The organism is Sediminitomix flava (assembly GCF_003149185.1).
In the GTDB taxonomy this organism is placed as follows: Bacteria; Bacteroidota; Bacteroidia; order Cytophagales; family Flammeovirgaceae; genus Sediminitomix; species Sediminitomix flava.
Genome location: NZ_QGDO01000002.1, coordinates 692,058 through 749,728, shown reverse-complemented (window position 1 = coordinate 749,728; position 57,671 = coordinate 692,058). Strand labels below are relative to the sequence as shown.

Genomic DNA, 57,671 nt, shown 5'->3' with positions numbered 1-57,671 from the left:
ATATCTGCATCTATAGATTTTATGACTTCTTTTGCCTTCTTAAGGTTCTTATCATAGAATTCTTGGGTAGGTCTTACAGGTTCATTGTTTGTCATACCAGATAAGTATCCAAGATTATAACTGACAATTTGTATGGTATCAGATGAATTTGTAGCATCTGAAATATCCTCAAAAACCTTTGTAGTAGCATACTCTTGCTTGGGTAAATTAGGAGATTTTGCCCAAAAGAAGAATATGATAACACTTAAAAACAGTAAGATAATGGCAACTAGCAAAGCTCTGAATAATTTTTTCATGAAATAATCTGTAAAAAATCGTCGATACAAAAACTAATCTGCAAATCTATTTACCTATTAGTTTAAAAAAGAATATTGAAAATAAAGTTTTATGAAATAAATCTTTAATTAATATAAAGTTTGCAGACAATTTAGCCCCCTATAAACTCAATAATTGGTTCTGTTGTTTCAGAATCAAAACTAACAAACCAAACATGAGACTAACAGCATTATTACTTCCTACGGCTATGCTCGTAGGTTTATCCTCTTGTCTATTTTCAAGTGACGACCCAGACCCACCATCTTTCCAATCGATTAGTGTTCCAGATAATTTTTCATGGTCACTTTCTCAAAAACAGTTTGTAAACATCGACTTTTCTGATCTAGGACTAGAGCTAGAAAACAAAAGAGTAAATGTCAGAGATGAGAATGGAAGCTTAGTCGCTGCTCAAATTATACATTCAGATTTGTCTTCATTTTATTTGGAGTTACCTATCGGAACAGGAACCCTATATCTAGACATTCCGTCACAGAATTTAGTCAAAATCTATCCCAAAAATCAATCGGGCGATTTCACTTTTGGACAGCTAGCTGATACATCTTTCGATCCTTATTTTGGAAATAAACCGAGTATAAGTGAGATGGATTCAGATTTGGATGGCGTGGTAGACTCAGAAGATGACGCACCAACTAATCCTGAATTAGCCATTAGCTATAAAATTCCTTACAAAGGTTATAAAGTGGTGGCTATGGAAGATTTATGGCCCGAACAAGGTGATTTTGATTTCAATGATCTAGTGCTCCGCTTTAACCAAAAGCATCATTTCAATTCAGAAAATCAACTTTACAAGGGAAACTATGAATTGATTTTGGATGCCGTAGGTGGTATTAATAGACATGGTTTAGGCTTTCAGTTTGTCAGAGATGAAAGCACTGCGGATAAAATTATGTACAAGTCTCTACCTTCCAATATCGTATCTGATGTGACAGGTGGAGAAACAGTAAAAATGCATGATGCTCTTTATACGGCAGGGGTTTATGTGACTGAAGACTTACATTTTATTCAATCAGAGTTTTATAATAATAATGGCGAAGGACCGACGCATACACCTGATACAACAAGGTTTGAAGTGTCATTCTCCCCATCTTCAACTATTCCTACGAATATGTGTACAATGATTTATTTGTTTGATAGGTGGGATAGAGGCAAGGAAGTGCATTTACCGTTTTTTCCGCCAACATCTGCAGCGAATGATGCTTATTTTGGAACGGAAGCAGATGCAAGTATTCCATTGGAGGATATTTGGTATAAATCATCTGAGAATCATCCTTGGGGAATAGAGATGATTATTGGTGATGAAGATTTTAAGCATACGAAAGAAGGGGTGAACATCATTTTGGCATTTCCTGAATTTAGAGAGTGGGGACGATCGGGGGGTGATTCTAATACTGATTGGTATGAAAAGTCAAAAGAAAATAATTTATTTCAAGACTAATAAAAATGTCCTCATTCAAATTTAATGAATGAGGACTCTTTTTTTGAATAAGTTTCGAATACTATTTATCTGTTCGAGTATATTGCTTCTCTAACGTATCACTCCAAGACATGCCATTTTTAATCGCTTTTACTTTTAGGGTACAATCTTTCGTGATAAAGAATGGAATGGTATATTTTCTTGAATCTAAAGACGGCTCGCTACCATCAACAGTGTAATACATTTCTGCTCCTTCATCATTACAGCTAAGATCAATTTTCAGTTTATCCTCAAAACTATCAGTATCTGAAAGAGTAAAAGGCATAAACGTTTTAGCTTCATAATTAAATGATGTTCTTTCAGTAAAGCTAGGAACAAGTTTTAGCTCTTTAGCCTCAGCGTTAGTCATTATTTCGAGACTAGTATCGGGCTTTTTTATTTGGATATAGGCATTTGTTTGTAGCTCCCCATTTAATTTTAGCTCGCCAATATATTTTTCACTTCCATCTTTTTTGATTTGTAAGTTTTCACTTTTTAGTACATCAAGTTTTGGAACACTAATACTGTAATATTGAGCAGTAGGAAGAATTGGATACATTCCGATAACTTCTGAAAGTTGAAGTGCTTCTTCTGAAGTGAAACTACCTTTTTCCATTTCTGCATATAAACTAGCAACTGATGTTGCTCCTTTTTCAGGCATTAGATCATAGGGTAGAATGAGTTTTTCTGGTTTCTCTAAAGGTTTCCCGTTTGTATCAAGAATTGCTTCATGTTGATCATTCATCAATCTTCTAAACTTGAATGCTTCTTGATACAAGCTTCTCGCACTACTTCTTTCACCTAAATGAGCTAAAATACTAGCATTGATATAATTCTGATAGGCTTCTTGAATAGGCATAAATGAAGTTGTATTTTGATAGAGTGTCTTCACTTTGGCCAAAAGCTCAAGGTCTTTTGAAGGATGAATTGCCATTAGTGTTTGAGCAGGTAAACTAGGTAATTCTTGCTTCTCAGCAGTATTAGCCCAAATACTTGAAGCGAGTTCTGTAGAAATTGAAGGATTGAGTAAGGAAATTAAAGCTACAGAATGACAATCAGTTGGTAGTGCATAAGGATTGTAAATTCCATCTTCTACAGAGAGATTTCTGTAAATAAGGTAAAGAGGATTGAAGAACTTCATTTTAAGTTCATCATTGGGCTGAAACTCGAATTCATCACCAAATAGTTTCCATGTGCTGAACGAACTCAACATTAATTGATCTGTCGAATAGGCCGTGACATCGTTCTTAAGTTGGGCTATAGCCTTTTCAAAAGATTTGGTAGAAACAGCGATATCAATATTTAGACTCTTTTTCTTTTTTTGAGGGAATTCAAAGCTAGCAGAAAGTTGTGCCCCTTTTAAAGATGTGCCAGAAGATTGTCCTTTGCCATCAGAAAAGTTAGCAGTAGCTATTTTTTTAGGTAATGAAAAAACAATGAAGTAATCTCCTAATTCATCCGTGAGTTTGATCTTTAGAAGCTTTTCAGAAGCGACAAACTCAATCTCAGAATTTTTGATACTTTCTGTAGTCTGAATATTGAATGGCAGCTGCTTTTTAGTTTTTGAAATTTTATGGATTCGTCCTCCTTGAGCTGTTGTAATAGCAGTAGTCTCTTCTTTTTGGTCTTCAGAGGTGAAGTGCAAATATGAAACACCAAAGAATGGCGAACTGCTATAAATATCTTCCTCAAAATCTAATAATAGAAGAGGAGCAGTTTCTTTCAAAGGTGCATTTTTGATACCTAGTTCAAAGCTGTTTTGTGAAATTGATCTTAGGTAAAAAAGTCCTTTATAAGTCGTGATGTAAGGCTTTTTCTCTTCTATCGAGAGTTCAACAGAACTTATTTGTCCCTTTTTTTGAGCGACTACAGATAGCGAAAAGGACATTAGAAAAGAAAAAAGAAGTATGTGTATATATTTCATAGTCTAGTTAGAATCTATTGATCTTAATTCAATTTTTATCCCTTTTAAACAAGTAAAAAGACGATAAAGTGTTTTTATGTAGGTAAAGGGATTTTAAAATAGAGTTGTCTGAAAAGCTGCTTGCTCCAATTTGAGAAGCCATTGCTTTTTGTCCAAGCCCCAAGCATAACCTGTGAGGTTTCCAGAAGCGCCAATTACTCTGTGGCAAGGAACAATGATCGCGATAGGGTTACTTCCGTTGGCTTTTCCGACTGCTCGAACCGCATGCGGATCACCCAAAATCTCCGCTATTTTACCGTAAGAAGTCGTTGTTCCATATGGAATTTCATTCAAGGCTTTCCAAACTTTTTGTTGGAATTCACTTCCTTCAGGAGCTAATGAAACACTGAATTGTTTACGTTCTTTTCTGAAGTATTCTTCCAATTCAGTTTTACATTGTAACGTGATTTTATTCTCGATTTTTTCTCTCTGAGGTTCCGATTCGGTGAAGCGCAAAGATGTAATTCCAACAGAAGAACTCTCAATTTCAATCCAACCGATCGGAGATTGTAAATATGTATAATACGTTTGGTCTTGCATAAGGGCTTCTATTTACTACTTTTTTTGTTCTCCAATCATGTGATTTTCAAATGAAAACGATATTATTGATCTACTCGAAATTCCTTGAAGTGTAAAAAGGTAATTTTTATCATTCTTAAAACTTCCTTCAAGTTGCAACTTGCTCACAACTAACGCTGTCAAAAATATGAAAATAATAAGAAACTTAACCACGTTTATCACACTTAGCCTTAGTTTGGCTGTTTTGTTTTCTTGTAACAAAGAGAGTGTAAAAAACTTTGATACAACCGTATCTTCTCCTGATGGAAAAAATAGAATTGAATTTTCGTTGAACTCGGACGGAGAACCGACTTATCAAGTATTCAGAGGGGATGTCGCAGTTATTGAATCTTCGAAATTGGGATTTGAGTTTGGCGATTCTATTGATATGTCATCCAATTTTGAATTGGTTGCTGTTGAAGAGAATTCTATTGATGAAATATGGACTCCAGTTTGGGGTGAATATGCTGAATTTACCAATAAAGCAGAAGAATTGATTTTGACGCTTACACAGAAAGGTGCAATAGCAAAAGAAATGAAGTTGGTCTTCAGGGCTTATGATGATGGTATCGCTTTTAGATTTGAATTCCCAGAGCAGGCAAACCTAAAGGAATTCGAGATTTTGGATGAAGTGACGGAGTTCAGACTTGTAGGCGATCCTACTGCTTGGTGGCAAAAAGCACAGTTTGATTCTTATGAGTTAAGATATCAAGAAACAAAACTATCAGAAATGCCATCGGCAAATACACCCGCTACCTTCAGAACGCAAGACAGTCTTTATTTGAGTATCCATGAAGCAGCACTTACTGATTTTGCTGGCATGACACTATTGAATAAAGATAGTTCGAATGTCTTAGTTTCTCAACTTGTGCCAATCAGCCCAGATAGTCCTGTAAAAGTAAAACATGCTGCGCCAATGAAAACACCTTGGCGTACGGTACAAATTGCTGAAACAGCTGGTGCATTGATCGAATCTCAGATGATTGTCAACTTGAATGAGCCAAATAAAATTGAAGATACTTCATGGATTCATCCTGCTAAGTATATGGGTATTTGGTGGGAAATGCACTTGAATAAAGGTACTTGGGAAAATAAAAACGCAGCAGATTTAGAACATCTATCTTTACAAGAACAAAAAGATGCATTTAAGGCTGGAAAAGGGATTGATAAAAAACACGCTGCAAATACCGAGAATGTTAAGAAATACATTGACTTTGCGAGCAAACACGAAATGAAAGGATTGCTTGTAGAAGGTTGGAATTATGGATGGGAGAGAGGTTGGAAAAACTTCAATTTTACCACTCCTTATCCTGATTTTGATATGCAAGAGCTTACTAAATATGCACAAGATCATGATATGTTCTTGATTGGTCATCACGAAACAGGTGGAGATGTAGGAGTTTATGAAGATCAGTTGGAGGATGCTTTCAAATACTACAATGAAAATGGTGTACCAGCGGTAAAAACAGGTTACGTAAGAGGTGAAGGACCTGTAGATATTCATGGAAAAGCATATCATCATCATGGTCAGCGAATGGTACAGCATTACAGAAGAGTACTAGAAGTAGCTGCAAAAAATAAAGTGATGGTTGTTGGTCATGAAATTATTAAACCAACAGGTGTCCGAAGAACGTACCCAAATATGCTTTCGAGAGAATGTGTGAGAGGACAGGAGTACAATGCTTGGGATGCGCAGGGAGGAAATAAACCTTGGCACACCACCGTAATTCCATTTACGAGAATGCTAGGTGGACCAATCGATTTTACGCCAGGTATATTCAATCTTACTTTTGATGAATATCGTCCAGATAACCGAGTACATACAACACTCGCAAAGCAATTAGCACTGTATGTTGTTATTTATTCTCCAGTACAAATGGCGGCAGATTTACCAGAGCATTATGAAGGAAATCCTGCTTTCCAGTTTATCGAAAATGTACCTGTGAATTGGGATGATACAAAAGTATTGGATGCTGAAATTGGTAATTATGTAGTAACTGCCCGTAAGAATAGAAATGATTGGTATTTGGGAGCAATTACGGATGAAGAAAAGAGAAGCTTAGAAATTTCTTTAGATTTCTTGGATGAAGGAGCAACTTATGAAGCGGTAATTTATTCAGATTCTGAAAAAACGGATTTGGAGAATAATCCAACGGCTTATGAAATCAGAAATCAGAAAGTGAGTAAATCAGATATTTTGAATATCGATATGAAAGAAAGTGGTGGGCAAGCCATTCATTTCAAGAAGTTGAAATAAACTTTATTTCGTCATAAAAGAACGACATCCTTCAAGTTTAGAAACTATTGAAGGATGTCGTTCTTATTTTATAATTCGTTATCGGCAGACTCTTCATCTTCCAATTTTTGAAGTCGTTTCTTATACATTCTTTCCATTTGCCACCACATAATTGTCGCACTCCCGATCATCCAAAGAATCACATAAGTTGTACTTTCAGTCAGAAAACGATCAAATGTATATGGCGGATCGTAAGGTCGATCAAAAAAGTAATGGAAGCTTCCCGATAATAAAGCGAAAATTACTCCTTGTATTCCCCCTACTTTCAATCCGTAATACCAGCGCCCTTTTTTTCTGGTTTCGCCCCATTCTTGGATAAATTTTAAGTCTGCTTTATTCATTTTTCTTTAACCAGTCTAATGCGTATTTCCACAAATTTTTATTTTTTGAGCTGAAAAAACTCATATGTCCCAATGTTTTTATGCCTAACTCTTTTGGATGGAGTGCTACAATTTCAGTTTCTGATTTAGGAAAAACTCGCACCATATCATTTACATTTTTATGATTGGCAATCCCATCGTCAGTTGCATAGAGCCACATAGAAGGACGTGACAACGTATTGTAATGATGGTTTTTGATCTCTTTTCCAAAATCAGCTTCTACATAACCTTTGCTGTTGCACCATTTACTCCATTGGCTAGCTACTTTTTTAGGAAGAGGTTCTCCCATACCAACCCATTGTGAATTTGTTTTCCCAAAAAATAAATTACTAAAAGGAATAAAGAAGTTAAGGAAAAATAATGCTGAAAACTTAAATGGATATTCCATATTACTCAAACTGCCCGAAGATGAGGCAAAACTAAACATTGATTTGAGCTCAGAAGCATTCTCCATAAGCCCAACCAGTTGTCCGCCTGCACTATGACCAACTAAGTGGTAACTCTGATTTGGAAACTGAGATTTCAACTCTTCCAAAACAGCCCTCATATCTAATACACCCCAATTCACTAAAGATGCATTTATGCTATTAATTGAACCATTGATAGAATCACCAATACCTCTATTTTCAAAGCTAATAACACCAAAGCCTTGTTCTGCAAGGAAAGTGGCGAATGAATTGTAAAACCTTCTTCGTATACCTGTAGCGGGAGCCAACATAATAGCACCTTTGGTATTTGTTTGTGGCTTATAGAGAGTTCCTGCTAGTTGAAATTGATCGGAGCAAGTGATACGAATGTCTTCTTTATGGATGGAATAGGTAGTTTCAAGCATATGTTGATTGGCATTGAGGTGTAAAATATATACCAATCTACGGAATAAATGAGTATTAAACTATCTAGTTAGTTTTACAGTTTTTCTTTTAAAGCTTGAACTTCAGCATTGAAAAAGTCTTCAAGTTTGTGTGTTCCATATTTGTGAGCAATATTATCGCTAGCCATTGCCGTCATGAAAAACTCGACAGGGCCATAAGTCTTAGAAGAAGTAAGTGCTCGCAGTAGTTTGATAGTCGTTGTTCTAATCCAATCGGGAAGATGAGTAACCTTCTTGGGTTTTCCCCATGCTTTAAGAGCTAGTTCAGCCAATTCATTCTGGCTCAAAATGTCCATTCCACCAACAGTTTCTTCTTCAATGCCTTCAATCATTTTATCGACACAGACCTTTGCTAGATCAGCCCCATGAATTGGGTTGAGTTTAAAATTCCCATCCCCGAAAAGATAAACTCTTCCGCCTTTTGCCATATTTAAGAAGTCTCTCATATCTGAGAAAAATCCGTTTGGTCTTAATACACAAGATTTGATTTTTGAAGCTTTTAATTCATCAACAAATCTCTCTTTAGCTTCAAAAATTTTAAGCTGTTTGAGTTTATCTCCATTAATGGCTGATATGTATTGGAATGCTTCTACCTCATTTTTTAAAGCTTCTTTAAGCAAATTTGAATTACCTTGATAATCCACATCCATATAGGTCATTCCATCTTTCTGACGTGTGATTCCGATACTTGAAAATACCCAATCTATTCCCTCAGTAATACCTTCCAGAGAGTCAGCTTGTGTGATTTGCCCAATGAAGAAATCATCTACTTTATCAAAGCGTTTTTTTTGACTTTCTTTCCGAATCAAAACCCTAACCCAATAGCCTCTTTCTTTCAATTCTTTCACTAAAAACTGTCCGAGATAGCCTGTTGCTCCTGCTACTAATACTTTTTTTGAATCCATTGTATTGATCGTTTTTTACAAAAGTAGTTTTCGCAGTACCGAGTTCTCTTGACGATCGTCAAGAATGCAGTTTCTTGTACACTCTTGCTTTTATGCGGCTCAATGTTTCGGGAGAAACACCTAAGAATGATGCAATGTATTGTTGAGGTACACGCTGAAAAAGCTCTCCTTGAGTTTCAAGAAGATCAAGGTATCTTTCTTCTGCCGATTTGGTGACAAATGAGGCAATCACTTTCTGACAGGTAATCAACTCATCTTCGGTGGCAATACGGGCAATGACTTCAAATTTGGGAGCTTTTTCATGAAGGTCAAGCAACTTAGATTTGGTGAAAACATAAATCTCCGTCTCTTCAATTGCTTGATAACTTTCAATGGCAGGGACATTATAAGTAAAACTTTCTCCCGCACAGATAAATTTACCTTCGGTATAAAAGAATGCAGTTTTATCATTTCCATCTACATTGTAGAAAAGCCGTACACAACCTTTTGTGACAAAATAGATTTCATCAGATATTTTTCCTTGCTCAAAGATGACCTCATTTTTCTGATAAACTCTTTGCTCAACAGTGTTTTGGAGCCAAGTAATATCTTCTGAATTAAGAGGAATATAATGATTGATGGAATTTATAAGTTCTTGCATATCCTTTTATTGTGGAGAAGAAATGGCTTTGGACAAAATCTGTAATTCCCAAAACCTTTCAATTTCTAGGTTTGAAAGAATAACAATTGTCAAATCATGTTCTAAAGCGATGGTAAGTCTAGCTCTAAAGCCTGGTTGTTCTCCCGAATGTTCTATGATTTTTCCTTCTAACCCAATTTGAGAATTAAGAATAGACCAACCTAGTCCATAGTGATTTCCCCAAGCATTAGCCTTTTCGCCACTTTTGAGGTATTGGATCTCGGTAAGTTGTTCTACAATATTTTGAGAAAGAGGATAGGTATTTTTTAAGGCTTGACTCCATTTTAAAAGATCTGAGGCTGTAGAAATGACAGAACCATCTCCATAAAATCCACCTAGCCAATACACCAAATTAAATTGAGGTAATTCTTCAGCTCTGATGAATTTCTTTGTCGTTTTATCATAGACATACCCAAGAGCAAGATTATCTCCTTTAATCGTTCGAATGTCGGTGGTGAGTTCTGCTGTTGTATGATACATTTGCGCAGGAAGAAAGAGGTTTTCTTTCATAAATGTATCATAGGATTTTCCACTTAGGTTTTCGATCAGTGAAGCAAGAAGACAGTATGAAATATTGCAGTATTGCCATTGCGTTCCTGGTTCAAATTCTAGTTTATACTTTTTTGATTGTAACATTTCAATCATTTTCTGATTACCATTGACAATCGTAGTATTCATGTCGTTAGTCATCTTTGGAAAAAACTCGGGTAATCCAGAAGTATGATTGAGCATTTGCCTTATGGTAATACCCTTGAAAGGAAATTCGGGAAAATAATTTACAAAGGCGGAGTCTATGTTGAGCAATTCTCTTTCTTGAAGAAGTAAAATTGCACTTGCGGTAAATTGTTTTGAGAGAGAAGCTATTTGGAATCGGGTAGAGTCATTGAACGATTGATGACTTGAATAATTCGCTTCCCCAAAGGAATTTTTATATAAGATATTTTCTCCTTTTGCAATCAATACTTGTCCACTAAATTTATTAATCTTATTTAGACTATCGAAGTAATTATTGACATAGGTTGCATCGATTTTTTGTCCGAAAGAAACATGTGTGGAAATGATGCACAGAAAAAGTATCCAGTTTTTCATAATCCCTAAAAAAGTATGCAGTGAAGTGAAGTTTATGATTAACGACGGTTTACGCTATAGAATTTTCAAATGTTCTAAGGCTTGAAAAACAAGTTTCTTTCTCACTGAAGAGAAGTTTTTCATGTCGAATTCAGGTTTTGGTTGTACGTTATTAGCAAAGAAATAGACCTTGTTTCCTTTTTTAATATATCCGACAAACCATCCATTATTTATATTTTTATCGGTTGACCAACCTGTTTTTCCACTTAACTGATACGCTGAATTTTCTTCGATAATCATTATTTTTTTCATGATTACCTCTGTTCTTGAACTAATTGGAAGCTCAGACTGATAAAACCGCTTTAGGAAATCGATTTGCTGAAATGGACTGATTTTAGAATTTCCTCTTAACCAAAACAAATCGATGTTTGAAGAATCGACCTCCATGTTTCCATAATCTAATTTGTCCAAGTATTCGTTCATTCTTTTCACTCCTATTTCTCTAGCAATTTCTTGATAGCAAGGAACACAAGAATAATGAAAGGCATTTCTGAAAATGAGGTCTTGTTCCCAAATCTTCATAGCTCTTTTTTCTCCATTCCACTTGAACAGTGTACTATCATTTTCAACAACACCTGTTTCTAGGGCTATGATCGAATTCGGGATTTTGAAAGTTGAAGCTGGTAAACTTCCTATTTTAGCTTTTTCAGAATCACTTGTGTAATACTTATTCTGATCTAAATCATAAATTAGGATTGCTCCTTCAAGCTTTGCTGAATCAAGTAATTCTTGAAACTTCGTAACGATGATTTCATTACTCTGTTCATTTGTGTTTTCATGAGAACACGAAAAGAATGGAAGAACAAAAAGTACTAAAAAGGAGAATCTCATTTGTGTGATTTTAGTCAGGTATTTAATGATCTGAATTTATAGATAAGGATTGAAGGATGCGAAGTTTTTCGATGTACGACTTCGATATGTACATCAATCGCTGTTCGGGGTTAAAGGAAAAGTTAGGCTTTTCTTAAGATTTTTTCCATCTTTTTACCTTTAGCTAATTCATCAACAAGTTTATCAAGATAACGAACTTGTTGAGTAAGTGTATTTTCAATCTCTTCAACTCTATAACCACAGATTACACCTTTGATAAGCTCTGCATTAGGATTGATTGTAGCTCTTTCAAAGAAAGTTTGGAAAGTCACATTTTCCTCCATTAATTCTTCAAGTTTCTTTTGATCAAAACCTGTAAGCCATTCAATCACTTCATGAAGTTCGTCTAGTGTTCTCCCTTTCTTTTCAACTTTAGTGACGTAATGAGGATAAACAGACTTAAAGGTCATATTGGCTATTCTATCGTCGTGTGTCGCAGTCGTTTTCATATTATAATCTTTTTAGTAATATTATTAGAAGATCAATTTACTTTAGATCAACCAAATTTGCTAATCGTCTTTGTTTGGTAATTTCGTATAATACTATTCCTGTGGAAGTAGCAAGGTTTAGGCTGTCTACTTGTCCAAACATTTCCATTTGAATACAAAGCTCACTTTTTTCAATGGCAAGATTGCTAATGCCATCAGATTCATTCCCAAACCAAACCGCTAATTTTTCTTGGGTATAAACTCCTTCGTGTAGAATAGCATTTTTCTTCCCTTTGATGTATGGAGAGGTTACAACCGAAGTGTAATGATCCTTTTCTAATTGCTGAAGACATTCTTCTGTAGAGTTAAACCTGTTTACTTCAGTCCATTTGATTGCTGAAACAGAATGTTTGAGTAAAGATTTCCGTTTTCGCATTTCTTCCAAATTATCCTCTAACCTTTTCTTGCTATCAACAACATAGAGTTTTTCCACTCCTAAAGCATTCACATTACGGATTACATTTCCGATGTTCATGATGAAGTTAGGTTCTTCAAGTACTGCAATTAGGTTTTTACAGATAGTGTTCGCTTGTCTAGTCATTAGAAATGAAATGTAATTGAATAATTGAAGGTAAAGATACAGAGAAGCTAAATAATTTATGGGTTGAGGGTTAAAAAGAAACCTGTAGAGGATGACTCTACAGGTTTGCCCAGTGCTAAAACTACTCCTCTATTATAAGAATGAGTTTCTGATTTTTACATTACACTATCAAAGGTTGAGTTTTCATGATAAATAAATGTTTAAATCTTACCCAAGTGTATAAAATCAACACTGAAGTGTCTCATTCAAGTAGTAGCTTTTACATTGTTTATTTTTGAAGATCAAATCGGTCAAGGTTCATCACTTTAGTCCAAGCAGAAACGAAATCATTGACAAATTTTTCTTTGGCGTCACCGCTTGCATAGACTTCAGCTAATGCTCTCAGTTCTGAATTCGAGCCAAATATCAGATCGGCACGTGTAGCTGTCCATTTCAATTCTCCTGTTTTACGGTCTCGTCCTTCAAATTCTTCTTTGGTATCTGAAGTTGGTTTCCATTCTGTGCTCATATCTAAGAGATTGACAAAATAGTCATTGGTCAAAGCTCCAGGATTATCTGTGAAAATCCCTTTTTTAGACTGATCGTAGTTGGCATCTAAGGCCCGCATTCCTCCAACTAAAACAGTCATCTCGGGAGCAGTAAGCGTAAGTAATTGTGCTTTGTCTATCAACAGTTGTTCTGTACTGTAGGTATAGTCCGTCTTTTTATAATTTCTGAATCCATCGGCCATGGGTTCTAATACCGCAATAGAAGCTACATCGGTTTGTTCTTGAAGCGCATCTGTACGTCCTGCGGTAAAAGGAACTTCAACCTTTATTCCTGCTTTTTGTGCGGCATCTTCAATTCCGACCGAACCTCCGAGTACAATTAAGTCAGCCATTGACACTTTCTTATTCTTAGATTTTGAGTTGAAGTCTTTCTGAATTTCTTCAAGTTTAGCCAATACCTTATTCAGCTGTGTTGGCTGATTAACTTCCCAATTTCTTTGAGGTTCAAGTTGAATACGCGCACCATTTGCACCTCCTCTGTTGTCAGAACCTCTGAAAGTAGAAGCAGAAGCCCAAGCTGTGCTGATCAGTTCTTGAGTGCTTAGTCCCGAACTAGCGATAGCTTTTTTCAATTCATTGATATCATTTTTATCAATTATTTTATGATCAGCTACAGGAATTGGGTCTTGCCAAATGAAGTCTTCTTTGGGTGCTTCTGGTCCGATATAGGTAGAACGAGGTCCCATATCTCTGTGGGTGAGTTTAAACCAAGCTTTCGCAAAGGCGGCTTCAAATTCTTCTGGATTTTCAAGAAATCGGCGAGAGATTTTTTCGTAGGCAGGGTCTTCACGCAATGCTAAATCTGTGGTAAGCATTGTCGGAATGTGTTTTTTGTCTGCATCAAAAGGATCTGGAAATTTAGCTTCCGAATCTTTCGCTACCCATTGGTGTGCTCCTGCCGGACTTTTTGATAATTCCCACTCATTATTAAATAAAGATTTGAAAAAACCGTGACTCCATTCCGTTGGTGTTTTGGTCCAAATCACTTCAACTCCCGAAGTAATGGCATCTCCAGCCATTCCTGATTTGTATTTACTCTTCCATCCGAAACCTTGTTCTTCGATACTCGCTGCTTCGGGTTCTGGTCCAACATTAGAAACAGGACCCGCACCATGTGTTTTTCCTAATGTGTGTCCGCCAGCAATAAGAGCGACTGTTTCTTCGTCATTCATTCCCATTCGTCCGAATGTTTCACGAATGTCTCTTGCCGCAGCCACAGGATCAGGATTTCCGTTAGGACCTTCGGGGTTTACATAAATCAAACCCATCTGAACTGCAGCCAAAGGTTTTTCTAACTCTCGATCACCTGTATAGCGTTTATCTTCGAGCCATTTACTTTCAGGTCCCCAATAAACATTGCTAGCAGGTTCCCAAACGTCTTCACGTCCTCCTGAAAATCCAATAGTTTCAAAACCCATAGCCTCTAGTGCTACATTTCCTGTCAGAATCATCAGATCAGCCCATGAAATTTTACTACCATATTTCTGTTTTACAGGCCAAAGTAATCGGCGTGCTTTATCTAAGTTTGCATTATCTGGCCAACTATTGATGGGTGCAAAGCGTTGTTGTCCTTCTCTTGATCCTCCTCTACCGTCGCCTGTACGATAAGTACCAGCAGAGTGCCAAGCCATACGAATAAATAGCGGACCGTAGTTTCCGTAATCGGCAGGCCACCAATCTTGAGATTCGGTTAATACTTTCTTGATATCTTCTTTCAATGCTTCATAATCTAAACTATTGAAAGCCTCTCTATAATTGAAATCTTCTCCCATTGGGTTTGACATGCCAGAATTCTGACGAAGTACACTTAGATCTAGTTGATTAGGCCACCAATCTCTATTTGTTTTAGGGTCTGAGCTAACTTCAGATTTACTTGATGTAGTGGTTTGTGAAGAAACTCCTTCTGTATGAATCACGGGGCACTGTCCTTGATCCATACTCGATTGCTGCCCATAGACCGTTATGGAAAAGGTCAAGCAGATGAATAAGTAGATGTGTTTCATAGTTCTACAGTTTTTGGAAAGTCAGAGTGGTACTCTGATTAAAGAATGTGTTGTTTACTTGAAAACACTGATTTTCTGTAGAACATTTAGAAAGGGTTAATACCGAAAGTATTGAAATGAAAAAATCCACTTAATTATATCTTAAGTGGATTTCGTCGTTTCATTTTTAGGGTGAAAATCTTTTTAGTGACAATGAAAATACTTATTGTTCTCCGTTTTTTCTATCTGATGAATTATAAAAATAAGAACAGTCAGAAAGTGATTAACTGCTTTTACTTTTTTCCAAATCAAGTTCTTCGGCAAGGTCAATTTTCTGTTTTTCTTTTACTTCAGCCCATGATTTTCCAGATTCAATGCCCAAAATTCTTTCTTCGTATTTCTTACAAGCACGCTCTAAAACAGCCGTAAGCTTGATACCGCGTTCTTTTTCCATCGCTAAAAGAATATTCATATAGTCCCAAAGAATATCGCCTAGTTCATCTTCAAGATAGCAATCTCTATTTTTAGGGATTTCTTCCAAGACTTCTTCTACCTCTTTTTTGATTTCTTCAAGATAGGTAGATGAACCATTCGACCAATCGCTATTTTGATCTATGATAGATTTGCGTTGTGCAATGTGAAGTAGTTTTTCAAATTGTTCCATAGTAGTTGAAGTATAAAACTATGACAATCTAATTAATCAACATGACTTCTTCTTCTTTAGTACAAGGAAACATAGTTTTAATGTAAATTACACTATCAAAAATATTGAACCAGTTTCTTTTTTCAGACCAATGTTTAAGTCCCTTCATAGTAAACTTTGTTCTTTTTCCATTAAAGCTTTTTAAATCGAGAAAGGCTTGTTCATACCCTAAGTCCTCAATTCTTCTTTCAAGGGCAATTTTATGAGGAGGCATTACTTTATAGTTTTCAGAGGTCTTGAATGCCCAACCTGTAGAACCTTCAAGAGATGTGAATGCAATTGAATACATTTTGTCTCCTAGTGATTTGTAGGCTTCATTACCTAGACTAACTTTTTTGGGGCCAAGTCCTCTGGCAATATGGAAATTGTGAGCCCAAACAATGATTTTCTTATTAGGAAAGCGTTTCTCGGCTAACCAAATCAAATTATCAGCCATATACGTATCTCTAATATTCAATGTGTTATCGAATTTAGTACTCTTGCGCATTTCAGCAAAACCCTTTAGGTTATGTAATTCTTGTTTCCAAAAATTATCTTTAGTGTATGTATTTTGTAATTTTTCAATTGTAGTAAAGAAGGTATTCCATTCTTCTTCATTAAAGGTGGTTGGATTATTATTTTTGGTTAGGGTATCTAGTACTTCAAAGAATTTTTCTTCTTCTTGAATTTTCAAATTGTTTTCACTTATGAATTGCTTAAAATTCGGTGAATACTCTTCATTAAAGTAATTCTGCATATCAAATCCGGTGATGAAAAGCGGATTTTCAGATTGTTGAGTTTCTTTGATATATGAAAATATAGGTTCACACTCTCCACACTTTGTCCATATTGGAAAGATGTCTTCATATGCATCTTGAAAGTTGAGTGAGTCTTTTTCAAAGGCGCCTTGTAAGTCATAGAAATTACTTTCGAAGGCGATGATGTCAAAGCCACATTCTTCATGTAAATACTTCACAAGTCGGGCTTTCATTAGAAATGTAGCTGCATCTCCATGATCTTGTTCTCCGAGCATTACGACTTGAGCTTCTCCAATCGCATTTTTTATGGGTGTAAGATCATCATCATTTTCATAGTTGAGATCAATAGATTTGAGTTCAGTAGTATTGGTATTGATATAAGATTTGAATTCTTTTTGAGCCATTAATTGCAGAGGGCAAAGAAGCAATAAAAGAAAAGGTAAGTGTTTCATAATGATTAAGATGTTTATAAAATTATTGTATAAGAGTTTATGATACTGAATCTAGTATTTGTTTGATGTCAATTTATATTCTTTGACTTTTTATAACTTGAGCAAGGCATTTATAACGTATCTTAATAAAAGCGAACAAAGAATTATTCTAAAAGAATAAATTTCCAATTTCGCGCAACTTTTAAGTCTTAGGATATGCTATTTCATTAAGCGATTGAAAATGAGAGGTGTATTTTGAGTTTGAGTGTTCGCTGGATTTTAAAGCGCACGAAATATGGAAGATAATAATAGGGTATTGGAAGGGAAGGTCGTAAGGGTGTTTTTCACTTATACCGTTCCCGTGATTCTCGGTTTGGTGGCAGTGTCATCGGCAGGGATCATTGATGGAATCTTTTTGGGGCATTATGTGGGTACAGATGGACTAACAGTGGTTAGTATTTGTGCACCAATTTTACCTTTCATTGTTGCGTTTGATATATTGCTGTCTACAGGGGGAGAAGTCTTTTGTGGAAAATATATTGGGGAGGGGAAGTTTAAGAAAGCTTCTCAGATTTTTAGTATGGTTTCATATCTGATTTGGTCAATCAATTTGATCATGATGATCTTGGGACTTACGTTTGTAGATGAATTAGCTACTTTTCTTGGTGCAGATCAGAGAATTCACGCAAAGGTTGTCGATTACCTCAGTGTGATTATTATGTGTATTCCGTTCTTATCTAGTTTCGGGCTTAGTTACTTTGCTAGAGTAGATGGTTTGCCTAAACGCTCTTCACTTTCTCTGATTATGACAGGAGTGCTAAATGTGATTTTAGATTACATTTTCATTGGTGTGCTAGACTGGGGTGTGGAAGGAGCTGCATGGGGTACTTCCCTATCGTATTTATCTATTCCAATTTTACTAATGCCTCATTTCTTTAGTAAAAAAGGGCATTTGAAGTACGTTCTACCAAATAAGCATACTTGGTCTGTTTTAAAAGATATTGTATACAATGGTTCTTCGGAGTTATTGAGTGAGGTTTCGGGAGGTCTTCTTTTTTACCTTACCAATATTACAATGATGAAGTATTACGGGACTAATGGAGTGGCAGCTTATTCCGTTATAGGTTATTTGTTATACTTCAATATTATGGTTTGCTACGGGCTTTCAGATGGGGTGAAATCCATTATTAGTATCAACTATGGAGCAGAGCTTTTCCGTAGAGTAGCTAAAATGGGACGCTTGGCTATTGCCAATGTATTGGTATTAGGCTTAGTTCTGGTTTCTTTGGTAGTTTGGCATTCAGATTCACTGGTGTTGGTTTTCTTGAAAAAATCGAATACTGAAGTGATTGCCTTGGCGCAAGAGCTAGTCATGATGGTTTGGCCAGCACTGCTATTTATTGGGGTAAACTTGATCTTGTCGTCTTACTTTACGGCAGTCCATAGCCCAAGACCATCCTTAATTATTTCATTGAGTAGATCATTAGTACTTCCTATAATATTTATCATAATTCTAACCAAATTCTTCAAAGGTGAAGGTGTAATTTATGCGCTGATTCTCTCAGAGGCAATTACGCTACTTATAGGTTTATTTTTACTGCAAAAACAAGGTCGACTCAAGGCTTTGGCGACCTAAGTCTTATTCGGGATGATAAGGTTTTAGCTGTTCGTATTGAGTGTTAAGTTCTATTCCAAAATGTTCTTTTAAAGCACTGATGTAAGATTGATTTTCTTCTAAAAAGATGATTTCTTCCTTACCATTCAGTGCTTTTCTAATTCTACGATTTAGCAACGTGATTATTCCATTCTCTTTTCGGATAACTGCTACTCTAGACTTTGTGAATAATGAGTCAGGACTTGTAGAGGTATAATGATTTCCGTAAGCGATATCTCCTTCACAAACATGATTTAGCTCAAAGCTGTATAAATCTTTCCAACCATTCTCATATTTTGTTTGTAACATGTAACCAAATAGAGCTGTATTTACGAGTTTGAAAGACTGATCTTGAAAGGAAAATTCTGAATTACAAACAAGTGGAATAGGCATAGGTGGTGTATTTGAACCAAAGCCAGCATCTACAATATATTTTTCTTCTCCAAAACTGACTAAGGTAATTTGATGTCCTCGTCCTGTGGGCTTTCCCGAAAGGTGTACTCTACCTAATAAGGCTCTAGCACTGAAATCAAATGACTGAAGAGCTAAAAGTAAAATCCCGTTTAACTCAAAGCAATATCCTCCTCTTTTCTGTTTGATCAGTTTATTGAACAAGTGATCAGAAGATAGATTGATGCCTTTGCCAAGACAAATATCAAAGTTTTCAAAAGGAATACTTAAGTGTTGTGCTCTATGAATAGCTGAGAGCGATGGTAATGTTGGTGTGATTTCATCAAAATAGCCAATACGCAATCTATATTGTTGTTGGTCAAAGTAAAAGTCAGTCATACAGTATGAACTTGATAGTATCAAATGTTTAAGGTGTATTAGGTCTAAGATATGGAATTTTTTAAAGAGAAGTAAAATGGTGTTTGGGAAGGTTTTAAGAGAGTTCAAGGAACCTTATCTCTGTTTTTTAATAAGGCTCCTTGTAGAAAAATATTAGTTGATAGGCTCAATTGAGCTAGAGCCACTCGTTGAAACATTTACGGAAGGCTGCCCTCCGTAGCGTATTTGACTAGACCCAGAGATTTGACCATCAATGGAAAGTTCTACTGTGATTGTCAGATTAGATGAACCGCTCATATCAACTTCCAATGATTCGGTATTGAAATCAACTCCTTCAATATTCGAGTCTCCGCTCATGTCTATTTCCGTAGATTGGCTTGTTCCCTCTATATCAATTGATGTATTTCCACTCATATCAATTTCCGTTTGAGTAGTGCTATGAATGATATTAAGTTTAGATTCTCCACTCATATCTATTTCAAGCTCTTCTGAAAAAATAGAGTCTAGGTTAATGGAAGACAAACCACTTTGTTTAATGTCTAAATCATTTAGGTCTCTGAAGGGAGTAAGTCCAGTGATTTCAGCCTTTCCTGAAGCTCTCATTTCTTTGAGGGTGCTTAAGCTGATTTCTAAAATCAATTCTTCAAAAGAAGAAACATTTCGATCAAATTTAATTGTAAGTATTCCATCATTGTTTATGCGATATTCAAGGTTATTCAAGATATTTTCTTGTCCTGTTGCTGTAATAGATGTTGAATCATCTTGCGTAATCATGACTTGAGCTGGAACTCGTATATCCAAGCCTTGAAAATCGTTAGAAATATCAACCTCCCGTGTAATACTTTCTCCTGAACCATTGATGTCATCATCGTCATCACAAGACCAAAAGCAGAAAAGTGATAAAAGGATAGAGATTTTTAGTAGAGTTTTCATTTGTTAGTTTGTTTAGTTTTTGACATAAAAAACAAACAAGATCTAGGCTTTAATCATTGATTAAGACTTTAAAAAATGGCTTTCGTAAAGGAATTGAAAAACTGAATCGTATTTTTTTATAAAATGGATCTCGATTTTTCTTTTAAAGGTTGAAAAATAACATGATTACAGCTAAGAATATTCTTATCTGAAAGAAGGATGGGAGTATAACAATTTAGAGTATAAATTGCCCTACTCAATTTTTTATATTTAGATGTAACATAGGTTATTTTAATCTATTTTAATTAAGCTTAACTATCGGTGTTTCTTATTGAAATATAATACTTATTAGTTTCATTCTTAATATCTTAATAACACTAACCATTTATGCGATATAGTCGCGTATGAGCTCGAAAAATCTACCTTTACATTTAAAACCTTATTAACTTTACAACCATTTTATAGCATGTTACAAAGAAAATTTGATCAAGTAGTTAAAAAAGAATTTCCTAATGCTAAAGATGCGAAAGACACCTCAATTCATTACTTAGGGAAAATGCAAATTGAACATCAACTTGATGTTTCAAAAGTACTCATGGCTACTTCTGTATGTTCTGATGATATTAACGTCCCATCCACTACTTTTTTTAATGTCTTGTTTGGTCCTTTCTCAATGGGCGGATTAGGAGGTCTTCCATTTGTTGGTCAGACAGGAATGACCGCATTTGCTCACCACGTCCCTGATGAAGGGAGTGCTTTCATTTTTTACGGTCCACATATAGGAATTACTTTAGATGGTGAATTGGGGAAAATGTATCGACCAAGAATGGAGGAAACAGGAAATTCTTGCGGTGCTTTAATGCTTGCCCTAGACCGTTTTCAAGATGAAGATTACGTTCCTGTAGTCAATGAACCTGACTATCAGCAAATGAAGTTGGAAGAAAGTTTATTACCGTATCGAGCAGAAATATTAGGAAGTGATAATCCGTCAAAAGCAATCACAGAAGCAACTTATAGAGTTATTGATGAAAAAATCCATGAACATCTGAAAACGTGTAAAGAGGAGTTTAATGTAGATAAGGTAACTCTACTGGGGGGGATAATTATTAATACAGATTATGGTTTGGATGATTATTTTGATACTCGAAACTTTGAAGTGATCGATTTGAATACGCTATAATGGAAAAAGAATAAAGGGCATTTTCTATGCTCTTTATTCTTTTGATTAAGTACTAGGACATATTAATTTGGGTAATTTCGATTTTCATTCAAATTGATCGTCTATAGTGGGAATTATTGTTCATTGATTTAATCGTAGTCTTCATTTTTCCTTGATGAAAAACGAAGCAAAAAATCAAGTCCCATTCAATCTTCTTCCCCACAAATCAGCGCAAGCTCCGCACGATGGGACAAACAGCCCCCTTATGCGTGTTTGCGGGTTGTTCGCCACAAAAGCGGAGAAGTATGGCTAGTGGGGTGCCCGTTTTTTATGTGGCTTGATTTTCTTTGGTTCGTTTCTTTTATCAAGAAAAGAAATGAACACTACAACTAGAATAAGCAATACAATCGCCACTGTGCATGAATTACTATGAATGGAAAATAAAACCATTTTCTTTTGTCCACCTACTTAACCTATTTGTTTTAATGCTTCTTTAATAGAATTAGCTATAGGTGTAGTTGGTCTGCCTAAAAGTTGTGAAAGTTGTTTTCCATCTTCAAACAAATCTCCTTTTGATGCACTGATATCACTGTTGGCTAGCATCTGAGCAAAACCCTCAGGTAGTCCTGCTTCTTTTAGAATATCTGCAAATACGGACTCGGGTAAGTCTTTATAAGGAATATCATTACCTAATTGATTAGAAATTTCAGCTGCAAATTCACTAAGGGTGTAGGCAGAATCTCCTCCTAGTTCAAAGGTTTTCCCTTTGTTACTTTCATCAGCTAAGACATTTGCAGCAGCTTCGCCATAATCAGCTCTTGCCGCTGAAGATATTTTTCCATCTCCAGCACTGCCTATAAATGCACCATTTTGAAGTGCACCTCCAATTGATACGGTATAGTTTTCACTGTACCAACCATTTCTAAGTAGTGAAAAAGGGATATCAGATTCTTGAAGCATTTTTTCAGTCTCAACATGTTCGGCAGCTAGCGAAAGAGTTGAACTGTCTGCTCGTAATACACTCGTGTAAACAATCCATTCTACACCAGCTACTTTTGCTGCATTTATCACATTTCTATGTTGTTCTGTACGCTTACCAACTTCACTACCCGAAATAAGTAATAATCTGTTGATACCTTTGAGAGCATCGACTTGTGTTTCTGGTTTACTATAATCAAATGTTCTAGCTTCTACACCCAAAGCTTCTGCTTTTTGAGGGTTTCGCACTAAAGCAATGATATTTTCGGTAGGAATTTTTGTTTTAAGGTGATTTACAACAATACTTCCAAGTTGTCCTGTAGCTCCTGTTATAGCTTTTTCATGTTAGTAATTTTGAGTTAGAAGGTTTTAATCAAAGCGAGTAACAAGTCAAAAGAGACGCTTAGTTCTTGGAAGTGATATAGAAAGTAAATTGCTCTATTTTAATTCTTTGATGAATGCTAGCTTTTTTTCTTCTAAGTCAAGCTCTCTGTAGAAGCAGGTTTTACGATGTTTGCCTTCTTGGTCATAGGTATGACACGAACCCGAACCTTGTAATGTCACTTGAAATATTAGGGCATCTTGATCACAGTCTACCAAGATTTTTTCCATTTTCAGAAAGTCTCCAGAAGTTTCTCCTTTTGTCCAAAGTGAATTCCGAGATGTAGACCAAAAAGTAGCTTTACCAGTTTTTACTGTGATATCAAAAGCTTCTTGATTTACAGAGGCAAGCATTAAAATTTGTCCAGTTGAGTACTCTTGTACGGCTACAGGAAGTAAACCGTTTCTTTTCTCAAATTGAAGATCGCAGTTAAGTCCTTCTTCGAGTTCTATGATTTGTTTGTCCATAGTTTGCAATAAAAAAAACTGTACATAACTATACAAGAAATTATATCTCAAATAGTTTTAGTACAGTTTTAAGTTTTATTGATTACTCAATATTTAATACAAAAGTTAAATCAATATCTGTGTCTCCATCATTAGCTCCTGTATCACCAGATTTGATGTCAGGTTGATGTTGAAGTCTTACTCTGAATTCACCCTCTTCTAGGATGTCAGTAGAAGTAGTCCAAGAAGTGGATAAGCCAACAGGATTTCCATTGTCATCAGTGTCATCGTAATTGATGTCACCATCAGGATCGTCGATGTTACCACTTCCAGTAGGGTCGCTAAAAGCATCCTCAGTGAAACTAAAGAAGAATTGGTGCTCATCATCTTCATCTGCAATTTCTTCACCAATGTCTTCTGGATCGTTAGGATCGAGATTATTCAGAATCTCAAAGGTAAGCGTGTAATCGGTATCCGTACTTAGATTAATACTGTCAAGTACTTCTAAGTCCGCGACTCCTTCTCCATCTGGGTCTTGAGCTCTTGCTGTTACTTCAGTACCATCAGTAGCCGTGAAAATCAGTTTCACATCTGTGATGACCTCCAATTCATTTTCTTCTGGTGGAGCATCATCATCGTCATCACAACTAGTAATTGCGAGTCCGAGGAACAAAAGTAGGTAGAGTCCGAATTTGTTTAATTTTTCCATGGGTTTGATTTTTAGGTAAATAATAAGTGAATATTTTTTGGGTTGTTTTGTTCATTTCCTTCGTTACCTATTTTCTAGTCTGAATTTTTAAAGAAGGTAGCGAACAGTGAATAGAAAATTTATACCCGGTTCGTCAGCGAAATACCTCATTTCATTGAGATAGTTTCGATAACTATTATTCAACAGATTTTGAATTGAAAAGCTATTATCAAATCGTCCGACTTTAAATCGATACGAAAGGTCTAACAGAAAGTATCCGCTAGGAGCATCTTTGAAATCAAATATTTCAGAGTCGGGAGTGAGTTCTACATCACCATTTATAATATCTTCTGGAGGAATTGTTCTTGGTGCTTGAAATTGCTCAAAGGTATAACTAGCACTGAGGTTCAATTGAGATTCGTTGAATGTCCAAAATCTTGGAGTATCCCACGTCAATCGGTAAGAGTTCGTTAGAGGTGGTTGATTGATAAGAACCTCGTTATCTTCAATATTTCTAGACCATAAATAACTGATTGAATATTGTCCATTCAGATTTTGAAGCCATTGTTTTCTCCAAGTAAAGTCGCCACCAATAAAGAGTGCATCTACTTGATCATAGATAAAAACAGGTAAAGGCCCTCTGACTGTACCTGTAATACCTGCAGGACGTTCGAAAATAAAATTTTGAATGTAATGTGAATAAGCTGTGATGACAAAAGTGTTACTTTCTTTTTCCATACGCCACTCATTTATCCATTTAAGCCCATTTTCAGGAGAAACATCACTGTCATCAAGTTCGAGAACCTTATCTGTTTTGAGCACTCCATCTTCAACGCGGTAACGGAGTAATCCAAAGGTGGCTTTGAAGCCATGCTGACCAAAACTATAGAGTTCTGCCATGTTAGGTGTTCTCCAAGCCGAACCAAAATTTGTTCGGAATGTAGCAAAGTCAGATAGTTCTCGTATGAAACCAAAAGAAAGTGTGAGGTTTGTGAAGGTATATTCATCTCTAAATATATCTTGATTGGTTTCACGCCCTCTTACATTATTAGATTCTGTGTCCACTCTCAAGCCAAATTCAAATGTATTTTTCCCCTTTCTTAAGCTTTCAATGACAAAGGCACTGTATCGGGTTGAGTTGTAGTTTGGAATGAAAGGTGTAGTATCTGTTCCTGGATTGTTGTCATTATTCTGGGTGAAAAGCTGTAAACCTACAAGTCCACTAAGGCTGCCCCAATTTGGGTGCTTCCATTCTAATTGGTAATCGGTAGTCAGTAAGTCAAGGTCAATAATGGGTTTATTTGCATTTCTCCTGACATCAAATTCTTGTCTTTTATTGAGCTGAACACCCGATAAAAAGGTGAATTTATTGCTTTCCTTATAATTCCAATCAATCTTTATTTTTCCTAAATGGTGAATAGTAGTCTGGTTTGGTGCATTGATTTCGTATGAAAATGGCTCAATGAAAAGTGGTTCATCTGCATTTATTGCATTGATAAACGCTGTGCCACTTTCAAAAACCGATGAGCGTAAAAGTGCCAAGTCTTGATCTACAAAACTGTAGTACAGATTGAAATCCCAGTCTTTAAGCTGATATCTACCGCCTGCATGAAAAGCAACTTCTTCTTTTCCCGAGTTGGTTAATGAGTAATCAGGGGCAAATCGGTCACCTATTTTAGTGTAGCTTCCTCCTAAATGATAGCTCCATTTGTCACCGCCTTTACCAAAGTCTAGTGAGCTAAACAGACCTCTACCGTTGGTCTGGTAACTGGCAGTAGCATCCAAATTAAACGGCTCTTGAAAATAGAGTGGAGCAGATTCTATTAAGAGAACTCCACCTAAGGCTTCAGGGCCATATTTTACACCAGCAGCACCTTTTAGTACAGTTATATCTTCAGCTGATGATAATGAAATTTCGGGAGCATGGTCTGTTCCCCAATTCTGAAAACCATGTTTCAAACCGTTATTCAATATGAGAATTCTATTACCGTATAATCCATGAATTACGGGTAGCTGTACATTGGCACCAGTAGAAACTAATGTAACTCCGTCGATATTTGATATTGCAGAGGCTATAGATTGAGTGAAATCACGTTCTAGTAAATCTTTATCTATTGTTTGATAAGAAAGTGTTTGAATACCTTGATCTTCCTTCTTCTGTGCTTTAATGACCACATCATCTAATTGTCGAACTTTCTGTGTTAGATAAATATGTGGTGTTTGTCCTTTATGGTTGTAGTCTTCACACACAGAATCACAATAACCATAGCAAGAAATAATTAGTGTACGTTGATTTTCACAGAGTCCTTTTATTTCGAAATCACCTTGAATGTCGGTGATGGTAATCTTATCTGTTCCCCTTACTTTGATGGTCACATAAGGTATTGGCTCTTTCGTTTCTATATCTAATATTTTTCCTTTGATAGTGGAGGTACATGGATTTTCTTGAGCGAAGGTGGGAGGACATAAACAGATTAGTACGAACACTCCCCAGAAAAGCTCCAATAACTTCATAATTTTATAAAAACTCTTTGCTGAGATAGAGTAATGGGTTTAAGAGCCTTTTTTAACTTTTAGAGATTATGAGTATAACCTAATTCCAATGATATATTAGTTCATCTCAACTTTTGAAATAGTTATAATTATTCCCTGAACTAATCTCAAAATCTTTCACCGTAATTGCTCCAAATTTCAATTTCTATTCAGATAATTGACGATTAAGGTTTACGCACACACTTTTAAATATCAGGTTAACTTCATTTCTATTAATGTAGTAAATATTTACTATTAATGCGACCTTGTTGCAAGTATAAAAGCATAAATTAAAATGCGACATAGTTGCAATAGTTGTTTAATCCTCTTTTTTTTGTAAAAAATAATAGTTGGATAAATGATAAGGCCTGAAGACCTACTTAATCAGTATAACCTCAGAAAAACTGCGTTTAGAATTGAGTTATTGACCTATTTTGATAAAACTAAACATGCATTAACCGTAAGTGAAATTATAGCTAGATCAGACGGTAAAACCGATAAGGCTACGATTTACAGAACGCTCATGACTTTTGAGAAATCGGGTTTGATACATAAAGTACCTGATCCTAATAATAATGCTAGATATGCACTTGAGTATACTGAAAATTCAGAAGTTAAAAACCATGCTCATTTTATATGCCATTCATGTAAAAAGACTTTTTGTATGAATGATTTGTCAGTTCCATCTATTGAGTGTAAAGAAGGTTTTGTGGTGAAGGTTTCTAATTTGACTTTAGAAGGCGTTTGTCCTGAATGCATAAAAAAATAGCATTCTGAAAATTGAATTTCAAAATGCCACTTGATAGAAAGTAATGTGATTATATCATTAAAGGCTACAAGAAACAGGATTTTAGCATTCTGTCAAAACCTTTAGATTGAAGATTTTTACCGATAAAAACAAACTTACTTTTTCTTTCATCTCCTTCATTCCATGTCTCAGCTTCTTCTACATATAAAGATTTCATGACTGATTGAATGACAAGTTTATTTGGTCTTCTTGAGTCATTAAATACACCTTTGAATCGATAAACATCAGCTGATTGTACAATTAGAAATGTGTACAAACGTGAGAATAACTTTTGTTCGTCAAAGGCTTGATCATAGACTAAAGTAATTGCTTCAAAATGATCATGTTTTGGTTTGTGTTCAGATGGAAGGCTAGGACTTGTGCTCAATTCATCTGATTTCAACAATTCAGCTATAGGAATAGCAGACTTACTACCTGTATGTAACTGAGCAAGCGGATTGAAATCTTTTACTAGTTTTTTGATGCTTTGTAATTCATCCTCAAGAACTTCTTCCGTTTTACTGATATAAATTTTATTTCCGAAAGCTAATTGAGTTGCCGCTGTTTCAGATACTTTCAGTTGACTTTCTATATTTTTGGCATCTGCAATAGCGATAACATTCGGAATTTGGAAATACTTCTGTAGCCATTGAAGTTGTTTGAATGGCTCAATGATACCAGCAGGGTTCGCAATACCGGTGGCTTCAATAATCAGTTCATCCCAATCGTCTCTTTGAGAGATTTTACGGAGTGTATCTACAAAGCTGTCATTGATAGAACAGCATATACAACCATTATTTAGCTCAGTGAAAGAATCTGTATTTTTTACAATGAGTTCTCCATCAATGCTGATTTCACCGACCTCATTTTCAATAATTGCAAAACGGCTGTCCTTCTTAGACCTTAGAATGGCATTAAGTACAGTAGTTTTTCCTGCTCCTAAAAAGCCTGTAAGTATCGTGACAGGCTTTGCATTTGTATTCATTTTTTTAAGTTAGTTTTAATGAAAACGAATAGTGTCAACTTATTTTTTAAAAGCTGATATCACTTTTTTATTGCAATTAATACATAAAATGGAAAATCATTTAGAACGATTTCCCATTTTAAGATTATGATTGATAACGGTGTCAAAAATTATGATAATGGATAAGATCTTTCCACTGGCCAATTATCTTCGTAGCCATTTTCCCAATCGCCATCCGCTAATTCGTCATCTGTACTAAGGCAATGATCAAGTTGAGCAATGATGAGTTCTGTATCCATGTCTTGCCCAATAAAAACGAGCTCATTTTTGCGGTCACCAAATTGTTGATCCCATTCAGACTCGATATACTCTTGATTTTCGATAAAAGAAGCATAATGACTTCGTTGTTCGAAAGGCATACTACTCCACCAAACACCAGCACTTTCGGCACGTACAGAACCACCTGCTTGTCCCCAAATAAGTGCTTGCTCTGGTCTTGAAGCTAGCCAAAATAATCCCTTACTTCTGATGATAGAATGTGGAAATTGGGTTTGGATGAATTGCCAGAAACGATTAGGATCAAAAGGTCTTTTGTTACGATACACAAAAGAACTAATACCGTATTCTTCTGTTTCTGGAGTATGATGATCTTTTTTAGCCTCTTCTATCCAAGCAGAACTTTGTTCAGCCTCATCATAGTCAAACATTCCTGTATTCAGAATTTCTTGAGGAGGTACTTTACTAAAGCTAGACTCGATAATTTTAGCTTTAGGATTAAGCTTGTGTATCGCTGCTTTCAAGACTCCTAAAGTATCTTTACTTACCAAATCAGTTTTGTTGAGAATGATGACATTCGCAAATTCAATTTGGTCGGTAAGGAGGTTGACTATGGTACGGACATCGCCTTCAATATCTGATAGGTTTCGGTCTATGAGTAGTTCGGCACTACCAAAATCTTTGAAGAAATTGAAAGCATCAACAACAGTAACCATACAGTCTATGTAACTAAACTGAGAAAGGTCAATTCCGTTTTCTTCATCTATAAAGCTGAACGTTTGAGCCACAGGTACAGGCTCACTAATTCCTGAACTTTCTATCAATAGATAGTCAAACCTATTTTCTTTGGCTAAACGTTCAACCTCTACCATTAAGTCTTCGCGAAGTGTACAGCAAATACAGCCATTACTCATTTCAACTAACTTTTCTTCGGTACGCGAAAGTGTGTTTTCACTTTTAACCAAATCAGCATCCACGTTTACTTCGCTCATGTCGTTTACAATAACAGCTACTTTTAAGCCTTCTTTATTGTGTAGAACATGATTAAGTAAGGTTGTTTTTCCTGAACCTAGAAACCCACTAAGAACAGTGACAGGCAGTTTTCTTGCGATAGACATAATAGGGTTAAATTATTTTTTTAAGCTTGTAAAGAATTCGTTTCTGTAAGTGATATCCTCAAAACGGCCGCCATATTCAATTGAAACAGTAGAGCTGTTTTGATCTTTGATACCTCTTGAAGAGACACATAGGTGTTGTGCATTTACAACGACAATCACATCATCTGTCCCTAAAAGTTGTTGAAGGTCATTCAAGATTTGTGAACACAAACGTTCTTGAACTTGTGGACGGTGTGCATAGTAGTCTACCAATCTGTTGATTTTTGAAAGACCTACTACTTTGTCTTTAGGTATATACCCGATGTGTGCATGTCCGACGATTGGAAGAAAGTGGTGTTCACATGAAGAATTGAGTGTGATATTTTGCTCAATCAACATTTTGTGATAGCCATATTTATTCTCGAAAGTGGACATTCTAGGTTTATTCTTAGGATCAAGTCCATAGAATAATTCTTTGACATACATTTTGGCAAATCGGTATGGAGTCCCTGATAGGCTAGAGTCTGTTAGGTCTAGGCCAAGTTCTTCCATGATTTTAGCAAAATGTCCTTCAATATTTTGAATTTTCTCTTCATCAGACTTTTCAAAAGCATCAGGACGAAGAGGTGTTTCTATATTGCTAGATAGGTGGTTGTCACCTATTAATTCGATTTCTTTATTTTCCATGAGGATGTATTCTTATTGATCAGATGTGCAACATTCGTCTGAGGCACACTGACAGTATTTTTTATTGTATATGTGAAGTAAAATGAGACTTAGGGTTGGGAGATAAATACTTTCTTCAGCCAATGAAAAGAAGTGAAAATGTTCGTTGAGTAGTATTCCACTTAATACAACCCAATTCATCCATAAAGCGTATCTTACCCAAGTTTTACTACTGTTTATACTAGACCAATAAACAGCTACTAATGAAATCCCTAAGAAGATATAGTCTAAGCTAGACCACCACATAGGAGTGTCTGAACAGCAAGACGATGTACAGATTTTGGCAACGTACAATAATGGAGTTGCAAGGCAATGAATCAGACATAAACCACTAGCCCAAGCTCCAAACACATCTGATTTCTGAGAAATTACCATCTATAAATTCGATTTTTTAGGGGAAATTTTCCTCAAAAGTATAAACTCTCATTTTTAAATGCAACAAAGTCGCATCTAAAAATGAGAGTTGTGTTTATTACTATAAATAGAGATTAATGAATACAGTATAAAGTGAGCGTTTTTATCTCTAAAGACTAAGTTAAAATCATCATTGAATTCGTTTGTTTAAGCCTGTAACAATGTGTTTTCGAAGTAGGGACAGGAACACGATACTTAGACCAAGATGTATAAATCCACTGACTTTCCAACTTTCAAGAATAACTTCTTGTGGCAGATCTAATTCATTTTCTATAAAGAATTGGGGAGCATTTATGCACCCGTGTACATAGGCTAAAACAAAGACATTCCCATTTGTCTTAATCCAAAGAAAGGTAAGGATAGAAGTGACAGAAATAGCAACAAAAAACCAAGGAATGACAATTTCAGCACCTGAAAATAGAATTGGTAAGTGCCATAGTACCCAAGTGATGAAAAATATAAGTATTGAATACAGGAATGAATAGGTTTCAGTTAGTTTAGGGAAAAGCCATCCTCTCCACCCTAGTTCTTCCCCAAATCCTATAATTATAATTTGTAAGACATAATGAAGTAGTAGAATTTCCCAAGAGTTGCTTAACATTTCAAGTAATAGATTAAGTGAAATACCACTAAAAATGCAAGCTGAAAAAGAAATGAATAAAGTGGATATTGGGATTGTAATAAACCAAGTGATCTCCTTCTGAGAAGGAATGAGTTTATATAGCAAACTTCTGATTCCAAATCTCTTTTCTAGAAGGTAAGACATGAATATAGCACTTACCGCAGGGCCAATTACAATACCAATTCTTGATAAGTAAAGTGTGATTGTTTTTGGTAAGTTGAGTTCAGTTTGATTGATCCAGATATTTAAACTTCCACCAATCAAATATGTAAATAGAAAAGTGATTAAAATGAAGCTTCCAATTGGGTGTTTTTTGAGTAACAACATAAAAAGTATAGAGTAAGAAAGGGTAAGAACGTATATCCGAATCTCAAATGATTCTTACAAAATTTAATAAAAATAATATTAAAAGTTAAACGAGCATGGATAGCTTAAGATGATAAGTATTCATTAAAGTATGGTCAAGGCTTATTTAATTCGAACTAACTTTTGAGTAAATATTCTAACATATCTCTATTGAAATCTTTATACAACATTATGCACTTGTGATGTAGTAAGATGACAAGAGAGTAGCCTCTTTTATAATAATCTTTCCTTATGCTTTTTTTATTGCTTATCACTACTTTTTGGACCTTTCAATATTTTAAATCCTAAAATTCAAATACTTAAAAAGTGGCTGTAGTAGTTGTGAGTGTTGGTTGATATTCTACTGAGTGGTTTTGTTTAACTAGTTTAATGTTTTTGAGTGGTGTAAATAATCAGTATAAATATAAAATCTTCCGAAAGTTGAGTTTAATAAAATTTTGTTGGGATTAGAGGTGTTTAAGGCTGATGACATATAAAGTCATAATTCATCTAGAATGTTCAACTGCTTCTTAACGATGAAGCTTAGCATATCTAATGCTCGAACCAATTACTAACTGTGCATTTGAACCAATTTAATATATTATTTAAACTATTTATGGAAAGATTATTTTTTGCAACGTTTACCAAAAAGCTTGTATTACTATTTGCAATTTTATTTTCTGTAGTTGCATGTAAAGAGGATGAAGAGATTATTCTTCCTCCTGTGCTGAGTATTGAAAGTATTGCAGTAATTCCTAATGAGGGAGGGCTAATCCAAATTAAGTACATGGTTGAAAATCCTGTTGAAGGTCAAGAGGTTGTTTTAACTACTGCTACAGAATGGGTTGGTGAATTTGATTATTCACTGGAAGGTGTTATTCAGTTTAATGCTGAAAAAAGTAACCAAAGAGAAGAACGTCTAGGAGAAATTACTTTCAGTTACGAAGGTGCAGAGTCGGTGACAATAGCTATTTCACAAGATGGAAACCCTATTATTGTAAGCAATGTAGGAGATGACACAGATCCTACAATGAATAATCTTACAGCTTCAATTATTGCCGTTTTTGGTGAAGATTACGCTACGACAAATGAAAGTATTGTTGTTGTAGGATCAATGAACCAAGCAGATTTTAATTCACTAGCTACTTTTGCTCATGTTGATCTTAGTGATGTTGATATCGTTGGTGAAATCACAATTCACCCGAGTCAACCAAATGTAGAAAATGCAGTGCCTCTATTTGCTTTTCTTCCAAATTTTGATCCGAGTCAAGTGAATGACAAACTTAAGACACTAAAGCTACCAAATGAGGCTACAATTGTAGGTGCTGCTGCGCTTGGAAAATGTATTGAACTAGAAGAAGTATCACTGCCAGACGAAGTAGTTAGAATCGATGTACAAGCATTTGCGAGTTGTTTGAAGTTAAAAAACATAGCCTCTTGGGGAAAACTAGAGGTGATCGGTGTTTCGGCATTTTCAAGCTGTGTAGAGTTGGATAATCTTGAATTACCTAACACATTACATACTATACATCCTCAGGCATTTGTGTCTTGTACCTCTCTAACAGAAGTAGTATTACCAGAGTCAATGGAAACAATTATTGGAAATGTATTTGCTGCCTGTTCTTCGCTAAGGTCATTCTCAGCTCCTGATCATCTTGACTTTTCAGATGCATATTATTGTTTTTTCAGAACTGCTTTAGAGGAATTCGAGATTAATTCAGCGACAAAGCATATTCAAACTCAATTTTTGATGTCTACAAACTTGAAGAGTTTAGATATTCCGGCTACTGTTGAGTCTTTAGCATCTGAAGATGGAATGGTAGGGAGCTTTGCTGATATTCAAGAATTGACTGAAATCACAGTACATTGGACTGAAAATATTCCTACGATCTTACCTTTGGTAGAAAACCCAGATAAATACAATGTACCAGACTCAGATTTTTTAGGAACCTTCCCTGAAGGCTTTGGTTTATCAAAAATTGTAGGAATAGGAAATGATAAATACACGATTACAATTCCTAAAGGTACAAAAGAAAAATACCTTGAAGTTGCAGGTTGGGAGACTTACAATTTAGTGGAGGCTGAATAATACAACATATTCATAATCTAACTAAACGATTATATAAAAAGAGGGTAAAACAGCTTTTGTGTTTACCCTCTTTTTTTGGGATATTTTACAAGAATTTGAAGGTGTATTCAATCTTCAGACTTCTAAGGCAAATTTCTATTGAAGATATCATATTACGAGTCCTTGAGCGTTCACAACAATTACTGTGAAAACAGTGAATACGCAACTCAATAGTGAGATAAAAGTGAATTTTGTCAGTAAGTTACTGTCTTTCATATTTAGCTTTGTTGAATGAGGTCGAATAATATGATTAAAAAGCCCTCCGTAGAGGGCTTATATCTCTGATGGTGGTGTTGAGATATTTAGAAATTGAATTCTTTTAAGACATAGTCAAACTCAAATGAATTCGATGATTCGCCATCAATTCTGATGATAAAGTTGGTCTGAAGTCTACCTGCATCAGCCCATTTTGTAAATGTTAGATTACCTTCAATAGCCTCTAGTGCTGCCTCCCAAGTTAGATTAGTCGCATCTTGAGTATAATCTGTGTAATGAATAGTTACAGTATTTCTAATTTTACTAGGATAAACAGTTATAGCTTTAACATTTTTCTTATTATGAGTACCTCCAGATATATATACATTCATGTAGGCGTAAGGTGCTGAATCTCCATCGTAGCTAACGTTTAATACATCGATATCGAATGATGGCTTAGTGAATTCTCTTACATTCTGAGTGAAATCAAATTTGTCACCGTCTTTATCTGTTCCGTATGATACACCATAGAACCAAATATCACTATTCTCTTTATTAGAACCTGATACATAACCTGTACCCCAATCATGGAAATAATCTTCTCCATTAGTAATATAAGACTCAGGAATTATGGCATCCATTTTTTCGATTGGCTTCAATTCTTCTTCATCTCCTCTTTTGAAACCAAGATCAATTTTAACATTACCATCAGTAGTAAAGTCTACAGAAAGCGTGTATTGATAATCTTCTTTAAGTTCTTCAAGTTCATATCCAATGTCACCTCTAGTAGTACTAAGAACTAGTGAATGATCGATATTTCCATCTACGTAAGCATAGAAGTTCGGAAATTCATCGTTGCTAGTTGGTAAAAATTCGAAGCCTTCAGATGTGACACCTCTTACTTCATCTTGAGCACCATCTACCACGATATAAGAATATCTTTGGTTTGACATTTGGATGTCAACAACCTCATCAGTTGCTGTTCCTTGGGTTCCTCCATTCAAATAGTAATTTTCTCCAATTACATTCGCTTTTTCATGTTCAATTGTAATAGAGAAGTAACCTGTTACTGATTCGAAATGTAAAGAATCTCCTAAAGTCACATCATCAATTACAAATGTGTTATTCGCTTGATCTTTAAGAGTTGCAGTATATCCTTCAAGGATAGCTCCATCTTTGGCAGAATGCTCGTTCGTCATTGGGGTGATTTGCTCTTCCACTACTGGTAATACAGTAATAGGTTTGCTTTCTGATGGAATTGAAGCATCATCACTTTCATTACAAGATGATAATACAAATGCTGCAATTGCAGCGAAAAAAATGTTACTCTTTTTCATTGTCTGAGTTTGTTGAATTAGTATAGAAAAATATTATGTAGTAATACCCTAGATCACTTTAGGGAAGAAGAATCGTAGAACTTTATGATCGACTAAGTAGATTCTTCGTTATTTATTACTTTAAAATCTTAGACAGATCAGTCTTGGGTTGACCTGTGTAAAATTTTATGATGGCACGAAGTAGGGGGATTAATTTTTTTTAAGAGTCCAATTCAGTAAACCGCTTCAGATAGACGTATAGATAGGACTAAATACTGTTCAACTAAGATTATTAATACGGATATAGTAAATGTTATAGAATATAAAGGGTTGATTTGTGCGATGTTATGTCTTGTTAAATAGCACAAAATTGAGTTGTTTTTTTTCGGAAAGAATATAGAGATCAAGAAACGAATCGATTTTTTTAGCCTAATTCCCTTTCTTCTTACATTCACGCACCTTTCTAAAAACCTAAACCCATAGACGATGAGCGAAAAAAGAAAAGTCTTAAGTGCGGATGAGATTAAAGAAGAAATCATTAAAAACCCATCAAATAAAGTTAGAGTTGCAGTCACCGATTTGGACGGTGTTTTACGGGGAAAGGTAATTCATAAGGATAAGTTCTTATCTATAGTAGAAAAAGGATTTGGCTTTTGTGATGTAGTCTTTGGATGGGACATGATGGATGAACTTTATGGGAAAGTCGATTACACAGGTTGGCATACAGGTTTTCCAGATGCCCAAGCACACCTTTGTATGGAGACTTATCGTCAGATTCCGTGGGAAGACAATATGCCGTTCTTTCTTGCCGATTTTTGTGATAGTAAAGGAAACCCTAATCCTGTCTGCCCACGAAACGTGCTGAAAAGAGTAGTAGCTAAAGCAGAAGAAATGGGCTACAGTCCTTTTATGGCAGAAGAGTTTGAATGGTTCAATTTTATAGAAACCCCCGAAAGTCTCATCGATAAGTCTTTTCATGACCTGAATACTCTAACACCAGGAATGTTTGGTTATTCTATTTTGAGAAGTTCATATTATTCTGAATACTTCAATCAGATTTTTGATGATCTAAATGATTTTGGAGTTCCATTAGAAGGATTACATACAGAAACAGGGCCTGGAGTTTATGAAGCAGCAATTCAAGCTTCTTCAGCGCTAGAGGCAGCAGATCGAGCCAATTTATTTAAAACCTCTGTAAAGGAAATTGCTTACGATCATGGTCTGATGGCAAGTTTTATGGCACGTTGGAATGATCAATACCCAGGATGTAGTGGACATATTCATCAGAGTTTGTGGGATAAGAAAATGGAGAAAAACTTATTCTACGATGATGGAGGTAATTATAAAATGAGCGAACTGATGCGTCAGTATATGGCAGGGCAATTAACTTGTCTCTCCGATTTATTGGTAATGATTGCACCAACAACAAACAGCTATAAACGATTGGTAGAAGGGTATTGGGCGCCTACTACTCTTACTTGGGGAGTTGATAATAGAACCACAGCACTTCGGGCTTTACCTACAGGACAAAGATCGTGTCGATTGGAAACAAGAGTTGTCGGTTCGGATGTAAATCCATACTTGGCTTTTGCTGCTTGCTTGGCATCGGGTATTTATGGTATTGAAAATGAATTGTCATTGAATAAAGCCATGACAAAAGGGAATGGTTATGAAGATACGGGAGATAAATTGGCAAGCTCACTAGAGGAAGCAACACAAAAGTTTAAAGACTCTGTATTAGCAAATGAGTTGTTTGGGGAAGAGTTTGTACAACATTTTGCAAAAACAAGAGAGTGGGAGGTTCAGCAGTATGACCAAGTTGACCCTCATTGGGAACGCAAACGTTACTTCGAGATTATCTAATTATAAATGAAATAGCTACCCCATTAAACTGCTTTCAAACCATGAATCAATATAGTTTTCCAACCCAAATCTATTTTGGAGAAGGAAGTAGCGAACTGCTTCCTAAATACTTACTAGAAGAACAAAAGAAAAAGCCTCTTATTGTTACAGATGAATCTGTAAGAACATTGCCTTTTTTCAATAAAATAATAGATAGTCTTTTACCTTTTGAAATCAATATTTCCATTTATTCCGATCTTCATCCCAATCCATTGGTTTCCGATGTGATGAATGGAGTAAAACAGTATAAGACAGAAAGCAGAGATTGTATTGTAGCCATAGGTGGAGGAGTAGCAATGGATACTGCAAGAGCAATTGCATTGATGGTCAATCATCAACGAGATTTATTAGAATATGATGATTTACAAGGAGGTAGTAAGTATATCACAGAAGAAATTCCATTGTTAGCAACGATACCTACAACTTCTGGAACAGGTAGTGAGGTTGGTCGAGCAGCCATTATTTCAGATGATGTGTCTAGACAAAAACATATCCTTTTTCATCCAAACTTGTTAGCCAAAAGAGTTTTTGCAGACCCTGTTCTGACTTATGATTTACCTCCTCATATTACCGCTGCAACAGGAATGGATGCCTTAACGCATAATGTAGAAGCATTTTTATCTAAAGGTTATCACCCCATGGCAGATGGTATAGCCCTTGAAGGGGTTCGAATGATTTTTAACTCTCTTGAAGGAGCTGTTGTTAATCCAAATTCTGAGGCTAGATCGGAGATGATGATGGCATCTTTGATGGGGGCTGTCGCATTTCAGAAGGGGTTAGGTTTAGTACATTCATTAGCACATCCACTCTCAACATTATTGGATGTGCATCATGGTTTGGCAAATGCAATCATGATTCCTTTTGGTTTAGAATTTAATTTGGAAGGACAAGAAGATCGATTTAAGCGTTTAGCTGTAAATATTGGGTGTGATAGTTCTTCACCTTCTGCTTTTATTGATGAGGTAAAGAAACTAAGAGCCAAGCTACAAATACCGACACTTTCTAGTATTGGGGTAAAGCAAGAACATATATCTGAATTGGTAGAGTTGACTTTAAAAGACTTCTGTTTACCATCTAATCCTAAAGAAATTTCAAGAACAGAAGTTGAAGCAATTTATGAAAGAGCATTAACTGAATAGATAAATGTTGAAGTTAGGTGTTAGTTCTTGTTTTGAGTATGCGAATGCCTCTCGAGCAGTTTTTGCTCCAAAGCAATTGTGTTATTTGGAGAAAGATATGGGGAGATTCCTTGCTAGAAAGGATGTTTTACCGCTATTAATTCCTGATTTGGAAGATGAATTATTATATAAATATCTAAGTGAATTAGATGCAATTGTCATTCAAGGAGGTTCAGATATTTCTCCGCAAACGTATGGAGAAGAAGCAATTGAGAATGGACGTTGGCCAGGAGATCGGTATAGGGATATTTATGAGTTAAAAATCATTGATTTTGCAGTGAAGAATAAAATTCCTTTGTGGGGGATTTGTCGCGGCTTTCAATTGATTAATGTGTATTTCGGAGGAACACTTTATCAAGATATTTCAACTCAAAATAAAGCCACAATACAACATAGAGATGCAGAACGTTACGATCAATTGGCTCATGCTATCTATTGGAATTCAGACTCCCCTCTTTATCAGGTTTATAATCAGAATGAAGGTAATGTAAACTCAATTCATCATCAGGGAGTTAAGGCTTTAGCATCTGATTTGATTGCGATCGCTCATTCATCTGAAGATGATATCATTGAAGCATTTGTTCATAAAGAGTACTCTCACATTTGGGGTGTTCAATGGCATCCAGAATTTATTTATAACTATAAAGGAAATGACCAATTATTAGATGCTGAAAAGCTGTATGATTATTTTCTAGAATCTTTTACCTAAAGAACCCAATAAACTATGACTTCGCCATTTGAAAAGATGAAAAAGATTGAAGTTATCAATCCTGCGACTGAGAAAAGTATCGCGAAAGTTCCTGCTAGTGTAGATATTCCTAGTATTTATGAAAAGGCAAGGAATGCACAAAAACAATGGGCGAAGCAAGACCTTCAGTATCGAATAGATTGTATTTCACGTTTTCAGAAAGAACTTGAGAATAAAAAAGATGCCTTAGCACTTACGCTTACTCAAGAGACAGGGAAACCTCTATGGCAATCATTAAATGAGCTAAGGGGAGCTGGACTTCGTATCCAATTTTTTATAGATAATGTGGAAAAGTACATGCAAAATGAGACAATTACTCAAGAAGAAGGGCTACTAGAAAAAATCTATTACGAACCACTTGGTGTTATTGGAAATATCTCTGCATGGAACTACCCATATCTTGTAGGAGTGAATGTTTTCATCCCTGCTTTACTCACAGGAAATGCAGTTCTCTATAAACCTTCTGAATATGCGTTATTGACAGGGCTAAAAATTGAGTCGATGATGCAAGATTCAGGTGTCCCTAAAGAGATATTTGTAACCATAATTGGCGATAAGGAAGAAGGTGAAAAGCTACTGGATTTACCTTTAGATGGCTATTATTTTACAGGCTCACATAAGACAGGGAAATATATTTATGAGAAAGTAGCCTCTAAAATGGTGCCCTGTCAGTTGGAGTTAGGGGGGAAAGATGCAGTATATGTTTCAGAAAATAATGAAAACCTAGCTAAAGTAGTAGAAGGGGTTTGTGAAGGTGTTTTTTATAATAATGGACAAAGCTGTTGTGCGGTAGAACGCATTTATGTTCACACTTCTATTTACAAACAGTTCATTGATCTTTTTTATGAATATACCAAGTCTTGGGTTGCTGGAGATCCTTTGGATAACAATACTATGCTAGGACCTTTAACTAGAAAAGAACAGAAAAAGGTCTTACAGGCGCAATTAGATGACGCTCTTTTTAAGGGAGCACAGGCTATCCAACTAAATATTAAGGATGAACCTTCTAGTTACTATTTCCCTCCAACAATTTTGGCTAATGTCTCTCATGAAATGACGGTCATGCGAGAGGAATCTTTTGGACCAATAATAGGTATTCAAGAAGTAGAGCATTTGGAAGAGGCTATTTCTTTGATGAAAGATACTGACTATGGTTTGACTTCAGCTATTTATACGGATGAATACAATGAAGCAGAACGTTTGATGGAGGAAATGGATACAGGGTCAGTTTATCTAAATTGTTGTGATCGAGTAAGTCCGAATTTACCATGGGCTGGTCGTAAGAATTCTGGATTAGGGCTAACGTTATCATATCATGGTATTCGGTCTTTTCTTCAAACTAAAGCATATCATATTCGATTTTGATAGGAATTAAATCAATAAAGATTGTTTAGGAATATTGATGACTAAACTATTTAGTGAGGAGTATGGCATCTTGCAAACGATTTACAATTTTATACTTTTGCAAAAAATATAGATAAAGTATGAATGAGAACTTCAAGAATCACTTTTCAAAATTATAGTGAATTGAGAAGGTAAAGATGTCATGGAAGTAAAGAGAATTGTAAAATATGCAGCCGAAGCAGGAAAGCTGATCCTAGAAAATGGAGGTGAAACTTACCGTGTAGAAGATACCATCCGAAATATTGGTTATGCCTACGGTTTAAAAGTCGTTGATAGTTTTGTGACCCCAACAGGGATCATGATTTCATGTTCTGAGGATGGAGAAGAAACCTATTCAATGATTAAAAGGGTTTCCCAACGTACAGTTAATTTGGAGGTTATTCGTAGAGTAAATGCGTTATCAAGAAGAATTGGTGAAGAAAAACCTTCTATAGATGAGGTAAAGCAAGAACTGGAAAATATTAAAAATATAGAGTCATACAGTTCTACTACTACATTTCTATTTTCAGCACTAGCTGCAGGTGTTTTTTGTCTATTGTATGGTGGAGTATGGCAAGACTTTTTGGTAGCAACTCTATTAGGTGGAATTATCAACTTACTTTCCAAAGCACTTTCATGGCTGTCTTTAACTAGTTTCCTTACTAATGTAATTGGTGGGGCACTATGTATCGTTTTCGGAAGTGTATCTACGTATTTAGAGATTGGACAAAATGCAGATAAAATAAGTATTGGTGGAATAATGCTTTTGGTTCCTGGTCTAGCGATTACAAATGCAATGAGAGATTTGATAGCAGGTGATCTTGTGAGTGGAATGTCAAGAGCCATGGAAGCCTTTTTTATCGCAATTGCAATTGCTGTTGGAGCTGCAATAGCTTATAAACTTTCATATATATAGTAGCTATGGAGTGGTCTGATATTTTATATAAATCTTGTTATGCAATGATCGGGGCTTTTGGCTTTGGAGTCATTTTTAATATAAAAAAGGAGTACCTTTTATATGCAGGACTTGGAGGTTTTGTGGGCTGGTTAGTGTTTGAGCTTATGTTGGGTTCTGATTATAATATTTCAGTCTCCTTGTTTTTTGCATCATGTATTGTAACAGTTTATTCAGAGTACATGGCAAGAAGACTAAAGGTACCTGCTACAATTATCATCATTTGTGGAATTATTCCTTTAGTACCTGGAGGTGCTATGTATTATACCACACTAGAGGCAATTAATGGAGATGAACTCAGTTTTCTTCGTAAAATGATTGATACCATGTTCCAAGCGGGTGCTATTGCAATAGGAATTGTTTTGGTATCTACTGTCGCAAGAATTATCCTACGAAAAATTTTGCCTAAGCTTCGTAAAGCAAAATTGAAAAAATCAAAGAGTTTGGTGAAGAGTTGATTGAGAGAGGTTGATAATCGCTAAAGTTGAGATTTTAAATTCAACTTAAATGAAACAAAGGTCTTTTCAAATTTATATTGTTACAGCCACCCTTATAGGTATAGGTACAGGTTATGTACTGAAGGTATTTGATCTCCTATTTATAATGAGGCTGATCCATACCTTAAGCGAAATATTAGAGTCCATCTTTCTGTTTATTACTCCTTGGATCATAATCCTTTATATGACCTCAGGGATAATGAATATAGGGAAGAAGTCTGGACGAATCTTATGGAATGCCATTTGGGTATCTTTATTATCATCGGCATTGGCAGGGGCTATCAGTTTTTGTGCAGCATCTTTTATCCTGCCCGGTATTTTGGGACCAGTGCCAGAAAGTGCAATTAATAAAGGAATTCTAAGTACTTTCTTTGAGTTTGAAACATTACCTACAGCCGATATTGTGACATCAATTATTGGAGCCATCTTATTAGGTTTAGGTTTGTCACTTTCCAAAAAGACAAAAATTCATGATTTGATTGAAGATTTTAGGTCAGTGATTGATGCACTGATCAATAAGTATTTTGAGCGTTATATAATAATCTTCGTTTTTGGGAATACAGCCTCAATCACTTACGAAGTTTATGGCTCTCAATTACTAATCAATTTCTCTTTGATCTTTGTATTGATAATCATTCTTCAGCTATTTATGCTTTTCCTACAGTATAATTTTTTATACGGTTACTTAGGAATGTTACCTCATAACATAGTTAAAAGTATGTTGAGGGCATATTTTACAGGATTTGGGACACAGTCATCTTCAGTTACAGTTCCTATAACGACACAATGTGTAAAACAACTTGGTGTAAGAAAATGGGTAGCAGAAGCTTTAATCCCCCTTTGTGCAAATATTCATAAAGTAGGAGATATTGTAGCTATCGTGGTGTCTTGTGTGGGATTGATGTTTGTGTATGGGAATGTGCCTGAATTCAACCAAATACTACTCTTTTTGATTGTCATGACCTTTGTAAATGTGATTTCTCCTGGTATCCCAGGGGGAGGAGGGATGGCCGCTCTATCGGTTACAGATACGATGTTGGGTTTTGTACATTTTCAAAAGATTTTGATGATTTCATTATTCAAAATTCAAGATTCATTTGGGACAGCTACAAACGTAGTCAGTGATATTTTTGTGGTTTCAATAGTAGATAATCTTTCTCAAGAAAATCAGGTGAAGGAACCCAAGGAAAGTTCAGAAGAGGAAGTGATGGAAGGAGAAAGTGAAGAGAAATAAAAAAGCAGTGCTTTTAGGTAAAACACTGCTGATATAAAATTATCTTATAATTATTTACTCTTTATCCTTCAACTTCTGCTTTAAGCGATCTAATTCACTTATGCTATTTGGATCTTCAGAAGTACTAGAAGATGAAGAGCTATTATTTGTTGTATCTTGTGTGGTATTAGAGCTAGTACTTTCTTCTTTTGTAGAAGATGAAGACATCTTAGCTTTTAATTGTTTTAATGCATCAGATTCTATCGCTTTAGTAGTATCTGCAGCTCCGCCTAATGCTTTATCAATTTCATCATCAACAGTATTGTTACCCAATTCGGCAACTTCACCATAAGATTCAGCTAAAGCTTCTTGTTCATCAACTTTTTGCTTCATTCTTTCCAAACGAGCTAAAGTATCTGAAGAATCAACACTTGAAAGCTGCTTATTCAATTTCGCGGTAGCTTTACTAACTGTCGCTCTTGCTTTAAGCGTTTTTAGTTCATTCTCCCACTCCGAAATTTGAGTTTTTAACTTCTGAACATTGCCTTCCATCTTAGTAACCATTTGGTCATAATTAGTCGCATTTTTACGTGCTCCAACCAAACGATTATCAATTTGTTCTTTTTTAGCTAATGCCTGAGAGGCTAAACGATCGGCTTCTTCTTGTGGAATTTCACCTCTTTCAGCTTTTTGAATTAAAAGGATGGCTTTCTCCTCATAGTCTTTAGACGATCTCTCAGCGGCTTCTAATGATTTTTTTTCACGAATAGCCATAGCCTTAACTTCTGCTAAGCCTTGTAAGCTCTTCGTAAGATCACCTTTTAAATCTCTGATTCCCTGCTCAGTCATTTTAACAGGATCTTCTAATTTATCTAAAGCAGAATTAGCCTCAGCTTGAGCTATTCCGAACATTCTTTTCAACCAACCAAACATAAAGATATATAGACTAAATTTTTTGAATATTGAACCTTATAAATATATGGAAAGAAATAATGGTATAAAAATAGGACTATTCAACATTTAGATAAAAAGTGAAATATGAAGTAATGAATGCCTTTTTCAATATTTATGAATCACCAATAGCGCTTTCCGAATATCAAAGTTATTGCAATTAACTTTTACGTCAATATTTTATAAATGTTGTTGGTTTGAGATGGGTAAAGAAAATTATAGAGGTGTATAGATTCATGAAATCAGTGCTGAGATTAACTGAATATTAATTCATTTATCTGATTTATTCATCTAATCAGAAATTTTTTGAAAAAAAATAAAAAATTTATGCCAACAAAAATCCAATAAAATAAGGCTTTATTCAAGGCCTATATTTATTTAATAAGTGTTATCGTTACACGAAAATTGCAGTGTTGCATCGGTTGCGAAACCGATTGCATGAAATTGTGATAGCATATTTTGATGATTGAATTGTTGTCTTTGAAAAGTACAATAAGTGTATTTTAGGGGTGTTTGTGCTATAGTGTGAAAACTTGCAAAAATGTGATTTTAATGCTAAAATTGTATAACAGAAACGTAAGGGAGACACCTAATAGATTGTCGAAATAATACAAAACATTAAATTTCCAGTTTCTGCTCGATATGAAAATGAAAAAACTTTAACTACAATACTTTACTTGAGGAAGTAAACTATGAAAATGTAATTACTAACAGTTGATTTACTTAAAAGTGGCATAAAAATCTGCAATTAGCGAACGAAAAGGTAATCGATTAAAAGCAGTCTCTGTGTGGTAACAGAGGAAAAAAAGAACTAATCATTTGGTTAGTTCTTTTTTGTTTTAAAATAAAATCCCCAGAGTATATGTTTTAATACACTCTGGGGATTTTTATTTGGTGTAAACCAAGTTTGTTCCTTGCTATTGCTTGATACCTACTACAAGGATATCATCAGTTTGAGGGAAGTTTGATTTCCATGTAATGAATTCAGATTCTAAAATTTCTTTCTGTTTTGGCATATCTTTAGACGAAATATCAGAAAGTAGATTTCTAAATCTTTTTCTTAAATACTTAGAGTTATCATCTCCTCCAAATTGATCTTGGAATCCATCACTAAACATGTAGAATGTATCTCCTTCATTATAGTTTGATGGGTAATCAACAAAGCTTTTATTTTTATGTTGCTCACTTCCAATAGGTGATTTATCACCTATAAGATTCTCTAGAGTCCCATCAGCGCTAATACGAATCGCGTTTTGCTTTGCTCCTGCAAACAGGAATGATTGTTCTTTTTCATTGATAGATAAAATACTCATATCCATACCATCATTGATATGGTAGTTCAGTTTATCTCTAAGTCTCAGATCAAGTTCTAACAAAATTTTTGATGGAGTCAAAATATTCTCTTTGTGAATAATTTGATCAAGCATGTTATGACCAAGCATTGTTAAAAGAGCAGCAGGAACTCCGTGTCCTGTACAGTCTGCAATGATCGTAATTTTGTGATCGCCCTTTTGTGCATACCAAAAGAAGTCTCCACCAACAATATGCTTTGGTTTGTTCAATACAAATGATCCTTTGAAATCTTTGGCTAAAAGCTCTTCTTTCGGAAGCATTGTTTTCTGAATTCTTCTAGCATATTTTAGACTACTTTCGATCAGTTCTTGCGTTTTCGTAAGGTGCTCGTTTTGAGCAAGCATTTCTTCTTGTTGCTGATTGAGTTCCTCATTTTGAGTCATGATTTCCTCATTCTGCTTTTTAACCGTTTTAGTTGATTTTTGAAGGGCTCCTTCATACATGAAAATGAATGAGAGGTAGAAGGTTATAAACGTTGTGTATACAAATGATTCATGTAAAGTCTGATTAGTTTCAGGTACGTGATTAGGAAATACGTATAAACCTTGATGGGCAATAAAGCTCATCAAAGAGAAAAGAAATATGACTAATACAGCATTTACTTGAGCATTTTTTTTGTCAAAGTACCATAAGGCACTAGAAATCATTGTTACTAACCAAGTTTTATATGGAGAACTAGGACCTCCTGTGTAAAACAAGAGATAAATATAAACAAGGTAGGTTGCTATAGTAATAAAATACACTGCAAAGGAATAGGTCATTTTTTTGAACCTAAGTACCAAGGGGAACAGAATATTAATTCCACTGTAAATTAAGGCGATTATAGCACCATTATAGAACTCTATATACCACAAAAAAAGAGTGAAAATTAATCCAAAAAATACAGATAAAGGGAAGTTCCTTATGAATGTCTCGCTTCGTTGGTCAAATATGTCTTTTTCAAGATCATTAGAAGTTAGTTGATTTTGTAATTTGTTAATCAAAAAGTCCATTGGCAAAGTTTTTATATACTCAAATTGAACCAAATATTGGTAGTTAGTAGTGGATAAGTACAATAATAAGTTTATATATTTATATAAGCTAATTGTAAGGTGTTAAAATGTACAATGTTATCTATTTATTGTTGTGTTTTTGTGAAATTGAACTACCGTAAATAATTGATGAACAGTGATGTGTTTTTAATAGGACTTTATTGTTAAACTACTTTAGAGTATTCAGTTTTCTTTGAAATAATTTTTTACTTTGCTTAAGTATTGAATTATAAAAGAAAAAAATGGAGCAAAAGTGTGTTCGGGTGATAATTCCTGCATTCAATGAGGAAAATTCAGTAGGTAAAGTAGTTAGAGATATTCCTCAAGAGTTTGTGCAAGAAGTGATTGTTGTGAATAATGCTTCTACAGATCAAACCGAAATTCAGGCAGCAGAAGCTGGAGCTACAGTTTTGAAAGAGGAGCGTAAAGGTTATGGTTATGCTTGTTTGAAGGGGATGGATTATGTAGCTGAGTTAAATGAGCAAACAGATATTATTGTTTTTTTAGATGCGGACTATTCAGATTATCCTGAACAATTGAAAATATTGATAGAACCTATTGTTGAAGGGACCGAAGACTTGGTTATAGGTTCTCGAGCTTTGGGTTCTAAAGAAAGCGGTTCTATGACTCCACAACAAATCTTTGGAAATTGGTTAGCCACTACTTTACTAAAGTGGTTTTATAAAGTTGAGTTTACAGACTTAGGTCCTTTTAGAGCAATCAGTTATCCTGAGCTACTTTCATTAGGTATGGTAGATAAAACTTATGGATGGACGGTAGAAATGCAGTTGAAAGCTGCTAAAAAAGGATTGAGGTGTGCCGAAAGAGCTGTAGATTACAGACGTAGAATTGGAAAATCAAAAGTATCTGGTACAGTGAAAGGAACACTAGGTGCTGGATATAAAATTCTTTGGACTATTTTTCGTTATTTATAAGAATTTCCACGCTCACTCTAATAGTTTAATAACTACGCAATAACTGTCTAAAGCCTTTAAAGAAAGAATTGATGGATATAATGGTTTGGTTTTTAGTCTGTATATATTTTTTAGCACTACTATATATTTTTTTGTATAGCTTAGGTCAATTGCATTTGGCTCATAAATACTTAAAGTCAAAAGATAATCAAGTAGATTTTTCAAAGCAAGCTAATCAAGAATTGCCAAATGTAACTGTACAGCTACCTGTTTACAATGAGAAGTATGTTGTTGAACGTTTGATTGATTGTATTTGTAAGTTAGATTACCCAAAGGAAAAATTAGAAATTCAAGTATTAGATGATTCTACTGATGAAACTGTAGAAATTATAGCAAATAAGGTATCTTTTTGGAAGAATGAAGGAATCGATATACAGCATATCCAACGTGAGATAAGAACAGGTTTCAAAGCGGGAGCTTTAGATTATGGCTTAAAAATATGTAAGGGTCAGTTTATCGCAATTTTTGATGCAGACTTTTTACCTGAATCCGATTTTCTTCAACAAACAATAAATGCATTCCAAGAAGATATTGGTGTCGTACAAACAAGGTGGGGACATGTAAATCAAGACTTTTCATTTTTGACTAAACTTCAAGCTTTTGGTCTTGATGCCCATTTTACGGTTGAACAAGGAGGACGAAACAGTGCTGGAAGTTTTATCAATTTTAATGGTACAGCGGGAGTTTGGAGAAAGCAAGCCATTGAAGATGGTGGTGGATGGCAAGCAGATACGCTAACCGAAGACCTTGACTTAAGTTATAGAACTCAGATGTCAGGTTGGAAATTTAAGTTTGTTGAAAGTGTGGTGTCACCTGCTGAACTGCCGGTGTACATGCCTTCAGTTAAGTCTCAGCAGTTTCGTTGGAATAAAGGAGGGGCAGAGTGTGCTAGAAAGCATTTATCTTCATTATGGAAGCAGTCCTTGCCTTTTCAGACAAAGTTTCATGCAACCTTCCATTTACTGAACAGCTCAATCTTTATTTCTCTTCTAGTCGCTGCCCTTGTGAGTGTTCCATTACTTATTTTAAAGACAGAAAATGAAATTTTGAAGGCGCTATTTCATATTTCATCAGTGTTTTTTATTGGCTTTATGTCTGTTGGGTACTTCTATTATCTTTCAGCAAAAAGACTTAAGGGGAAAGGTGCTAAAAAGTATTTCTTTAAGCGTTTTCCTGTCTTTTTGATCGTGGTAATGGGTTTATCCTTGCATAATGCATTGGCAGTATTGGAAGGTTTGTTAGGTTTTAAATCACCGTTTATTAGGACGCCTAAGTTTGGTGTAGATGCAAAGGAGAAAAACTGGCAATCCAATAAATATATCAGATATGAAATCAGTTGGCTAACGATTGGAGAAGGAATACTGGCATGTTACTTTTTGATAGCGACTTTTCTTGGTATCTATTACAATGATTATTCACTACTTCTTTTGCACTTAATGATGACAGTAGGATTTTTTACAGTCTTTTTTAATTCAATAAAACCTATTCCAAAATCATAGTAATTCATTTCTGATTGAAATAAATTTACTTCATAAGAATTTTAATTTTTTTCGTTATTCCTCAAAGAAACTACCATAACAAAGCATTATAGAGTATTGAATTATTGTAAGATTTATCCTACATTAAAAGAACCACGACTATCAAAAGCATCAACATGAGAGGATTACTATTTATCTTACTGATAATTAGCTGTACGTCTATATCCGCACAGCAACGTTATTGGCTTTCTCTGATCGATAAAGGTCAAGAATCATCAATACAATCTAAAAAAGAGAATATTTCAGCTCCAATATCTCCACTTTATCTCAATGAGATTAAAGGTAAAGGAATAAGTATTATTGTGCAATCTAAATGGTTAAATGCTGTTTCTGTAGAATTGGATGAAATTCAGTTGGAATGGGCGAAAAGGCAAACATTCATAACTGAAGTATCACCTGTAGATACTGATGTGGTTATTCATTCTCTTGAAAGAGATTCATTTGGAGAGTTAGGACTCTATTCAGCGATTAAACAACTTAAACCAGAAGCTTTTTTTGAAGAAAATCTAGATGGTAAAGGAGTAAAAATAGGAGTAATCGATGCAGGATATTTTGAAGCAGATTCAAATAAAGAACTTAAATCGTTATTTGAGAATGATCGAATTTTAGCTCACCGTGATTTCGTAAACCCTACTAAAGAAGAATTCTTTTCAGAGATGGAAACATCTTTAGATTCTCATGGAACAACTGTTTTAACGATGATGGCAGGCAAACCGTCTCGAAGCTCTCGAAAGGGTTTGGCTCCAGAAGCTTACTTTTATTTGGCTAGGACAGATCATGGTGTAAACGAATTTAGGGGTGAAGAAGACTATTGGGTACAAGCTATTGAATGGTTAGATAGCTTAGGAGTAAAACTTGTGAATACTTCTCTTGGCTATGCTTCAGGTTTTGATGACCCGAAGGAAGATTATGCTCCTTCTCAAATGGATGGTAAAACTTCAAAAATAGCACTAGCATCAGAAATAGCTGTAAATGAGAAAGGAATGTTACTTGTCGTATCGGCAGGAAATGAAGGTTTGAAGCCTTCTTGGCGAGTTCTTTCGACACCAGCAGATGCTAAAGGAGTACTCTCTGTGGGTGCTACAGATCTACAAGGTAGAAAGATGGGATACAGTAGTATTGGCCCAGAAGATTTAGCTTATTTAAAACCCAATGTGTCATGTTATTCATTGAATGGAACATCCTTCTCAGCTCCTGTTATCACTGGCTTTGTCGCTTGTTTATGGCAGAAATTTCCAGAAGCTTCAAACAAAGAAATATATGATGCGATTGAGAAGTCTTCAAATTTATATCCGTATGGAAATAATTTTGTTGGTTATGGAGTACCCGATGCAGCTAAAGCATTACAGATTTTGGAAGGGAAAACAGTAATAAATTCTAGACTCGAAAAAGCTATTGGACTGGACGAAGTAGCTTTGAGATTGAAAAAAAGAGGAGGATATGTAACTGTTTTTGATAAAAAAGATGATCGAAATGTACTTCGTCAGAGGGCTGAAAAAGTAAATAAAAGCGGTGATGTAACAGTTAAGCGATATAAAAACTGTAAGCGTAGTACGGTAAGCTTTGAAGGTTCTTCAATTGAGATTATTTGGGAAGAGGAATAAAGATCAATAATATCTAAAAAAACTCATTGTAGTAGATCAATCTATTACAATGAGTTTTTCTTTTTTATTGAGATCTGTTTTTATCGAATAACTTTCTACTGATTAGCACATTTTGGAAGTCTTGTGGTAAAACACCAATAATTTCACTGTCTGAGCTAGATTTTAAGTAGATAAAGTCTGTACCCGGATAAACTTCTAAATCGTTTTTTACTCCATTCATATCTTCATATCTCACTAAACAGAAAGGTTCGTAGTTGTTAAGTGAGTCTTTTAAGCTCTGTCTTTCTATTCTCTGATCAATCTTTACATTTGTGAGCTGACTGATGTAGTTATAAAGCATACCCGAATCTAGTTCTGAGATATTATCTACTTTATAAAATTCATTGTCGAAGTGGATATTTACACTATTGTCTTTATCTCCAGGGTAAATGATTTGGAAGTAATTTAAGGTACGCCAAGTGATCTGGAATATTTGATTATTCATCCAATCTTCAATTCCATTGCCCATTACATCAGAAAGTGAGAGTTCAGAACCCGGTAAATAGATGGAATACCAATTTTGAGCATCTTCAGATATTAAAATCTGATCTTGATTTTCTAAGAATGTAAGTGTTTTGACAGGCACACCTCCTACATAAAATTCGACCTGTTTAGAGTTAAATGCTTCTACGTTAATCTCACTTTTGGATAATTCGTTTAGGACTTCAACTCTATCTACTGTAGAAAGTAGTTTGACAAGTCTTTCAGTATTTGCGGCTTGCCCATTTTCAAGAGTCCAAAGACCATTTTGTAGTTTTAGATTTATGTTGTCTACACGAATAGCGCTTAAACTTTGCCAATTGCCCAATCCAAAACTTATACGATTTTGATTGCTAGTTCTCTGAGGTTTATCAAGCCAAGAAGTAATGGCAATTAAACCAATGATAGCAAGGTTTAGTCCGATCAGTATTTTAAATTTCTTAGTCATTTCAAGAATCCTTATTTTTTGAAACTTTCATATCTTCTTTTTCTCAACCAGAACCAAAGGATTCCGAATAGGCTGATGATCAAAACAGGCACTAAAATATTGATGACCTGCCATTGCAACTTTTCTTCACCAACCTTGAATTTGTCTAGTGGTCTGATGGTAATACTTTTCTTTCTTGCATTGATAATACCACTATCATCAGTCAGATAGCTCAATGAATTCAAGATAAATTCTTTATTGGAAAGAGGACTTTTTCTGTACTTGTCAAAGTCTATGGGTTCCATCTTTCCTGTCTGAGGATTGATCTCATTTTTGATGATATCACCATCGCCTACAACTATGATTTTGGCAGGTAAACTTGTTTTACGCATTCCATTTTTATCAGCCCCTTTCGGAGGGAAACGATTTGCAAACAAAGATTTGAATTCGCCTTCAAGTAGATAAGCTGTCGGTAGGTAAGGTTGATTGAATAGCTCCTTTTTTACAGCTTCTTTTATTTCATCTAGGGAGACTAAACCCGGTATTTTTTTGATGCGACTATACTTTGAAGAAAAAATAAGTGGCGTTTTCTTAACGTTGTCTACAATTGCGGTGTCGAGTGTACTGACAAATTTTCCGTAGACTACGTCCATATTTCGAACGATAGGGTGATCACTAAATTGACTCATGTAATTGTAATAAGGCCAAGGCAGTGTCTGAACATTTGCTTTATCTCCAAAATTTCCTGTAACAATCTCGATTAAGCCAGCTTGTTGATCTTGAATTAGGTCATAGTTTAGGCGAATTCCATATCTGAAAAGGAGCTCATCAATGTTTAAGTCACGACCAAAAGCGTATGTTCCTCCAAGTGGAATACTATCTAAGTTCATCTGAACCATATCCATCAAGAACATCGCATTTCCTCCATTCATAATGTATTTATCCAAAATGAATTTATCCATTTCAGAGAATGCAGTTTTAGGTTGTGCTACAATGATCGCATCAAATCCTTCAATATTTTGCTTACCATCTAGTCTTACATGATCGACAACATAGCTTTGATTGAGTGTCGTAGTGAGGTCGATTGTCTGTTGTGGTGTTAATTCTTGATGCCCTTGAATAAATGCAACTCGCTTTTTGCTTTTAGCACTTAATTCATGGATTGTATTGATGAGTTCAAATTCAACACCTTCTATAGATTGATTCAGTTGTTGTTCGGCACTAGCAGTCTTATTCCCTTTTAATAAAAGAATACCTTTTTCTTTCTTCCCATAATGAATGATTACCCCAGGGAATATTACTTTCTGAATACGCTCACCATCGTCTGCAACATCAAAAAGCGTAGTTGGAGGAAGTCCTTTATCTGTAAGTTTCTGATAAGTCTGATTTCTTACTTTAGGATTAGTGGAAGCATTTGGGTTGATGAATTTAAAATTCAGTTTTCCTTTCGATTCATCTCTGAATGAAATAAGGGTTTCTCTGATGTGTTCTTGTAGTCGCTTAAACTCAGCGTTTAGTTCACCATCTAGAAATACTTCAATGAAAATATCGCCTTGAAGTTCGCGAAGTACATTTTTACTTCCATCAGAAATAGTAAACCTTTTTTCTTCGGTCAAATCCCATTTAAAATAGAACTTATTTGCTATCTGATTCAGCCAAATGACTGAGAGCACAATAGCTAAAAAAGTTAGTATATCTTCCCACTTCTTGAATCTTAGTACTTTATTCATCTTAAAAAAGCTTTCAAACCCTAAAAGAACCTTCTTCTATTTTCACAAAGCAACATAGTATTTTTCACTATACCAAAAACTAACTAGGCAAGAACTAGTTCAAAGTTTACTTTCCTTGTTTTTCAAGTCTATAAAAGTCATTTTTGCGTTAGTTAGTAAAGAACATTTCTTGGAAGGATTATATGCCTTATGGAGAACAATCAAGTCAATATATATGAGTCGACACTGAGAACCCTGTTGTTAGCGTCATTGTGCTCAATTCTAATTTTAACCCTGATTTGGAGTTTTAATGAACTTCAAAAATTTTATGAAGAAACAAACAGACTTCGAGAAGATTTTATTGAGGAAAAAAAGGTAGCTCTAATCAATGAGGTCGATTATGCCTTGCGTTACATTGAGTATGGTCGAAAACAAAATGAAGAAGAGGCTAAAAAGTCCATCAAAGAACGCTGCTACATTGGGTATGATATTGTAGAGAGCATTTATGAGAAATATATAAATGAGGGAAGAGGTGTCGTGATAAAACATATCAAAGATGTCTTTTCTGATCTGAGATATTCACAAGGGGCTGGTTATTATTTCATTGATGATCTAGATGGTGTATCTGTTTTTAATTCAGCTTACCCAGAGTTGGAAGGGAAAAATATGATCAATATCAAAGACAAAGATGGTAAATACATTGTCCAAGATGAAATCAAAATCGCAGAAGAGTTGGGTGAAGGCTTTAATGATTATTATTGGTATAAACCCAATATGAATGATGGCCGAAGCTACAAGAAGTTTTCTTACATCAAACTGTTTAAGCCTTTAGGGATGATTGTGGGGACGGGAGCTTATGCTATTGATCAAGATTATAAAAGTCAGAAGGAAATTCTAAATACCCTTAGTGTAATACGATTTGGCGATGAAGGACAAATTGTTGTTTATGATACCTTAAAGGGAGTTGTGATGAGTGATGGAGAGGTTCATGAAGACCCTGTTGATACTTCCGAGTATGAGGTGATTGGACGAATGGATTGGCTATCTGATTCCCTGAAAAATCAAGAAGGTTTTTTCTTTACCTATTATGATCCTTCTTTCAAACAATCTGAAAAGAAACCTCAGTTATTGGCTTATCTAAGGCAATTTTCTCCTTGGAATTGGCAAGTAGCAGCAGTGGTTTCAATGGATAAACTAGATGAAAAAATAGCGAGAGCAGCAAAAGGGCTTCACCAAGACCTCGTATTTAATCTTTTGGAGGTAATTATCATTGCTCTGTGTTTGATCTCTTTGCTTTGGTGGTACATCCGAAAAACATTTAAAAAGACTATTCGGAACCTTGATGAATTTGGGGATTTCTTTGAGAAAGCAACAAATAAATTGGTGAAAATTGATCTCAATAATCTAGACTACAGTGAGTTTACCCAATTGGCGAAGCAAGCTAATAAAATGATTTCAGATGTTGAAGAAAACCAAAATGCACTGACAGAAGCTTATCAAGAAATTCAGGTTTCAGAAGAAGAATTAAGGCAACAATCAGAAGTACTTCAACAAACAAATGAGCATCTCGAAAAAGTTGTGAAAGAGTTGAAGTCAACACAAATGAGACTTGTCAATACAGAGAAATTGGCTTCACTAGGTCAGTTGACAGCAGGTATTGCACATGAGATTAATAACCCAATAAATTATATTACTAACAACGTACAACCCCTGAGAGAAGACCTTGAAGACGTTCAGATTTTAATAGAGTTATTTCAAGCCATTCCAGAACATGAAAATAAGGAACAAGCAATCCAAGAATTTCAGCAAAAGTGCGAAGAGCTAGAGTTAGATTTCTTGGTAGAGGAAATCGATATGCTTTTGCAAGGGATCAAAGAAGGAGCAGAAAGAACGAAGGAAATCATTGGGGGGATGAGAGATTATTCTCGTATGAATGAAGCTGTATTTAAGCATTCCAATATCCATGATGGATTGTCGACAACTCTAACTCTTTTGAGCAATCGTTTTAAAAAGGCAAACATAGAAATTGAAACACATTTTGGTGATTTACCAGAAATTGAGTGTATGCCAGGAAAGTTAAATCAGGTGTTTGTAAACTTATTGAGTAACTCTGTTCAAGCTATTGAAAATGGTGGAGTGATTAAGATTACTACTGCTTTATTGGATAGTTTCGAGAATAGAATCATGATAGAAATAGAGGATAATGGTAGCGGTATTCCAGAAGATTTAATTTCTAAAATCTATGATCCATTCTTTACCACCAAAGATATTGGAGAAGGTACGGGTTTGGGGTTGTCTATTACTCATGGTATCATAGAGCAGCATAATGGAGAAATCTTCGTGGAAAGTAAACAAGGAGAAGACTCCTTTACGAAGTTTACAATTGTATTGCCGATCAAACAACGATTGAATGGTTAAGAATTAGAGCTAGTATTGTATGAGAAAGTATATAGCACAAAGAAATGAAAAACGGTCTTTACAAGATGCTACTCAAAGGCCTATCGTCTTAATCACTCTGATTACAATCGTGATTTTGTCAACTATTTGGGGTACGCAAGAGTATAAGAAATTCCAAAATGATATCGTTGAACTTAGACTAAATTACCTTGACGAAAATAAAAAGAGAGTTGTCACTGTACTAAACCATTCTTTAAAATTCCTTCAGCATAAAAAGCAACAAAATGAGAAGATTCTGAGAGAGTCTTTGGAAGAGCGGATTCAAGAATCTTATGTACTCATCAAGCATATTTATGAAAGATTTGAAGGGAAAAAGTCAAGAGAGGAAATACTAGAAATTATCAAGGTTGCTTTAGGGAATGTAGAGTTTAATGAAGGTCGAGGGTATTTCTTCATTTATGGAATGGATGGAACTACCGTGATGACCCAAAATGAAGGTTTTGTAGAAGGAAAGTCTGCCCTAGATATTCAAGACAAGAAAGGGAAGTATTACATCAAAGAGATGATTAATACCTGTAAAAAATATGGGCAGGGTTATGTGCAATATTATGTGAAAATTCCTAGAACGCCTTCTGAAAAACAGTATCCAAAGTATTCTTACATCAAAGAATTTAAACCATTAAATATTCTGATTGGTGCAGGTGAATATTTAGATAACATCATCAGTGACATTCAAGAAACTGTATTAAACCGATTTTCATACCAGTCGGGATTGGAAGGAAATATTTTTGTATTGGATAAGGATTTGAGATTCAAGCTTCTTGATAATAATATCTACCTAAAACCAAGAAATGATATAAGGTTTAAAGATATTTTTATAGCCAATCCAGAGCTCTCTTATACAGTTTCTAATTTCAGAAAGATGGTTCACCAAAATCAAGGAGCTACGAAGTATTACAATAGCTTATTGTATCGGAAAGATGAAAATAATGAGCTGGTAAGAACAAACCTATATGGGGTTTATATCCCTGAATGGAAATGGATAATCGGGTGTAAATCTGATATGGCGGATTTTAGTACTATAATGCTTGATGAGAAAGAAAAGTTGAAGCAACAGCTACTATATAGTTTTCTTCAAATCGGTATTATTACGCTGACTCTGATGATTTCATTGTGGTGGATTATCAATAATATGACCAATAAGATTTTCGAAGAAATTGTGGAGTTTGCGACTTTCTTTTCTACTGCATCTGAAAGAAAAGCAAAGATTGATATTGAAAATCTACATTTCCAAGAATTTAAGCAATTGGGTGCTCTTGCAAATAATATGATTGAGGAACGGGAAGAATCAATGAAAGAGCTTCAACAGGCTTATAATGAGATTCAGACCTCAGAAGAAGAACTTCGTCAACAATCTGAAATGTTGCAATTGACCAATGATCATTTGAAAAGTCTTTTAACTCAATTAAAATCGACTCAAAATCAATTGATCAATTCTGAAAAAATGGCCTCAATTGGTCAGCTGACAGCTGGTATTGCACATGAAATCAATAACCCTATAAATTTTGTGACAGCGAATATCGAACCTCTGAAAGAAGATATTCAAGATTTAAAAGAAGTCTTGACAGTTTTAGAGCAATTAGATAAAAGTACTGATAAGGAAAAGGTCATTCAAGAAGCAATTCAACTTGCAGAAAAAGCAGAGTTAGATGTAATCATGCCAGAAATTAGGGCTTTACTTGATGGTATAAGTGAAGGTGCTGAACGAACAAAAGAGATTGTAGCAGGCTTAAGAAACTTTGCTAGACTTGATAGAGAAGGAGATTTTAGAGCCATTGATATCAACGAAGCCTTGGAAGCAACATTAACTATTTTGAATAGTAAATTGATGCGAAAAGGATTGGTGAATGTAGTTAAAGAGTACACTCCAGTGCCATTAGTAGAATGTTTGCCTGGTAAAATCAATCAAGTTTTTATCAACTTACTAAACAACTCGATTGATGCGGTAAGTGA

Annotated in this window: 48 protein-coding genes (2 of these 48 cut by a window edge); 18 read left to right on the top strand and 30 right to left on the bottom strand. The window is 35.2% G+C overall.

Going from position 1 to position 57,671, the window contains the following annotated elements; genetic code table 11:
* On the bottom strand, positions 1-296 hold the 5' end (the start) of the coding sequence (locus BC781_RS10175; protein ID WP_109617210.1) for an endonuclease/exonuclease/phosphatase family protein. Its footprint begins 763 nt before the window's first position; the window shows 296 of its 1,059 coding nt (coding positions 1-296); the start codon lies at positions 294-296; its stop codon lies beyond the left edge, outside the window.
* Between the two features lie 194 nt (positions 297-490).
* On the opposite strand from BC781_RS10175, the gene BC781_RS10170 reads away from it, so the two are divergent.
* The gene (locus BC781_RS10170; RefSeq protein ID WP_109617208.1) at positions 491-1,771 is read left to right on the top strand and encodes an LruC domain-containing protein; all 1,281 of its coding nucleotides are present in this window, start codon (positions 491-493) and stop codon (positions 1,769-1,771) included.
* A 61-nt stretch (positions 1,772-1,832) separates the two neighbouring features.
* Here BC781_RS10170 and BC781_RS10165 read toward each other — a convergent pair whose 3' ends face one another.
* Positions 1,833-3,713, bottom strand: a complete 1,881-nt coding sequence (locus BC781_RS10165) for a chitobiase/beta-hexosaminidase C-terminal domain-containing protein (RefSeq protein WP_109617206.1) — start codon at positions 3,711-3,713, stop codon at positions 1,833-1,835.
* Positions 3,714-3,806: 93 nt separating this feature from the next.
* Complete coding sequence (locus tag BC781_RS10160) at positions 3,807-4,292, bottom strand: methylated-DNA--[protein]-cysteine S-methyltransferase (protein ID WP_109617204.1); 486 nt, start codon at positions 4,290-4,292, stop codon at positions 3,807-3,809.
* 166 nt (positions 4,293-4,458) lie between these two features.
* On the opposite strand from BC781_RS10160, the gene BC781_RS10155 reads away from it, so the two are divergent.
* Entirely contained in the window at positions 4,459-6,567 is a 2,109-nt protein-coding gene (locus BC781_RS10155) for a glycoside hydrolase family 97 protein (RefSeq protein WP_109617202.1), read from the top strand.
* 68 nt (positions 6,568-6,635) lie between these two features.
* Here BC781_RS10155 and BC781_RS10150 read toward each other — a convergent pair whose 3' ends face one another.
* The 11 genes from BC781_RS10150 to BC781_RS10100 form a co-directional block, all read right to left on the bottom strand.
* A complete protein-coding gene (locus tag BC781_RS10150; RefSeq protein WP_109617200.1) occupies positions 6,636-6,947 on the bottom strand; it encodes a hypothetical protein in 312 nt (103 codons plus the stop codon).
* Entirely contained in the window at positions 6,940-7,818 is an 879-nt protein-coding gene (locus BC781_RS10145; RefSeq protein WP_109617198.1) for an alpha/beta hydrolase family protein, read from the bottom strand. Before BC781_RS10145 ends, BC781_RS10150 begins: the two co-directional genes overlap by 8 nt.
* Before the next feature lie 74 nt (positions 7,819-7,892).
* Positions 7,893-8,762 carry an SDR family oxidoreductase gene (locus tag BC781_RS10140; RefSeq protein ID WP_109617195.1) on the bottom strand — a complete coding sequence of 290 codons (870 nt, stop codon included), beginning with the start codon at positions 8,760-8,762 and terminating at the stop codon, positions 7,893-7,895.
* Between the two features lie 58 nt (positions 8,763-8,820).
* Complete coding sequence (locus tag BC781_RS10135; protein ID WP_109617193.1) at positions 8,821-9,402, bottom strand: Crp/Fnr family transcriptional regulator; 582 nt, start codon at positions 9,400-9,402, stop codon at positions 8,821-8,823.
* Positions 9,403-9,408: 6 nt separating this feature from the next.
* Entirely contained in the window at positions 9,409-10,530 is a 1,122-nt protein-coding gene (locus BC781_RS10130) for a serine hydrolase domain-containing protein (protein ID WP_109617191.1), read from the bottom strand.
* Positions 10,531-10,584: 54 nt separating this feature from the next.
* Positions 10,585-11,400, bottom strand: a complete 816-nt coding sequence (blaOXA, locus tag BC781_RS10125; RefSeq protein ID WP_109617190.1) for a class D beta-lactamase — start codon at positions 11,398-11,400, stop codon at positions 10,585-10,587.
* Positions 11,401-11,522: 122 nt separating this feature from the next.
* Complete coding sequence (locus BC781_RS10120; protein ID WP_109617187.1) at positions 11,523-11,888, bottom strand: DUF2200 domain-containing protein; 366 nt, start codon at positions 11,886-11,888, stop codon at positions 11,523-11,525.
* A 37-nt stretch (positions 11,889-11,925) separates the two neighbouring features.
* The gene (locus tag BC781_RS10115; RefSeq protein ID WP_109617185.1) at positions 11,926-12,468 is read right to left on the bottom strand and encodes a TrmH family RNA methyltransferase; all 543 of its coding nucleotides are present in this window, start codon (positions 12,466-12,468) and stop codon (positions 11,926-11,928) included.
* A 268-nt stretch (positions 12,469-12,736) separates the two neighbouring features.
* Positions 12,737-14,953, bottom strand: a complete 2,217-nt coding sequence (katG, locus tag BC781_RS10110) for a catalase/peroxidase HPI (protein WP_211323774.1) — start codon at positions 14,951-14,953, stop codon at positions 12,737-12,739.
* Positions 14,954-15,281: 328 nt separating this feature from the next.
* Positions 15,282-15,662, bottom strand: coding sequence for a MazG nucleotide pyrophosphohydrolase domain-containing protein (locus tag BC781_RS10105; RefSeq protein ID WP_109617181.1), 381 nt, complete (start codon positions 15,660-15,662; stop codon positions 15,282-15,284).
* 28 nt (positions 15,663-15,690) lie between these two features.
* Positions 15,691-16,890: an erythromycin esterase family protein gene (locus BC781_RS10100; RefSeq protein ID WP_109617180.1), complete on the bottom strand. Its 1,200-nt coding sequence runs from the start codon at positions 16,888-16,890 to the stop codon at positions 15,691-15,693.
* A 274-nt stretch (positions 16,891-17,164) separates the two neighbouring features.
* On the opposite strand from BC781_RS10100, the gene BC781_RS10095 reads away from it, so the two are divergent.
* The gene (locus tag BC781_RS10095) at positions 17,165-18,505 is read left to right on the top strand and encodes an MATE family efflux transporter (protein WP_109617178.1); all 1,341 of its coding nucleotides are present in this window, start codon (positions 17,165-17,167) and stop codon (positions 18,503-18,505) included.
* Between the two features lie 3 nt (positions 18,506-18,508).
* Here BC781_RS10095 and BC781_RS10090 read toward each other — a convergent pair whose 3' ends face one another.
* Together BC781_RS10090 and BC781_RS10085 are read right to left on the bottom strand one after the other, a co-directional pair.
* The gene (locus BC781_RS10090; RefSeq protein ID WP_109617176.1) at positions 18,509-19,312 is read right to left on the bottom strand and encodes an arylamine N-acetyltransferase family protein; all 804 of its coding nucleotides are present in this window, start codon (positions 19,310-19,312) and stop codon (positions 18,509-18,511) included.
* Between the two features lie 153 nt (positions 19,313-19,465).
* On the bottom strand, positions 19,466-20,245 hold the full coding sequence (locus BC781_RS10085) for a GIN domain-containing protein (protein ID WP_109617174.1): 780 nt from the start codon (positions 20,243-20,245) through the stop codon (positions 19,466-19,468).
* A 445-nt stretch (positions 20,246-20,690) separates the two neighbouring features.
* Between BC781_RS10085 and BC781_RS10080 the strand changes: the two genes are divergently transcribed.
* A complete protein-coding gene (locus BC781_RS10080; protein ID WP_109617172.1) occupies positions 20,691-21,404 on the top strand; it encodes a hypothetical protein in 714 nt (237 codons plus the stop codon).
* A 447-nt stretch (positions 21,405-21,851) separates the two neighbouring features.
* Here the strand turns inward: BC781_RS10080 and BC781_RS10075 are convergent, their stop codons facing one another.
* The 4 genes from BC781_RS10075 to BC781_RS10060 all read right to left on the bottom strand — a co-directional run bounded on the left by BC781_RS10075 (position 21,852) and on the right by BC781_RS10060 (position 26,391).
* Positions 21,852-22,694: an SDR family oxidoreductase gene (locus tag BC781_RS10075; protein WP_109617169.1), complete on the bottom strand. Its 843-nt coding sequence runs from the start codon at positions 22,692-22,694 to the stop codon at positions 21,852-21,854.
* A 105-nt stretch (positions 22,695-22,799) separates the two neighbouring features.
* Positions 22,800-23,210, bottom strand: a complete 411-nt coding sequence (locus BC781_RS10070) for a phosphoribosyl-AMP cyclohydrolase (protein WP_109617167.1) — start codon at positions 23,208-23,210, stop codon at positions 22,800-22,802.
* Between the two features lie 82 nt (positions 23,211-23,292).
* Positions 23,293-23,898 carry a GTP cyclohydrolase gene (locus BC781_RS10065; protein WP_109617165.1) on the bottom strand — a complete coding sequence of 202 codons (606 nt, stop codon included), beginning with the start codon at positions 23,896-23,898 and terminating at the stop codon, positions 23,293-23,295.
* Between the two features lie 87 nt (positions 23,899-23,985).
* A complete protein-coding gene (locus BC781_RS10060) occupies positions 23,986-26,391 on the bottom strand; it encodes a TonB-dependent receptor (protein ID WP_109617163.1) in 2,406 nt (801 codons plus the stop codon).
* Positions 26,392-26,767: 376 nt separating this feature from the next.
* On the opposite strand from BC781_RS10060, the gene BC781_RS10055 reads away from it, so the two are divergent.
* Positions 26,768-27,178, top strand: coding sequence for a Fur family transcriptional regulator (locus BC781_RS10055; RefSeq protein ID WP_109617161.1), 411 nt, complete (start codon positions 26,768-26,770; stop codon positions 27,176-27,178).
* 64 nt (positions 27,179-27,242) lie between these two features.
* Here the strand turns inward: BC781_RS10055 and BC781_RS10050 are convergent, their stop codons facing one another.
* From BC781_RS10050 to BC781_RS10030, 5 genes are all read right to left on the bottom strand, one after another.
* Positions 27,243-28,181 (bottom strand): CobW family GTP-binding protein, encoded by a 939-nt coding sequence (locus BC781_RS10050; protein ID WP_109617159.1) that lies wholly within the window; start codon positions 28,179-28,181, stop codon positions 27,243-27,245.
* 149 nt (positions 28,182-28,330) lie between these two features.
* The gene (locus BC781_RS10045) at positions 28,331-29,554 is read right to left on the bottom strand and encodes a GTP-binding protein (RefSeq protein WP_109617157.1); all 1,224 of its coding nucleotides are present in this window, start codon (positions 29,552-29,554) and stop codon (positions 28,331-28,333) included.
* Positions 29,555-29,566: 12 nt separating this feature from the next.
* Positions 29,567-30,220, bottom strand: coding sequence for a GTP cyclohydrolase I FolE (folE, locus tag BC781_RS10040; protein WP_109617156.1), 654 nt, complete (start codon positions 30,218-30,220; stop codon positions 29,567-29,569).
* A 12-nt stretch (positions 30,221-30,232) separates the two neighbouring features.
* Entirely contained in the window at positions 30,233-30,634 is a 402-nt protein-coding gene (locus BC781_RS10035; RefSeq protein ID WP_109617154.1) for a MerC domain-containing protein, read from the bottom strand.
* Between the two features lie 169 nt (positions 30,635-30,803).
* Positions 30,804-31,622 carry a type II CAAX endopeptidase family protein gene (locus BC781_RS10030; protein ID WP_109617152.1) on the bottom strand — a complete coding sequence of 273 codons (819 nt, stop codon included), beginning with the start codon at positions 31,620-31,622 and terminating at the stop codon, positions 30,804-30,806.
* Positions 31,623-32,256: 634 nt separating this feature from the next.
* On the opposite strand from BC781_RS10030, the gene BC781_RS10025 reads away from it, so the two are divergent.
* Positions 32,257-33,729, top strand: coding sequence for a leucine-rich repeat domain-containing protein (locus BC781_RS10025; protein ID WP_109617149.1), 1,473 nt, complete (start codon positions 32,257-32,259; stop codon positions 33,727-33,729).
* Between the two features lie 341 nt (positions 33,730-34,070).
* On the opposite strand, the gene BC781_RS10020 is transcribed toward BC781_RS10025, so the two are convergent.
* Complete coding sequence (locus tag BC781_RS10020; protein ID WP_109617147.1) at positions 34,071-35,300, bottom strand: hypothetical protein; 1,230 nt, start codon at positions 35,298-35,300, stop codon at positions 34,071-34,073.
* Between the two features lie 465 nt (positions 35,301-35,765).
* On the opposite strand from BC781_RS10020, the gene BC781_RS10015 reads away from it, so the two are divergent.
* The 7 genes from BC781_RS10015 (at position 35,766) to BC781_RS09985 (ending at position 43,176) form a co-directional block, all read left to right on the top strand.
* Positions 35,766-37,142 carry a glutamine synthetase family protein gene (locus tag BC781_RS10015; protein ID WP_109617145.1) on the top strand — a complete coding sequence of 459 codons (1,377 nt, stop codon included), beginning with the start codon at positions 35,766-35,768 and terminating at the stop codon, positions 37,140-37,142.
* 41 nt (positions 37,143-37,183) lie between these two features.
* Positions 37,184-38,320 (top strand): iron-containing alcohol dehydrogenase, encoded by a 1,137-nt coding sequence (locus BC781_RS10010; RefSeq protein WP_109617143.1) that lies wholly within the window; start codon positions 37,184-37,186, stop codon positions 38,318-38,320.
* Between the two features lie 4 nt (positions 38,321-38,324).
* Positions 38,325-39,068 (top strand): gamma-glutamyl-gamma-aminobutyrate hydrolase family protein, encoded by a 744-nt coding sequence (locus BC781_RS10005; protein ID WP_109617141.1) that lies wholly within the window; start codon positions 38,325-38,327, stop codon positions 39,066-39,068.
* A 36-nt stretch (positions 39,069-39,104) separates the two neighbouring features.
* Positions 39,105-40,472: an aldehyde dehydrogenase family protein gene (locus BC781_RS10000; protein WP_245935605.1), complete on the top strand. Its 1,368-nt coding sequence runs from the start codon at positions 39,105-39,107 to the stop codon at positions 40,470-40,472.
* A 181-nt stretch (positions 40,473-40,653) separates the two neighbouring features.
* Positions 40,654-41,406, top strand: a complete 753-nt coding sequence (locus BC781_RS09995) for a threonine/serine exporter family protein (protein WP_109617139.1) — start codon at positions 40,654-40,656, stop codon at positions 41,404-41,406.
* Between the two features lie 5 nt (positions 41,407-41,411).
* Positions 41,412-41,903 (top strand): threonine/serine exporter family protein, encoded by a 492-nt coding sequence (locus BC781_RS09990; RefSeq protein WP_109617137.1) that lies wholly within the window; start codon positions 41,412-41,414, stop codon positions 41,901-41,903.
* Positions 41,904-41,952: 49 nt separating this feature from the next.
* Positions 41,953-43,176 carry a cation:dicarboxylate symporter family transporter gene (locus BC781_RS09985; protein ID WP_109617135.1) on the top strand — a complete coding sequence of 408 codons (1,224 nt, stop codon included), beginning with the start codon at positions 41,953-41,955 and terminating at the stop codon, positions 43,174-43,176.
* A 54-nt stretch (positions 43,177-43,230) separates the two neighbouring features.
* Here the strand turns inward: BC781_RS09985 and BC781_RS09980 are convergent, their stop codons facing one another.
* Both BC781_RS09980 and BC781_RS09975 read right to left on the bottom strand, forming a co-directional pair.
* Positions 43,231-44,088 carry a PspA/IM30 family protein gene (locus BC781_RS09980; protein ID WP_109617133.1) on the bottom strand — a complete coding sequence of 286 codons (858 nt, stop codon included), beginning with the start codon at positions 44,086-44,088 and terminating at the stop codon, positions 43,231-43,233.
* Positions 44,089-45,023: 935 nt separating this feature from the next.
* The gene (locus BC781_RS09975) at positions 45,024-46,220 is read right to left on the bottom strand and encodes a SpoIIE family protein phosphatase (protein WP_158281438.1); all 1,197 of its coding nucleotides are present in this window, start codon (positions 46,218-46,220) and stop codon (positions 45,024-45,026) included.
* Positions 46,221-46,732: 512 nt separating this feature from the next.
* On the opposite strand from BC781_RS09975, the gene BC781_RS09970 reads away from it, so the two are divergent.
* From BC781_RS09970 to BC781_RS09960, 3 genes are all read left to right on the top strand, one after another.
* A complete protein-coding gene (locus tag BC781_RS09970; RefSeq protein WP_109617130.1) occupies positions 46,733-47,425 on the top strand; it encodes a glycosyltransferase family 2 protein in 693 nt (230 codons plus the stop codon).
* A 155-nt stretch (positions 47,426-47,580) separates the two neighbouring features.
* The gene (locus tag BC781_RS09965) at positions 47,581-48,963 is read left to right on the top strand and encodes a cellulose synthase family protein (protein WP_317047232.1); all 1,383 of its coding nucleotides are present in this window, start codon (positions 47,581-47,583) and stop codon (positions 48,961-48,963) included.
* 155 nt (positions 48,964-49,118) lie between these two features.
* On the top strand, positions 49,119-50,606 hold the full coding sequence (locus BC781_RS09960) for a S8 family serine peptidase (protein WP_109617127.1): 1,488 nt from the start codon (positions 49,119-49,121) through the stop codon (positions 50,604-50,606).
* A 64-nt stretch (positions 50,607-50,670) separates the two neighbouring features.
* Here BC781_RS09960 and BC781_RS09955 read toward each other — a convergent pair whose 3' ends face one another.
* Complete coding sequence (locus BC781_RS09955; protein ID WP_109617125.1) at positions 50,671-51,573, bottom strand: hypothetical protein; 903 nt, start codon at positions 51,571-51,573, stop codon at positions 50,671-50,673.
* Between the two features lie 11 nt (positions 51,574-51,584).
* Complete coding sequence (gldG, locus tag BC781_RS09950; protein ID WP_109617123.1) at positions 51,585-53,282, bottom strand: gliding motility-associated ABC transporter substrate-binding protein GldG; 1,698 nt, start codon at positions 53,280-53,282, stop codon at positions 51,585-51,587.
* Positions 53,283-53,471: 189 nt separating this feature from the next.
* Between gldG and BC781_RS09945 the strand changes: the two genes are divergently transcribed.
* Positions 53,472-55,679 carry a sensor histidine kinase gene (locus BC781_RS09945; RefSeq protein WP_109617121.1) on the top strand — a complete coding sequence of 736 codons (2,208 nt, stop codon included), beginning with the start codon at positions 53,472-53,474 and terminating at the stop codon, positions 55,677-55,679.
* Between the two features lie 19 nt (positions 55,680-55,698).
* Positions 55,699-57,671 carry the 5' portion of a sensor histidine kinase gene (locus BC781_RS09940; RefSeq protein WP_109617119.1) on the top strand. It continues 298 nt past the right edge of the window, so 1,973 of the gene's 2,271 nt are visible here — the first part of the coding sequence; the start codon lies at positions 55,699-55,701; the stop codon falls past the right edge of the window.

Excerpts from the sequence above, each read along its gene's own strand:
- BC781_RS10165 (WP_109617206.1), bottom strand. The coding sequence starts at position 3,713 with ATGAAATATATACACATACTTCTTTTTTCTTTTCTAATGTCCTTTTCG.
- BC781_RS10030 (WP_109617152.1), bottom strand. The coding sequence starts at position 31,622 with ATGTTGTTACTCAAAAAACACCCAATTGGAAGCTTCATTTTAATCACT.
- BC781_RS09990 (WP_109617137.1), top strand. The coding sequence starts at position 41,412 with ATGGAGTGGTCTGATATTTTATATAAATCTTGTTATGCAATGATCGGG.
- BC781_RS10100 (WP_109617180.1), bottom strand. The coding sequence starts at position 16,890 with ATGAAACACTTACCTTTTCTTTTATTGCTTCTTTGCCCTCTGCAATTA.
- BC781_RS10000 (WP_245935605.1), top strand. The coding sequence starts at position 39,105 with ATGAAAAAGATTGAAGTTATCAATCCTGCGACTGAGAAAAGTATCGCG.
- BC781_RS10095 (WP_109617178.1), top strand. The coding sequence starts at position 17,165 with ATGGAAGATAATAATAGGGTATTGGAAGGGAAGGTCGTAAGGGTGTTT.
- BC781_RS10050 (WP_109617159.1), bottom strand. The coding sequence starts at position 28,181 with ATGAATACAAATGCAAAGCCTGTCACGATACTTACAGGCTTTTTAGGA.
- BC781_RS10065 (WP_109617165.1), bottom strand. The coding sequence starts at position 23,898 with ATGGAAAAATTAAACAAATTCGGACTCTACCTACTTTTGTTCCTCGGA.
- BC781_RS10155 (WP_109617202.1), top strand. The coding sequence starts at position 4,459 with ATGAAAATAATAAGAAACTTAACCACGTTTATCACACTTAGCCTTAGT.
- BC781_RS10120 (WP_109617187.1), bottom strand. The coding sequence starts at position 11,888 with ATGAAAACGACTGCGACACACGACGATAGAATAGCCAATATGACCTTT.
- gldG (WP_109617123.1), bottom strand. The coding sequence starts at position 53,282 with ATGAATAAAGTACTAAGATTCAAGAAGTGGGAAGATATACTAACTTTT.
- BC781_RS10160 (WP_109617204.1), bottom strand. The coding sequence starts at position 4,292 with ATGCAAGACCAAACGTATTATACATATTTACAATCTCCGATCGGTTGG.
- BC781_RS09960 (WP_109617127.1), top strand. The coding sequence starts at position 49,119 with ATGAGAGGATTACTATTTATCTTACTGATAATTAGCTGTACGTCTATA.
- BC781_RS10070 (WP_109617167.1), bottom strand. The coding sequence starts at position 23,210 with ATGGACAAACAAATCATAGAACTCGAAGAAGGACTTAACTGCGATCTT.
- BC781_RS09970 (WP_109617130.1), top strand. The coding sequence starts at position 46,733 with ATGGAGCAAAAGTGTGTTCGGGTGATAATTCCTGCATTCAATGAGGAA.
- BC781_RS10020 (WP_109617147.1), bottom strand. The coding sequence starts at position 35,300 with ATGAAAAAGAGTAACATTTTTTTCGCTGCAATTGCAGCATTTGTATTA.
- BC781_RS09955 (WP_109617125.1), bottom strand. The coding sequence starts at position 51,573 with ATGACTAAGAAATTTAAAATACTGATCGGACTAAACCTTGCTATCATT.
- BC781_RS10045 (WP_109617157.1), bottom strand. The coding sequence starts at position 29,554 with ATGTCTATCGCAAGAAAACTGCCTGTCACTGTTCTTAGTGGGTTTCTA.
- BC781_RS10055 (WP_109617161.1), top strand. The coding sequence starts at position 26,768 with ATGATAAGGCCTGAAGACCTACTTAATCAGTATAACCTCAGAAAAACT.
- katG (WP_211323774.1), bottom strand. The coding sequence starts at position 14,953 with ATGGATCAAGGACAGTGCCCCGTGATTCATACAGAAGGAGTTTCTTCA.
- BC781_RS10015 (WP_109617145.1), top strand. The coding sequence starts at position 35,766 with ATGAGCGAAAAAAGAAAAGTCTTAAGTGCGGATGAGATTAAAGAAGAA.
- folE (WP_109617156.1), bottom strand. The coding sequence starts at position 30,220 with ATGGAAAATAAAGAAATCGAATTAATAGGTGACAACCACCTATCTAGC.
- BC781_RS09980 (WP_109617133.1), bottom strand. The coding sequence starts at position 44,088 with ATGTTTGGTTGGTTGAAAAGAATGTTCGGAATAGCTCAAGCTGAGGCT.
- BC781_RS10135 (WP_109617193.1), bottom strand. The coding sequence starts at position 9,402 with ATGCAAGAACTTATAAATTCCATCAATCATTATATTCCTCTTAATTCA.
- BC781_RS09975 (WP_158281438.1), bottom strand. The coding sequence starts at position 46,220 with ATGACCTATTCCTTTGCAGTGTATTTTATTACTATAGCAACCTACCTT.
- BC781_RS10105 (WP_109617181.1), bottom strand. The coding sequence starts at position 15,662 with ATGGAACAATTTGAAAAACTACTTCACATTGCACAACGCAAATCTATC.
- BC781_RS10005 (WP_109617141.1), top strand. The coding sequence starts at position 38,325 with ATGTTGAAGTTAGGTGTTAGTTCTTGTTTTGAGTATGCGAATGCCTCT.
- BC781_RS10085 (WP_109617174.1), bottom strand. The coding sequence starts at position 20,245 with ATGAAAACTCTACTAAAAATCTCTATCCTTTTATCACTTTTCTGCTTT.
- BC781_RS10150 (WP_109617200.1), bottom strand. The coding sequence starts at position 6,947 with ATGAATAAAGCAGACTTAAAATTTATCCAAGAATGGGGCGAAACCAGA.
- BC781_RS10025 (WP_109617149.1), top strand. The coding sequence starts at position 32,257 with ATGGAAAGATTATTTTTTGCAACGTTTACCAAAAAGCTTGTATTACTA.
- BC781_RS09995 (WP_109617139.1), top strand. The coding sequence starts at position 40,654 with ATGGAAGTAAAGAGAATTGTAAAATATGCAGCCGAAGCAGGAAAGCTG.
- BC781_RS09945 (WP_109617121.1), top strand. The coding sequence starts at position 53,472 with ATGGAGAACAATCAAGTCAATATATATGAGTCGACACTGAGAACCCTG.
- BC781_RS10140 (WP_109617195.1), bottom strand. The coding sequence starts at position 8,762 with ATGGATTCAAAAAAAGTATTAGTAGCAGGAGCAACAGGCTATCTCGGA.
- BC781_RS10060 (WP_109617163.1), bottom strand. The coding sequence starts at position 26,391 with ATGAAGTTATTGGAGCTTTTCTGGGGAGTGTTCGTACTAATCTGTTTA.
- BC781_RS10170 (WP_109617208.1), top strand. The coding sequence starts at position 491 with ATGAGACTAACAGCATTATTACTTCCTACGGCTATGCTCGTAGGTTTA.
- BC781_RS10090 (WP_109617176.1), bottom strand. The coding sequence starts at position 19,312 with ATGACTGACTTTTACTTTGACCAACAACAATATAGATTGCGTATTGGC.
- BC781_RS09985 (WP_109617135.1), top strand. The coding sequence starts at position 41,953 with ATGAAACAAAGGTCTTTTCAAATTTATATTGTTACAGCCACCCTTATA.
- BC781_RS10145 (WP_109617198.1), bottom strand. The coding sequence starts at position 7,818 with ATGCTTGAAACTACCTATTCCATCCATAAAGAAGACATTCGTATCACT.
- BC781_RS10080 (WP_109617172.1), top strand. The coding sequence starts at position 20,691 with ATGTTACAAAGAAAATTTGATCAAGTAGTTAAAAAAGAATTTCCTAAT.
- BC781_RS10130 (WP_109617191.1), bottom strand. The coding sequence starts at position 10,530 with ATGAAAAACTGGATACTTTTTCTGTGCATCATTTCCACACATGTTTCT.
- BC781_RS10115 (WP_109617185.1), bottom strand. The coding sequence starts at position 12,468 with ATGACTAGACAAGCGAACACTATCTGTAAAAACCTAATTGCAGTACTT.
- blaOXA (WP_109617190.1), bottom strand. The coding sequence starts at position 11,400 with ATGAGATTCTCCTTTTTAGTACTTTTTGTTCTTCCATTCTTTTCGTGT.
- BC781_RS10035 (WP_109617154.1), bottom strand. The coding sequence starts at position 30,634 with ATGGTAATTTCTCAGAAATCAGATGTGTTTGGAGCTTGGGCTAGTGGT.
- BC781_RS10010 (WP_109617143.1), top strand. The coding sequence starts at position 37,184 with ATGAATCAATATAGTTTTCCAACCCAAATCTATTTTGGAGAAGGAAGT.